Origin of the sequence: Streptomyces sp. NPDC008313 (assembly GCF_042956125.1) — a bacterium.
GTDB lineage: Bacteria > Actinomycetota > Actinomycetes > Streptomycetales > Streptomycetaceae > Streptomyces.
The window spans coordinates 115,344-160,049 of sequence record NZ_JBIBFR010000019.1; the positions used below are offsets into that span (position 1 = coordinate 115,344).

Annotated in this window: 41 protein-coding genes, 5 tRNA genes and 1 pseudogene; 14 read left to right on the top strand and 33 right to left on the bottom strand. The window is 71.2% G+C overall.

The window, feature by feature from the left end; translation table 11 throughout:
* Window positions 1-20 precede the first annotated feature (20 nt).
* Window positions 21-224: a hypothetical protein gene (locus ACFY93_RS24725; RefSeq protein WP_391362863.1), complete on the bottom strand. Its 204-nt coding sequence runs from the start codon at window positions 222-224 to the stop codon at window positions 21-23.
* Between the two features lie 377 nt (window positions 225-601).
* On the bottom strand, window positions 602-883 hold the full coding sequence (locus ACFY93_RS24730; protein ID WP_391362865.1) for an acylphosphatase: 282 nt from the start codon (window positions 881-883) through the stop codon (window positions 602-604).
* Between the two features lie 142 nt (window positions 884-1,025).
* Here ACFY93_RS24730 and ACFY93_RS24735 point away from each other — a divergent pair, with 142 nt between their 5' ends.
* On the top strand, window positions 1,026-1,994 hold the full coding sequence (locus ACFY93_RS24735; RefSeq protein ID WP_391362867.1) for a CAP domain-containing protein: 969 nt from the start codon (window positions 1,026-1,028) through the stop codon (window positions 1,992-1,994).
* 263 nt (window positions 1,995-2,257) lie between these two features.
* On the top strand, window positions 2,258-2,713 hold the full coding sequence (locus tag ACFY93_RS24740) for a DUF3592 domain-containing protein (RefSeq protein ID WP_391362869.1): 456 nt from the start codon (window positions 2,258-2,260) through the stop codon (window positions 2,711-2,713).
* Between the two features lie 103 nt (window positions 2,714-2,816).
* Here the strand turns inward: ACFY93_RS24740 and ACFY93_RS24745 are convergent, their stop codons facing one another.
* Window positions 2,817-3,407 carry an NAD(P)H-dependent oxidoreductase gene (locus ACFY93_RS24745; RefSeq protein WP_391362871.1) on the bottom strand — a complete coding sequence of 197 codons (591 nt, stop codon included), beginning with the start codon at window positions 3,405-3,407 and terminating at the stop codon, window positions 2,817-2,819.
* 148 nt (window positions 3,408-3,555) lie between these two features.
* On the opposite strand from ACFY93_RS24745, the gene ACFY93_RS24750 reads away from it, so the two are divergent.
* Window positions 3,556-3,999: a winged helix-turn-helix transcriptional regulator gene (locus ACFY93_RS24750; RefSeq protein ID WP_391362873.1), complete on the top strand. Its 444-nt coding sequence runs from the start codon at window positions 3,556-3,558 to the stop codon at window positions 3,997-3,999.
* Between the two features lie 77 nt (window positions 4,000-4,076).
* Here ACFY93_RS24750 and mutM read toward each other — a convergent pair whose 3' ends face one another.
* The 8 genes from mutM to recG form a co-directional block, all read right to left on the bottom strand.
* On the bottom strand, window positions 4,077-4,961 hold the full coding sequence (gene mutM, locus ACFY93_RS24755; protein ID WP_391362875.1) for a bifunctional DNA-formamidopyrimidine glycosylase/DNA-(apurinic or apyrimidinic site) lyase: 885 nt from the start codon (window positions 4,959-4,961) through the stop codon (window positions 4,077-4,079).
* Window positions 4,962-5,118: 157 nt separating this feature from the next.
* Window positions 5,119-5,976 carry a ribonuclease III gene (gene rnc / locus ACFY93_RS24760; RefSeq protein WP_391362877.1) on the bottom strand — a complete coding sequence of 286 codons (858 nt, stop codon included), beginning with the start codon at window positions 5,974-5,976 and terminating at the stop codon, window positions 5,119-5,121.
* 19 nt (window positions 5,977-5,995) lie between these two features.
* Window positions 5,996-6,169, bottom strand: coding sequence for a 50S ribosomal protein L32 (gene rpmF / locus ACFY93_RS24765; RefSeq protein ID WP_006139588.1), 174 nt, complete (start codon window positions 6,167-6,169; stop codon window positions 5,996-5,998).
* 2 nt (window positions 6,170-6,171) lie between these two features.
* Entirely contained in the window at window positions 6,172-6,825 is a 654-nt protein-coding gene (locus ACFY93_RS24770) for a YceD family protein (protein ID WP_391362879.1), read from the bottom strand.
* A 205-nt stretch (window positions 6,826-7,030) separates the two neighbouring features.
* Window positions 7,031-8,122, bottom strand: a complete 1,092-nt coding sequence (locus ACFY93_RS24775; RefSeq protein WP_391362881.1) for an ATP synthase F0 subunit B — start codon at window positions 8,120-8,122, stop codon at window positions 7,031-7,033.
* 98 nt (window positions 8,123-8,220) lie between these two features.
* Window positions 8,221-8,700 (bottom strand): pantetheine-phosphate adenylyltransferase, encoded by a 480-nt coding sequence (gene coaD, locus ACFY93_RS24780; protein ID WP_391362943.1) that lies wholly within the window; start codon window positions 8,698-8,700, stop codon window positions 8,221-8,223.
* Window positions 8,701-8,726: 26 nt separating this feature from the next.
* Complete coding sequence (gene rsmD, locus ACFY93_RS24785) at window positions 8,727-9,314, bottom strand: 16S rRNA (guanine(966)-N(2))-methyltransferase RsmD (RefSeq protein ID WP_391362883.1); 588 nt, start codon at window positions 9,312-9,314, stop codon at window positions 8,727-8,729.
* Between the two features lie 64 nt (window positions 9,315-9,378).
* Window positions 9,379-11,589 carry an ATP-dependent DNA helicase RecG gene (gene recG, locus ACFY93_RS24790; RefSeq protein ID WP_391362945.1) on the bottom strand — a complete coding sequence of 737 codons (2,211 nt, stop codon included), beginning with the start codon at window positions 11,587-11,589 and terminating at the stop codon, window positions 9,379-9,381.
* 183 nt (window positions 11,590-11,772) lie between these two features.
* On the opposite strand from recG, the gene ACFY93_RS24795 reads away from it, so the two are divergent.
* Window positions 11,773-13,635, top strand: coding sequence for an HSP90 family protein (locus ACFY93_RS24795; RefSeq protein WP_391362885.1), 1,863 nt, complete (start codon window positions 11,773-11,775; stop codon window positions 13,633-13,635).
* Window positions 13,632-16,763: a tetratricopeptide repeat protein gene (locus ACFY93_RS24800; RefSeq protein ID WP_391362887.1), complete on the top strand. Its 3,132-nt coding sequence runs from the start codon at window positions 13,632-13,634 to the stop codon at window positions 16,761-16,763. The genes ACFY93_RS24795 and ACFY93_RS24800 overlap by 4 nt, the downstream gene beginning before the upstream one ends.
* A gap of 93 nt (window positions 16,764-16,856) precedes the next feature.
* On the opposite strand, the gene ACFY93_RS24805 is transcribed toward ACFY93_RS24800, so the two are convergent.
* Window positions 16,857-18,539, bottom strand: coding sequence for a DAK2 domain-containing protein (locus ACFY93_RS24805; protein WP_391362947.1), 1,683 nt, complete (start codon window positions 18,537-18,539; stop codon window positions 16,857-16,859).
* A 247-nt stretch (window positions 18,540-18,786) separates the two neighbouring features.
* Between ACFY93_RS24805 and rpmB the strand changes: the two genes are divergently transcribed.
* The gene (rpmB, locus tag ACFY93_RS24810; RefSeq protein ID WP_003993230.1) at window positions 18,787-18,972 is read left to right on the top strand and encodes a 50S ribosomal protein L28; all 186 of its coding nucleotides are present in this window, start codon (window positions 18,787-18,789) and stop codon (window positions 18,970-18,972) included.
* Window positions 18,973-19,132: 160 nt separating this feature from the next.
* Here the strand turns inward: rpmB and thiD are convergent, their stop codons facing one another.
* Together thiD and ACFY93_RS24820 are read right to left on the bottom strand one after the other, a co-directional pair.
* Window positions 19,133-19,960, bottom strand: coding sequence for a bifunctional hydroxymethylpyrimidine kinase/phosphomethylpyrimidine kinase (gene thiD / locus ACFY93_RS24815; RefSeq protein WP_391362890.1), 828 nt, complete (start codon window positions 19,958-19,960; stop codon window positions 19,133-19,135).
* A gap of 79 nt (window positions 19,961-20,039) precedes the next feature.
* A complete protein-coding gene (locus ACFY93_RS24820) occupies window positions 20,040-21,005 on the bottom strand; it encodes a thiamine-phosphate kinase (RefSeq protein ID WP_391362892.1) in 966 nt (321 codons plus the stop codon).
* 206 nt (window positions 21,006-21,211) lie between these two features.
* On the opposite strand from ACFY93_RS24820, the gene ACFY93_RS24825 reads away from it, so the two are divergent.
* Window positions 21,212-21,445, top strand: coding sequence for an Lrp/AsnC ligand binding domain-containing protein (locus ACFY93_RS24825; protein ID WP_391362895.1), 234 nt, complete (start codon window positions 21,212-21,214; stop codon window positions 21,443-21,445).
* Between the two features lie 20 nt (window positions 21,446-21,465).
* Window positions 21,466-21,990 (top strand): DUF3515 family protein, encoded by a 525-nt coding sequence (locus tag ACFY93_RS24830; RefSeq protein WP_391362897.1) that lies wholly within the window; start codon window positions 21,466-21,468, stop codon window positions 21,988-21,990.
* Between the two features lie 24 nt (window positions 21,991-22,014).
* Here the strand turns inward: ACFY93_RS24830 and ACFY93_RS24835 are convergent, their stop codons facing one another.
* The 3 genes from ACFY93_RS24835 to ACFY93_RS24845 all read right to left on the bottom strand — a co-directional run bounded on the left by ACFY93_RS24835 (window position 22,015) and on the right by ACFY93_RS24845 (window position 25,095).
* A complete protein-coding gene (locus tag ACFY93_RS24835) occupies window positions 22,015-23,172 on the bottom strand; it encodes a D-alanine--D-alanine ligase (protein ID WP_391362899.1) in 1,158 nt (385 codons plus the stop codon).
* Window positions 23,173-23,317: 145 nt separating this feature from the next.
* Window positions 23,318-24,328, bottom strand: coding sequence for an NAD(P)H-dependent glycerol-3-phosphate dehydrogenase (locus ACFY93_RS24840; RefSeq protein ID WP_391362901.1), 1,011 nt, complete (start codon window positions 24,326-24,328; stop codon window positions 23,318-23,320).
* Entirely contained in the window at window positions 24,325-25,095 is a 771-nt protein-coding gene (locus ACFY93_RS24845) for a 1-acyl-sn-glycerol-3-phosphate acyltransferase (RefSeq protein WP_391362902.1), read from the bottom strand. Before ACFY93_RS24845 ends, ACFY93_RS24840 begins: the two co-directional genes overlap by 4 nt.
* A gap of 145 nt (window positions 25,096-25,240) precedes the next feature.
* Between ACFY93_RS24845 and cofC the strand changes: the two genes are divergently transcribed.
* The gene (gene cofC / locus ACFY93_RS24850) at window positions 25,241-25,906 is read left to right on the top strand and encodes a 2-phospho-L-lactate guanylyltransferase (protein ID WP_391362904.1); all 666 of its coding nucleotides are present in this window, start codon (window positions 25,241-25,243) and stop codon (window positions 25,904-25,906) included.
* Window positions 25,907-26,146: 240 nt separating this feature from the next.
* Window positions 26,147-26,350 carry a hypothetical protein gene (locus tag ACFY93_RS24855; protein ID WP_391362906.1) on the top strand — a complete coding sequence of 68 codons (204 nt, stop codon included), beginning with the start codon at window positions 26,147-26,149 and terminating at the stop codon, window positions 26,348-26,350.
* An 87-nt stretch (window positions 26,351-26,437) separates the two neighbouring features.
* Here ACFY93_RS24855 and ACFY93_RS24860 read toward each other — a convergent pair whose 3' ends face one another.
* From ACFY93_RS24860 to leuC, 4 genes are all read right to left on the bottom strand, one after another.
* The gene (locus ACFY93_RS24860; RefSeq protein WP_391362908.1) at window positions 26,438-27,091 is read right to left on the bottom strand and encodes an HU family DNA-binding protein; all 654 of its coding nucleotides are present in this window, start codon (window positions 27,089-27,091) and stop codon (window positions 26,438-26,440) included.
* 138 nt (window positions 27,092-27,229) lie between these two features.
* Window positions 27,230-27,460, bottom strand: a complete 231-nt coding sequence (locus tag ACFY93_RS24865) for a hypothetical protein (protein WP_391362910.1) — start codon at window positions 27,458-27,460, stop codon at window positions 27,230-27,232.
* 307 nt (window positions 27,461-27,767) lie between these two features.
* The gene (leuD, locus tag ACFY93_RS24870) at window positions 27,768-28,361 is read right to left on the bottom strand and encodes a 3-isopropylmalate dehydratase small subunit (protein ID WP_391362912.1); all 594 of its coding nucleotides are present in this window, start codon (window positions 28,359-28,361) and stop codon (window positions 27,768-27,770) included.
* A 6-nt stretch (window positions 28,362-28,367) separates the two neighbouring features.
* Window positions 28,368-29,801 (bottom strand): 3-isopropylmalate dehydratase large subunit, encoded by a 1,434-nt coding sequence (leuC, locus tag ACFY93_RS24875; protein ID WP_391362915.1) that lies wholly within the window; start codon window positions 29,799-29,801, stop codon window positions 28,368-28,370.
* Window positions 29,802-29,993: 192 nt separating this feature from the next.
* Here leuC and ndgR point away from each other — a divergent pair, with 192 nt between their 5' ends.
* Window positions 29,994-30,710 carry an IclR family transcriptional regulator NdgR gene (ndgR, locus tag ACFY93_RS24880; protein WP_286064918.1) on the top strand — a complete coding sequence of 239 codons (717 nt, stop codon included), beginning with the start codon at window positions 29,994-29,996 and terminating at the stop codon, window positions 30,708-30,710.
* Between the two features lie 148 nt (window positions 30,711-30,858).
* Here ndgR and ACFY93_RS24885 read toward each other — a convergent pair whose 3' ends face one another.
* Window positions 30,859-31,398, bottom strand: coding sequence for a monooxygenase family protein (locus ACFY93_RS24885; protein WP_391362918.1), 540 nt, complete (start codon window positions 31,396-31,398; stop codon window positions 30,859-30,861).
* 81 nt (window positions 31,399-31,479) lie between these two features.
* Here ACFY93_RS24885 and ACFY93_RS24890 point away from each other — a divergent pair, with 81 nt between their 5' ends.
* Complete coding sequence (locus ACFY93_RS24890; protein ID WP_391362920.1) at window positions 31,480-32,124, top strand: MerR family transcriptional regulator; 645 nt, start codon at window positions 31,480-31,482, stop codon at window positions 32,122-32,124.
* A 59-nt stretch (window positions 32,125-32,183) separates the two neighbouring features.
* Here ACFY93_RS24890 and ACFY93_RS24895 read toward each other — a convergent pair.
* The 7 genes from ACFY93_RS24895 to ACFY93_RS24925 all read right to left on the bottom strand — a co-directional run bounded on the left by ACFY93_RS24895 (window position 32,184) and on the right by ACFY93_RS24925 (window position 34,334).
* Window positions 32,184-32,256: transfer RNA gene (locus tag ACFY93_RS24895), tRNA-Glu, on the bottom strand.
* Window positions 32,257-32,276: 20 nt separating this feature from the next.
* Window positions 32,277-32,348: transfer RNA gene (locus ACFY93_RS24900), tRNA-Gln, on the bottom strand.
* A gap of 22 nt (window positions 32,349-32,370) precedes the next feature.
* Window positions 32,371-32,443 (bottom strand) — tRNA-Glu (locus tag ACFY93_RS24905).
* A gap of 62 nt (window positions 32,444-32,505) precedes the next feature.
* Window positions 32,506-32,578: transfer RNA gene (locus tag ACFY93_RS24910), tRNA-Glu, on the bottom strand.
* 41 nt (window positions 32,579-32,619) lie between these two features.
* Window positions 32,620-32,691: transfer RNA gene (locus ACFY93_RS24915), tRNA-Gln, on the bottom strand.
* A gap of 89 nt (window positions 32,692-32,780) precedes the next feature.
* Window positions 32,781-33,515, bottom strand: a complete 735-nt coding sequence (locus ACFY93_RS24920) for an HAD-IA family hydrolase (protein WP_391362922.1) — start codon at window positions 33,513-33,515, stop codon at window positions 32,781-32,783.
* Between the two features lie 123 nt (window positions 33,516-33,638).
* The gene (locus ACFY93_RS24925; protein WP_391362924.1) at window positions 33,639-34,334 is read right to left on the bottom strand and encodes a transferase; all 696 of its coding nucleotides are present in this window, start codon (window positions 34,332-34,334) and stop codon (window positions 33,639-33,641) included.
* An 85-nt stretch (window positions 34,335-34,419) separates the two neighbouring features.
* On the opposite strand from ACFY93_RS24925, the gene ACFY93_RS24930 reads away from it, so the two are divergent.
* Window positions 34,420-35,295, top strand: a complete 876-nt coding sequence (locus ACFY93_RS24930; protein WP_391362926.1) for a glycosyltransferase — start codon at window positions 34,420-34,422, stop codon at window positions 35,293-35,295.
* Here ACFY93_RS24930 and ACFY93_RS24935 read toward each other — a convergent pair.
* Window positions 35,292-36,410, bottom strand: a complete 1,119-nt coding sequence (locus ACFY93_RS24935; RefSeq protein WP_391362929.1) for an NAD-dependent epimerase/dehydratase family protein — start codon at window positions 36,408-36,410, stop codon at window positions 35,292-35,294. The genes ACFY93_RS24930 and ACFY93_RS24935 overlap by 4 nt on opposite strands.
* Window positions 36,411-36,567: 157 nt before the next feature.
* On the opposite strand from ACFY93_RS24935, the gene ACFY93_RS24940 reads away from it, so the two are divergent.
* Window positions 36,568-37,893 (top strand): multiprotein-bridging factor 1 family protein, encoded by a 1,326-nt coding sequence (locus tag ACFY93_RS24940; RefSeq protein WP_391362931.1) that lies wholly within the window; start codon window positions 36,568-36,570, stop codon window positions 37,891-37,893.
* Window positions 37,894-38,103: 210 nt separating this feature from the next.
* On the opposite strand, the gene ACFY93_RS24945 is transcribed toward ACFY93_RS24940, so the two are convergent.
* The 3 genes and pseudogenes from ACFY93_RS24945 to ACFY93_RS24955 form a co-directional block, all read right to left on the bottom strand.
* Window positions 38,104-41,694 (bottom strand): DEAD/DEAH box helicase family protein, encoded by a 3,591-nt coding sequence (locus ACFY93_RS24945; protein ID WP_391362933.1) that lies wholly within the window; start codon window positions 41,692-41,694, stop codon window positions 38,104-38,106.
* Window positions 41,695-41,897: 203 nt separating this feature from the next.
* Entirely contained in the window at window positions 41,898-43,112 is a 1,215-nt protein-coding gene (locus ACFY93_RS24950) for a restriction endonuclease subunit S (RefSeq protein WP_391362935.1), read from the bottom strand.
* Window positions 43,109-44,602 (bottom strand): annotated as a pseudogene (locus tag ACFY93_RS24955) (N-6 DNA methylase). The gene ACFY93_RS24950 and the pseudogene ACFY93_RS24955 overlap by 4 nt, the downstream one beginning before the upstream one ends.
* Window positions 44,603-44,706 lie beyond the last annotated feature (104 nt).

The window sequence follows — 44,706 nt, forward strand, 5'->3', positions numbered from 1 at the left end:
GTGCGTTAGCGGTGCTGTGATCAGGTGAGCGCAGGCTCGGCCTGGGGCGCGTCGATGCTTTCGAGAAGCGAGTCGTGAGAAGCGGCAGCCGCGAGCGCGTCGTTCTCGGCCTGGATCCGTACGAGCTCGGATTCGAGGTCCTGGACGCGCTGCTGGAGCCGTCGCATCTCGGCGATGAGTCGCGGGTCGGAGCCGCCGACGTAACCGAGAAGCGCCTTTGCCATGATGGATGGTCCTCCACAATGCGTGACCGACCGAAGCGGTTGGGTCGTGAGGGAATCGCACCCGCGATGCTTGACACTTTTAGGTTCTTGCTGCTGTTGCCACATGCCAAACAGCTGAGGTGCGCGGGGCTTTCAGCGTCTCACCAAAAAGTTTGACGGTCAACACGATCACGCCCCGTATCGGCGTGCGCCCCGGGGGCACGCGGCCCTCGGGGGGCGGCGCGGCGACTCCTGCGGGGCCCCGGGGGCGTGGAGATCAACGTTGCCCGGGAGCCTGCCACGACATCCGCTTCTTGGCAACCACCAGGTCACCGCCGTTGCGGAGGGCGCGCACGGGCTCGCGCGCGCCCTCGCCCGGGGGCCGTCACCGTCGGATGTCAGCGGATGGCGAAGCCGTCGTAGCCGCCGCGGGGCGTGTCCCACATCTCAGTGACACCGTCCACACGTCCGGGTGTGTCGTCACCGCGGAGCCACTCGAGCAGGCCTTCGCAGCCGGCCCTCGGGCCCTCCGCGACCACCTGGACACGTCCGTCCTCCAAATTGAGAGCAAAACCACTCAGCCCGCCGAGCTCCAGCGCCCTGGCACGCGTGAACCAGCGGAATCCCACGCCCTGTACCCGTCCGCGCACCCACGCGACGAGCCGTACATCCTCGTTCATGGCTGCACGCTAACCGGACAATGTCCCTCGCAGCCCTCCTGGCCCTTGCGCCATGGGGTACCGTCCCGATCCAGTGAATCTCATGTGAAACTCACTCCTTCGAGTGAGGGACGCGTACCGCAAGGATGAGGAAGGCCAGAAGATGGGACGCCACCGACGCTCCGCCGCCGGCCGCGCCGCCACCGGCCGCGCAACCGGGGCCACGCAGACACACGAGGCCCACACGGAGAGCTACGGCCCCGAGAACCTCTACGGCTACGCCGCGATCGCCGATCTGCCGAGCAACACCGCCCGTTCGCACCGCAGGAAGAAGGCCGGGACGCCCGTACGCAGCGGGCTGATCGGCGTCTCCGCGGCGGTCGCCCTGGGCACGGCCGCCGTGGCCACCGGGGTGATTGCGGGCACTGACGGCTACTCGATCGGTGGCGGCGGTGGCGGCGACACCGTGCAGGCCGCGGACAGCCCGTCGGGTCGTGCGACCCAGCAGGGCGGGGCCACGGGCCCCGCCGAGGAGCGCGACACCTCCGCCGCGAGCCGCGACGCCGAGCGTTCGGTCTCGCCCTCCCAGTCCTCCAAGACCCCCTCGAAGCCGTCGGAGAAGCCTTCCGAGAAGCCGTCCGAGAAGCCCTCGAAGACTCCGTCGGCGAAGCCGAGCGAGTCGAAGGCCTCCTCCGCTCCGTCGCGGAAGGCGACCAAGGCCCCGAAGACCGAGGCGCCGGTGACGGTGTCCGCCGAGTCCGCGGCGGAGGCCGAGGTGCTGAGGCTGGTCAACCAGGAGCGGGCCAAGGTGGGTTGCAGCCCGGTGGCCGCGAACAGCGCCCTGTCGAATCTGGCCTCCGCGTTCAGCGAGGACATGGCCGCCCGCGCTTTCTTCGACCACACCGACCCCAGCGGGGCGAGCCCCTGGGACCGTGCGGCGAAGGCCGGCATCTCCGACCTCGGCGGCGAGAACATAGCCCGCGGCCAGGCCGACGCCGCGGCGGTGATGGAGGCCTGGATGAACAGCCCCGGCCACCGCGCGAACATACTGAACTGCGACTTCAAGACCCTGGGCGTCGGCGCGCACTTCGCGTCGGGTGGCCCGTGGTGGACGCAGGACTTCGGCTACTGACACATCGCGGGGCCGGGCGCCCGGCCCCGCGCTTCCACGGCTGCCGGGGCGGGCCCGGGGCCGGGTGACCCGGGCGTTTCCGGGCCGCCCTGCGCAGGCTCGCGGACTTCCGGAGACCTTGTCCGCGGCCGCGGTCGCTTCGGACCGGATGCCCCTGGGCCCATTCTGAGCCGCACTTGAGCTTCGCGGCCCTCTTCCGCGAGTACGTTCTCCGTACGCCGCCCGGGACCAGGGTGGCGTGTCGGGTCACTCGGGGGGCAGTCGTGGAGTTCTTTTTCTATGCCGTGCCGGCGTTCATCGCCGCGGTGGTGGTCGCGATGGCGGTCAAGGTCGTCAGACGCTTCTGGGAGCTGAGGCGGGCCTGGTCGAGCGGCCTGACGGCGGAGGCACGCTGTCTGCGCACGTTCACCACGACGAGCGGCGGCCATGGCGACGGCCACGCCACGACCACGCTGCACCACGTCTACGAGTTCACGTCCCCGGCGGGCCCTCCCGTCCGGTTCGAGGAGGAGAACGGCCCGGCGACGACCGTCGAGGGGGACTTCGTCACCGTCCACTACCCGGCCGACCGGCCGCACCGGGCGACGGCGCACGCGCCGAGCCCCGCCAGGAGCGCGGCGAGCATGATCGCCCTGCTCCTCTTCTTCGGCGTCGTGCTCGCTTTCTGCGTCTTCTTCGTGCTCACGGCGAACGACATGTCCGGCACGGATCTCCCCTGAGGCCCGTCGGGCCGTCGGGCCGTCGACGACGACCCACTGGACAGGGGGGTGCCCCGGACCGCTGTCGTGGTCCGGGGCACACCCCTGTCCAGTGGGCGACGGACTACGCGACGGCGGCGGCCCGGCCCTGGACGAAGACGCGCGCCGTCTCCGTGACCCGGCGGCCGAGGTGCTCGGCGGTCGCGATGTCGGCCTTGTGGACGCCGTCGGGGCCCGCGTCGGCGTTCGTCTGCGCGGCCGCGCCGGCGAAGAAGCCGAGGCGGTTGAGGTCGTTCTCGGAGGCCGTGCTGGTGTTCCAGCCGGGGTGCAGGCCCAGGCTCACCCAGTTCATGCCGTGCTGGGAGGCGAGGGTCTGGAAGAACTGCAGGGTGTGCAGCTTGTCGCCGCTCATGGAGCCGGAGTTGGTGAACCCGGCCGCCAGCTTGTCCTTCCAGTCCTGCCCGGCCCAGCGCTTCGAGGACGCCTCGGCGAAGACGTGGAAGGCGCCGGACGCGGTGCCCATGTAGGTGGGCGAGCCGAAGACGATCGCGTCGGAGGCGTCGAGTGCCGCCCACTGCTCCTCGGTGATCTCGTCGACCTTGATCAGGTGGACCTCGGCGCCCGCGTCGGCGGCACCGGAACGCACCGCCTCGGCGAGGACCGCGGTGTGGCCGAAGCCGGAGTGGTAGGCGATCGAGACGATGGGGCTGCTCACGATGGGGCTCCTCGGAAGGGCGATGGCCGGACGGAGTACGACTCGTTACATGCCGTCCGGGGGCCCCGGCGGCACTGACGAAGGAAAGCACTAACTTTTGGTTAGCGCAACCTCCCAGTGTGCGCTGCGTCGGAGTATCCTCATCCGCATGGAATCCATCGCGCGGGCCGCGCAGGGCGCGGAAGCGGAGGTCGCGGGCGTGGGCGGTGCCTGCGGGGGAGACGGGGATCTCGCGTTCGACGTCTTCGCCCGGACATGTCCGTCCCGGGGCACGCTGGAGCACGTCACCGGCCGCTGGGGGTCGCTCACCCTGGGCGCCCTGCACGACGGCACCTTCCGCTTCAACGAACTGCGCCGCCGGATCGACGGTGTGAGCGAGAAGATGCTCTCCCAGACCCTGCACGCACTGGAGCGCGACGGACTGGTCCACCGCGACGCGCAGCCGACGAATCCGCCGCGCGTCGACTACCGGCTCACCCCGCTCGGCCGCGAGGTCGCGGAGCGACTGCTCTCCCTCATCGAGCTCGTGGAGGGTCGGATGGACGACGTCCTGGAGGCCCGCGGGCGCTACGACGAGGCCCGCGAAATCTGAGTTCCGGGCGCCGGCGCCGGACTGCTGCCCACGTCCACGGAGGCGGGCGCCGCCCTCAGACCGCCCACAGACCGCCCTCAGACCGCCCGCGCCCGCGGAGGCCGCTGGCAGCGTGGGCAGAAGTAGCTGGACCTGTTCATCCAGGGCCGCCGCCGCATCGGGGTCCCGCACCTGTGACAGGGCAGGCCCTCACGCCCGTACGCGTCGAGGGAACGGTCGAAGTACCCCGACTCCCCGTTCACGTTGACGTAGAGGCTGTCGAAGCTGGTGCCTCCGGCGGCGAGCGCGTCGTTCATCACGTCGCGGATGTGGCCGAGCAGTTCGGCGGTGCGCGGGCGGGTGAAGGTGTCCGCCGGGCGTTCGTAGTGGAGCCGGGAGCGCCACAGCGCCTCGTCCGCATAGATGTTGCCGACGCCGCTGATCAGTGACTGGTCGAGCAGGGCGCGCTTGATCGTGGTGCGGCGGGCGCGCAGCGCCGTGTGGAACGCGGCGTCGTCGAAGAGGGGGTCGAGCGGGTCGCGGGCGATGTGCGCGATGACGTCCGGCAGGCCGTCCGGGGTGGTCTCGTGCAGCGACAGTCCGCCGAAGGTGCGCTGGTCCACGAAACGCAGTTCGGTGCCCGCCGCCTCTGCGGCGGCCGGTCCCGCGTCCTCGAAGCGGACGCGCACCCGCAGGTGCTTCTCGTCCGGGGCGTCCTCCGGCTGGACCAGAAGCTGCCCGCTCATCCCGAGGTGCGCGAGCACGGCGAACGGCGAGTCGTCGAGCGGCAGCCACAGGTACTTGCCGCGCCGCGCCGCCGGTCCGACGCGGTGCCCCGCGAGCGCCCCGGCGAACCCGTCGGGCCCCGCCGGATGCCGCCGCACCGCCCGGGGATGGCGGACCTCGACCGACTTCACCGTCCGCCCGGTCACCCAGCGCTCCAGGCCGCGCCGTACGACTTCGACCTCGGGCAACTCGGGCACGGACTCCTCCGGAGGGGTGACACGGACGACGTCCGCAGCGTACCTCCCGGCCGGACGCGCCACGGCACGGGTGCCGGCCCCGTGATCCCCCGCGAGAAGCACCTGACCCCACCGCGGCGGGTGCCGTGGCGGGGTCAGGAGGAAGGAGACGCGGCCGTCAGGCCGTGGCCTGGTCGCTCGTCGCGGTCGAGGGGGTGTCGGCGGCCCCCTCGGTGACCTGGGCGGCCTGCTCGGCGGCCTTCGCCACCTGCTCGGCGTCCTGAGCGGCCTTGGCACGCTCGTCCGCGGCGGCACGGATCTCCCGCCACGCGGACTCGGCGGCCTGCTGCTCCGCCTCCTTCTTGCTGCGGCCGGTGCCGGTGCCGTACGAGACGCCTCCGACGCGGGCGGCAGCAGTAAAGGTCTTCTCGTGGTCCGGACCGGTCTCCGAGACCAGGTACTCGGGAACACCGAGCCCCTCGGTCGCGGTGAGCTCCTGGAGACTGGTCTTCCAGTCCAGGCCGGCGCCCAGATTCGAGGACTTCTCGATCAGGGGATCGAAGAGCCGGTGGACGAGTTCGCCCGCCGCTTCCAGACCCTGGTCGAGATAGACAGCGCCGATCACCGCTTCCAGGGTGTCGGCGAGGATGGATGCCTTGTCCCGGCCGCCCGTGCCCTCTTCGCCCCGGCCGAGCCGGATGAAGGAGCCGAGTTCGAGCCCGCGGCCCACCTCCGCCAGCGCACGCGAGTTGACCACCGCGGCCCGCAACTTGGCCAGCTGGCCCTCGGGCAGGTCGGGGTGGGTGCGGTACAGCGTGTCGGTGACCACGAGGCCCAGCACGGAGTCCCCGAGGAACTCCAGGCGCTCGTTGGTCGGCAGACCGCCGTTCTCGTACGCGTACGAACGGTGCGTCAGCGCACGCACCAGAAGGGCGGACTCGAGCTTGTACCCGAGCCGCCCTTCCAGAAGCGTGTGGGACGAGGCTGTGTCCGCCGGACCCCCGCCGCGGCGGGGACTGTTTTTGGCGTCAGACATCAGACCTCTCACCAGCCGCTCAGACCTCGAGGACCTGGCGCTTGTTGTAGGTGCCGCAAGCCGGGCACGCGATGTGCTGCAGCTTGGGCTCGTGGCAGCGCTCGCACGCAACCAGGGTGGGGACCGCAGCCTTCCACTGCGACCGGCGGTGGCGCGTGTTGCTGCGCGACATCTTCCGCTTCGGAACAGCCACGGCTACTTCTCCTGCTTCTCGTCGGCGGGCGCTGATCGAGGCACGCCGCCGCTCATCTCGTCCTTCTCGCCATCTTCGAGTGAACCGGCGAGTCCCTGCAGTGCCGCCCAACGGATGTCGACGGCGTCATGGTGGTGGTCCGGGTCGTCCGCCAGCCGGGCTCCGCACTCGGAGCACAGGCCGGGGCAGTCGTCCTGGCACACCGGCTGCATCGGCAGTGCGAGCACCACCGCATCACGCAGCACGGGTTCGAGGTCGAACAGGCCGTCCTCGAGAAAGAGCGTGTCCTCGTCTTCCTCGGCGTCGTCGGCCGGTTCCGCTTTCACACGGCCCCGGTCATCGGCGTCAGGGTACGAGAACATCTCCTGGAAGTCCGCTTCGAGCGCGAGCCCGACCGGCTCCAGACACCTTACGCACTCCCCCTCGGCCGTTGCACGGGCGGTGCCTGTGACGAGCACACCTTCCATGACCGACTCGAGCCGGAGGTCGAGCTCCACCGGGGCGCCTTCCGGCACCTCGATGACTCCCTGGAGACCGAGGTCCCGGGGGGCGTCGATCGTGCGGGTCAGGCGCTGCAGCGCACCGGGACGCCGCCCCAGCTCGTGCGTGTCGAACACGAGAGGGTTGCGGTGGTCGAGGCGGGCGTTCAGGGCCATTCCTGCTTTCGATCTTCAGAGACTCAGGGATGCCGCTCCGGCGGTGCGCGGGCAGCTTGGATCGCGGACGTAGTCGCGACCGAAGGGCCAGGATACTTGACCTTTCGCCCACAACCCAATCCGGTGCCCGCCACCGGTCACCGGCCGCTCGCGGGGGCCTCGGCACCCGGCCGTACGGTCCCCGGCCGGCGGCGGCCGGCGGCGGTCAGCGGTTGCCGCGCTCCTGCTCGTAGGCGCGCAGCTGCTCGGCGCTGATCATGCTGGTGTCGAAGAGGCTGGTCTCGTCGAGGGCGTGTGTCTCGGGCGCACCGTAGCCGCCCTGCGCCCCCTGCCCCGGGTCGTATCCCGCCTGCTGCGCCTGCTGGTCGTAGCCCTGCTGCTGGTAGCCGTACGGGTCGGCCTGCTGCTGGTAGCCGTAGACGTCCTGCTGGACGTACTGCTGCTGGTAGCCGTACGGGTCGGTCTGCTGCTGGTAGGCGTAGGCGTCCTGCTGGGCGTACTGCGGCTGCGCCGGGATCTCGGGGGCCTGGGCCGGGGCGACGGGCGTCCGCTGCGGCTCGGGCTGCGCGGCGGGGGGCTCGGCCAGCTCGGCGAGTCCGGCGAGGTAGTCCGAGTCGCTGGTGTGGTGCACGGGCGTGCCGTCGTCGGCGAGCGCGCCGAGGTCGTCGGTGGCGATCCGGCCGTGCAGCTTCTGCCGGCCGCGGCCGACGGCCTCCAGGGTCTTGGCGAGGACGGCCTCGAAGGCGCCGAGCTTGACGTCGACGTACTCGTCCGCGCTGCGGCGCAGGGTCTCGGGGTCGTGGCTGCGCTCGGGGGCGTCCTCGTCCTCGTATCCCTGCTCGTCCAGGCCGGGGCCGGTGCCGAGGAGCTTCTCGCGGCCGCGGCCGACGGAGCCGAGGGTCTTGGTGAGGACGACCTCGAAGTTGGCGAGCTTGGAGTCGACGTAGTCGTCGGCCTCGGCGCGGATCTCCTCGGCCTCCTGGCGGGCTTCGGCGAGGATGCGGTCGGCCTCGTTCTGCGAGCGGCGGGCGACCTCGGTGCCGGAGATCAGGGAGCCTCGCTCGGCGTGCGCGCCCTTGATGATCCGCTCGGCCTCCTGGCGGGCCTGCTCGACCATCTGCTCGCGGCCGCCGATCAGCTCCTGGGCCTGGGCGAGGGAGCCGGGCAGCGCCTTGCGCACCTCTTCGAGCATAGAGAGCAGCTCGGTGCGGTTGACCACGCACGAGGCCGACATGGGCATGGAGCGGGCGCTGCCCACCGCCGAGACGATCTCATCGAGCTTCTTCTGCACGTCCACCGTGTGCTCGCCACTCTCTACAGCTGTGTTGGAGACGGACGGTCCGACTGTACGGCCAGCCGGTGGCCGCCCGACACCGGGTGACGCCCGGTCAGGCCCTAGTCGTGGCCCAGCCGCCCGGCGAGGGCCTCCAGGACCTGCGGGGGCACGAGGTGGGAGACGTCGCCGCCCCAGGCGGCGACCTCCTTGACGAGCGAGGAGGAGAGGAAGCTGTAGGTGGGGTTGGTGGGGACGAAGAGGGTCTCCACACCCGAGAGGCCGTTGTTCATCTGGGCCATCTGCAGCTCGTAGTCGAAGTCGCTGACCGCGCGCAGGCCCTTGACGATGGCGGGGATGTCGCGCTGCTTGCAGAAGTCGACGAGGAGGCCGTGGAACGCCTCGACCTCGACGTTCCCGAACTCGGCGGTGACCTCACGGATCAGTTCGATCCGCTCGTCGACGGTGAACAGGCCCTTCTTGGACTGATTGATCATCACCGCTACGTGCACCACGTCGTACAGCTTGGACGCTCGGGCGATGATGTCGAGATGTCCGTTGGTGATCGGGTCGAATGACCCGGGACAGACGGCGCGGCGCAACTGAGGTCCCTCGCTCTCCGGTCCGGTCATCGTGCGTCTTCGCACGGTGAGGCGGCGCGACCGTACCAAAACGTTCCCTCGCCGTAGCGACGGGCCCTGATCGCCTCGAAGCCCTCGGGCCACTCGAATGCGCCACCTCTGGTGCTGCGCTCCACGGTGACGAGGGCTTCGCCCGCGAGCCACCCCTGGGCCCGGAGTGTGAGCAGGATCTCGCGAAGATCGTCGTCGGGGACGGCGTACGGGGGGTCGAGAAAGACCAGGTCGTACGGGGTGTCCGGGGCCGGCGTCCGAATGATCTGTTCCGCTTTGCCCGCCCTGACCTCGGCGCCGGGAAGGCCCAGTGAGGCGACGTTGGCGCGGACGACCCGGGCCGCGCGGGCGTCGGCCTCCACGAGCAGGACGTGAGCGGCGCCTCGGCTGAGGGCCTCCAGGCCGACGGCGCCCGAACCCGCGTACAGGTCGAGGACGCGTTCGCCGTCCAGGGGGCCGCCGAGCAGGGACTCCCAGGTGGAGAGGAGGCCCTCGCGCGCCCGGTCGGAGGTGGGCCGGGTGCCGGTACCCGGCGGGACGGCCAGACGGCGTCCACCGGCCCGGCCGGCGATCACGCGGGTCATGAGGGTCCTTCGCTCCGACGACGGGTCGGGTCCAGTCTCTCAGAGGAGGCTGCCCGGCAGCCTCTCAGCCCTTGTCCAGGTACTGCTCGCGCTCCTCGTCGAGCAGGGCGTCGAGGGCGGTGCGCAGGCCGGGGACGTCCGTGAGGTCCGGGTCGGCGGCGACGACCGCGGTCGCCTCCTCGCGTGCCTCGGCGATGATCTCCTCGTCGTCGATGACCGCGAGCATGCGCAAGGAGGAGCGGACACCGGACTGGGCCTGGCCGAGCACGTCGCCCTCGCGGCGCTGTTCGAGGTCGATGCGGGAGAGCTCGAAGCCGTCGAGGGTGGAGGCGACCGCCGTGAGCCGGGCGCGGGCGGGGCTCGCCTCGGGCATCTCGGTCACCAGCAGGCACAGGCCGGGCGCGGAGCCCCGGCCGACGCGGCCGCGCAGCTGGTGGAGCTGGGACACGCCGAACCGGTCGGCGTCCATGATCACCATCGCGGTGGCGTTCGGCACGTTCACGCCGACCTCGATGACGGTGGTGGCGACCAGGACGTCCGTCTCGCCCGCGGTGAAGCGCCGCATCACGGCGTCCTTGTCGTCGGGCTGCATCCTGCCGTGCAGGATCTCGACCCGCAGGCCCTGGAGGGGGCCCTGGGAGAGCTGGGCGGCCACCTCGAGGACGGCGAGCGGCGGGCGCTTCTCGGCCTCGTCCTGCGCCGGCTTCCCGCGGCCGCCCTTCCCCTCCTCCTCGTCCCCGATGCGCGGGCAGACCACGTACGCCTGGTGCCCCTTGGCGGCCTCCTCGCGCACCCGCTCCCAGGCGCGGGCCAGGAAGTGCGGTTTGTCGGCGGCCGGGACGACATGGCTGGCGATCGGCGAGCGTCCGGCGGGGAGCTGGTCGAGGACGGACGTCTCCAGGTCGCCGAAGACGGTCATCGCGACCGTGCGCGGGATGGGTGTGGCCGTCATGACGAGCAGGTGCGGGGGCTGGGCGCCCTTGCCGCGCAGGGCGTCGCGCTGCTCGACGCCGAAGCGGTGCTGCTCGTCGACGACGACCAGGCCGAGGTCGTGGAACTTCACCTTGTCCTCGATCAGCGCGTGCGTGCCGATCACGATCCCTGCCTCGCCGGTGACGAGGTCGAGCAGTGCCTGCCGGCGCGCGGCGGTTCCCATGGACCCGGTGAGCAGCACCACCTTGGTGGAGTGCTCGGCCCCGCCGAGCATCCCGCCCTCGGCCAGCTCGCCCATCATCTCGGTGACGGAACGGTGGTGCTGCTGGGCGAGCACCTCGGTGGGCGCCAGCATGGCCGCCTGTCCCCCGGAGTCGACCACGGCGAGCATGGCGCGCAGGGCGACCATGGTCTTGCCGGAGCCGACCTCGCCCTGGAGCAGCCGGTGCATCGGGTGCCGGGTGGCGAGGTCGGCGAAGATCTCGGCGGAGACCTTCTTCTGCCCGTCGGTGAGGGTGAAGGGCAGTTTGGCGTCGAAGGCGGTGAGGAGGCCGTCGGCGGCCGGTTCGCGGGCGACGGCGGGGAGTTGGGCGTCGGCGTGGCGGCGGCGGGCGAGGGCGACCTGGAGGACGAAGGCCTCGTCCCACTTGAGGCGGGCGCGGGCGTCCTCGACGTCGGCCCGGGTGTGCGGGCGGTGGATCTTGAGCAGGGCCTCGGGGAGCCGCACCAGGGCGCGGCCCTCGCGGAGGCTGTCCGGCAGCGGGTCGACGGCCTCCTGGACGCTCGGCAGGACGGTCTGGACCGCCTTGGCGATCTTCCAGGACTCCAGCTTGGCGGTGGCCGGATAGATCGGGATGAGCGCTCCGGCCCAGCTGTCGACGGACTCGGCCGCCTCGTCTCCGTCGCCCCGCAGCGGCTCGTACGCCGGGTGGGCCAGCTGGAGGCGGCGGTTGAAGACGGAGACCCTGCCGGAGAACATCGCGCGCGTGCCGGGCAGCAGGTCCTTGTGCGGCTTGTGCACGCCGTTGCCGAAGAAGACCAGCTGGAGGCGGCCGCTGCCGTCCGTGATGGTGACCTCCAGGCGCTGGCCCTTGCCGCGGGGGGCCTTCGACGAGGAGAACGTGTGCAGCCGGGCTTCGGCGACCTGGGCGACGACCGTGACGTGCTCGTCCATGGGCAGGTCGGCGAGGTGGGTGAGCTGCCCGCGCTCCTCGTACCTGCGGGGGTAGTGGTGCAGCAGGTCGCCGACGGTGTGCAGGCCGAGGTGCTCGGCCATCACCTTCGCGGTGGCGGGACCGAGCGTCTTCTTCAGTGGTTCTTCGAGCGCGGGCACGCCGTCCATTGCACACCACGGCACCGACAATGACCGTACACACCCGGAATCCGCTGGTCAGACGGGGCGTTAACCCCTGGTCAGACGAGTCGTCCGGACCCTAGGATGACGCGCTCCGGCCCTTTCGCGGTCACCGTCACCGGGACCGCCCTACCCCGCGCCGTCGCCCGTCCCCCCACCGGCGCAGCGACGATGGAATCCCAGACCTCACAGTCATCCCAGTCAGCCCAGCCGTCCCAGGACTCCCGGCAGCCGCACACCTTCCAGGTGGATCTGCGCGGCCTCGTGGACCTGCTCTCCCACCACCTCTACTCCAGCCCCAAGGTCTATCTGCGCGAGCTGCTGCAGAACGCCGTGGACGCCATCACCGCCCGGCGGGCCGAGCAGCCCGACGCCCCGGCGCGTGTGCGGCTGTACGTCGACGACGCGGCCGGCACCCTGCGCGTGGAGGACTCCGGCGTGGGACTCACCGAGTCCGACGTGCACAGCCTCCTCGCGACCATCGGCCGCAGCTCCAAGCGGGACGGCGGTCTCGAGTCGGCGCGCTCCGACTTCCTCGGGCAGTTCGGCATCGGTCTGCTGGCCTGCTTCGTGGTCGCCACGCGCATCCGCGTCGTCAGCCGCAGCGCCCGGACCCCCGACGCGCCGCCCGTCGAGTGGACGGCCACCGACGACGGCTCGTACACCGTGCGGACGCTGTCCCCGGCCGACCGTCCCGAACCGGGCACCACCGTGCGCCTGGTGGCGCGCCCGGGAGCCGGCGAATGGCTCACCGAGGAGCGGGTCCTCGCGCTCGCCCGGGACTTCGGTTCGCTGCTGCCGTACGACGTGCGGGTGGGCGACGAGACGGTCACGGACCTCCCGGCGCCCTGGGAACGCCCCTACCCGAGCCCCGCCGCCCGGCGCGTGGCGCTCGCCCGGCACTGCGAGGGCCTGTTCGGCTTCGCGCCGCTGGACTGCGTCGACCTGGACGTGCCGCTCGCCGGGATCCGCGGTGTCGCCTACGTCCTGCCGTCCTCGGTCAGCCCCGCCCAGCGGGCCGGCCACCGGGTGCACCTCAAGGGCATGCTGCTCACCGAGCGGGCCGAACAGCTGCTGCCCGACTGGGCGTTCTTCGTGCGCTGCGTCATCGACACCGACAGCCTGCGGCCCACCGCGTCCCGCGAGTCGCTGTACGAGGACGAGACCCTCACGGCCGTACGGGAGGCCCTGGGCGAGCGGATCCGCACCTGGCTGACCGGGCTCGCCGCGGGTGACCCGGACCGGCTCGCGGCCTTCCTGTCGGTGCACCACCTGGGCGTGAAGTCGCTGGCCCGGCACGACCGCGAGATGCTGCGCACGATGCTGCCGTGGCTGCCCTTCGAGACCACCGACGGGCGGCTGTCCCTGGAGGAGTTCGCGCAGCGGCACCCGGTGGTGCACTTCACCCGGACCGTGGAGGAGTACCGGCAGGTCGCGCCCATCGCCTCCGCGCAGGGCGTCGGCGTCGTCAACGGCGGCTACACCTACGACAGCGAACTGGTCGAGGCGCTGCCCTCGGTGCGCCCGGGGACCGTCGTCGCGGAGCTCGACGCCGACACCGTGACCGCGCACCTGGACGCGGTCGACCCGGCGGAGGAGCTGGCCCTGGCGCCGTTCCTGGCCGCCGCACGGGCGCGCCTGGACCCCCTGAACTGCGACGTGGTGCTGCGCGCCTTCCACCCGCTGTCCGTGCCCGCGCTGCACCTCGACGACCGGGCGGCGCGCCACGAGCAGGCCCGCGCGGACGCCGAGGGGCAGGCCGACGACCTGTGGGCGGGCATCCTCGGCTCGCTGCGCGGCAGCACGCCGCGCGCCCGCCTGGTGCTCAACCACCTGAACCCGCTGATCCGCAGGATCGGGTCGCTGGACGACCCGGAGCTGATCGGCACCGCCACGGAGTCCCTGTACGGGCAGGCCCTGCTGATGGCCCAGCGCCCGCTGCGGCCCGCGGACTCCGCGCTGCTCAACCGCGCGTTCATCGGCCTGCTCGAATGGGCCACCCACACCGGCACCGAGGAGGACGGCCGCCGATGAGCGCCATCACCGACTTCGACACCCTGCGCCGGGCGATGGCCGAGAACTACGACCGGCCGGAGGGGCCCGCCCGCAACGCGCGCGCGGAGCAGCTGCTCGCCGAGGCCGAGCGGCTGAACATCCCGCTCGCCGTCATCGAGGCGCTCGGACACCAGCTGAAGGTCTACAACTACAGCTCCGAGAAGGACAAGATGTTCGTCCCCTTCGCGCGGCTGCTGCGCCTGTGGGACGAACACCCCGAGGACTTCGACGAGTACGAGATCCACTCGCTGCACTGGGTCTTCAAGTGGATGTCGGCCGGGATGCTGGGCCAGCCTCACATCCCGCTCGCCTCCATAGAACAGTGGCTCGGCGAGATGGAGCGCCGCTACCGGCTCGCCGGGCACTCCGAGCGGGCCGTGCGCAGCGCCGAGTACAGCGTCGCCAAGCACGTCGGCGACCTGGAGCGCGCGGAGCGGGCGTACGCGGCGTGGATGGCGGCCGACCGGGACCGGATGGCCGACTGCCACGCCTGCGAACTGCACGACCAGGGCTGGTGGCAGGCGTACCGCGGCGACGACGAGGCGGCACTCGAGCTGTGGCGGCCCGTGGTCGAGGGCGAGCACACCTGCGCCCACGAGCCGCACGCCGTTCTGGCGTCCTCCCTGCTGCCGCTGCTGCGGCTGGGCCGCACCGAGGAGGCGCGCGCCCACCACCTGCGCGGGTTCCGGCTGGTGCGGGCGATGGAGAGCATGCGGGGCGCGTACGCGGACCACGTGGAGTTCTGCGCGCTGTCCGGCAACGAGGCGCGCGCCCTGGAGCTGCTGGCCGAGCGTCCCGCGTACTTCACGGACTCCGGGGAGCCGCGCAGCCGGCTGGACTTCCTGGCCGTCGTCGCCCTGCTGATGGAGCGGCTGACCGAGCTGGGCCTCGGGGACCAGACGGTGCCCGGGCCCGTAGGCCGTACCTGGACCGCACGGGAACTCGCGGCCCACGCGCGCGGGGAGGCCCTGGCGCTGGCCGCCCGCTTCGACGCACGCAACGGCACGCCGGCCATCGGTGACCGCACCCGTGCGCGCATGGCCCAGCGGCCGCTGGCCGACCGGCTGCCGCTGGGGGTGCGCAGCGCGCGCGTGGGCGCGAAGCCGGTGGTCGCGGAGCGGTCCGGCACCGCGGCGGCGCCGGACGGCGCGTCCGGTGGTGCCCTCGCCGAGCCGGACCTGCCCGCGCTGCTCGCGAAGGCGCGGCGGCTGTCGGACACCCTGCACCCCGAGGCCCTCGCCGCCTGGGCGGCGGTCGAGCGGGCCGCCGAGGGACACGAACTGGACGCGCGCGACCGCGCCGAGATCGCCGACCACGCGGCGATGGGAAGCGGTCCCGAGGGTGCCGCGCTGTTCGAGCGCGCGGCCGAGCTGTACGCGCGGGCGGCCGAGCTGTACGCGCGGGCGGGCGACGCGGGCGAGTCACTGGCCGCCCGGGCGCGCGGCGCGTACGCCCTCGCCCTGTCCGGCCGTGGCGACGAGGCCCTGGCGGCCGTGTCGGAGCCGTACGAGCAGGTGCTCGCCCTCCACGAGCGGGGCGGCACCGGCGTCCCGCAGACGGCGTCCGTCCTGGTCGGCCGGGCACGCATCCTGCTGCTGCGGGCGCAGGAGGCGGCGGAGGCGGAGGAGGAGACGGCGGCCGACCCGTCGGGGCCGGACGAGGAGACGGCCGGGGGCGGCACGGCGTCTGGCTCCGCCTCGGCCGCCGCCGAGGCCGCCGCGCGGGAGCTGCTGGAGTTCGCCGAGCCGCACATCGCGGACGTGCGGCTCGCCTCGCGGGCCGCGGAGGCACGCGCCATGCTCGGGGAGCTCGCGGCGCTGGCCCGGGACGCCGAGAGCGCGGCGGCCCTGCTGTCGCAGGCCGCGGAGGCCTTCGTGGCAGCCGGGCTGCCCTGGTTCGCCGTCGAGTACGAGGCCCGGCTGGCCCCGACCGCCCAGCACCTCGGTGACGCCGAGCTGGCGGAGCGGGCGGCCCGGTCCGCCCTGGAGCACGGCGGCCCCCACCTGGGAGCCTCGGGGCAGGCGCAGCTCCACCTGAGGCTGGCGGACGTCCTCGCCGCCACCGGGCGGCCCGGACCGGCCGCCGACCACGCGCTGGAGGCCGCGCACTGGGCCGACGAGGCCGGTGAGGGGCCGACGCTCGGCGCCTGGTCCCGGCACCAGCTCGGCGGGTTCCTGCTGCGCCAGGGCCGGTGGGCGGAGGCCGCGGAGGTGCTGGAGTCGGCGCTTCGCGACCTGAGCGCCGAGACGCACGGGGACGGCACGATCGTCCAGACCCGGTGGTGGCTCGGCGACTGCCTGACCGAGCTCGGCGAGCACCGTGAGGCGGCCGAGCACCTGCTGCGGGCGGCGGACGTCGCGCGGCACTGGCCCGAGCAGCGCGACCACGCGATGCTCGCCCACCTCGCCGCCGAGGCCCTCGGCCGGGCCGGGATGCCCGCCGAGGCCGACAAGGCCTACACGCGCGCCGGGGACCTCTGGCGGGAGCTGGGCAACGTGCACGGACTCGTCCGCGCCCTGCGCGCCCGCGCCTGGGCCCTCGTGCGGACGGACGCGGGGCCCGACGGGGCACGGGAGCTGATGGCGTCGGCCGTCCGCACGTGCGAGGAGGCGCTCGCCGAGGCGTCACCGAACGCGGCGGCGGAGGCGGACGCCGAACCGGAGACGGGGGCGGAGGCGGAGACGAAGGCCGAGGTCGAGGCCGTACGTCACCGGCTCGTCGCCGAACTCGGCCACACGCACCGGCAGTTCGGCGACCTCGTCGCCCGCTGCGCCCCCGAGGACCCCGACGACGAGGAGGAGGCGGCCGAGGCCGCCGACGCCTTCGAGGAGGCCCTGGCCCACGCGCTCCGTGCCGTCTCGGCGTTCGCGTCCCTCGGGGCCGGCGCCCTCGACTTCCGTACCGGCGCCGAACTCGCGGCCGGCCGGCTGGCGGCTGACCTGGGCCGCCCGGCGGAGGCGACGGCACGCGCGCGTGCGGTGCTCGCCGCCTACGCCGACCGGGACGGACCGGCAGCGCGGGCGGACCGGGACGAGGAGACGGCACAGGCCCGCATCGCCGAGGCCGAACGCATGCTGGAGCTGATGGCCGAGCACCCGCGGACGTGACGTCCCGGCGGCCGCCCCTCCCCCGGGCCGGCCGCCGGCCGCTCAGGTCGGCCCCGCCGCACCAGCCGGGCCCGCCGGTCCTGTCCCGGGGCCCTACTCCACCCCGATCAGCAGCAACGCCCCCTGCCGCCCGCCCCGGTACACCACCGTGTCGACCGCCAGGTAGACGTCGCGGACATGCGATTCCAGGTGGGGGGCGATGGACTCGGGGGCGCTGTCGCCGAGGACGAGGGTGACCATCTCCCCGCCCGAGGCGAGCATGCGGTCGAGGACGGTCCTCGCCGTGTCCGTGAGGTCCGAGCCGATGACGGCCACGTCACCGTCGATGAGGCCGAGGATGTCGCCGGTCTGGCAGATGCCGGCCATCGTCCAGGACTGGCGCTCGGCGACGGCGAGTTCGGCGTAGCGGGTGGCACCGGCCGCCGAGGTCATGGCGACGACGTCCTCGTCGAAGCGGCGGTCCGGTTCGTGCACGGCGAGCGCGGCGATGCCCTGGACCGGGGACCTGGTGGGGATCAGCGCGACCCGGACACCCTCCGCGCGCGCCTGTTCGGCGGCGGCCGCCGCCGTGTGGCGCAGCTCGGCGTCGTTCGGCAGGAGCACCACCTCGCGCGCGTGGGCCAGCCGTACCGCCTGGACGAGCTCCCCGCTCGCGGGCGGCTCCCCGGGCCTGGCGAGCACCGCGGTGGCCCCGGCCTCCGTGTACAGCCCGGCCAGGCCCTCGCCGGGGACGACCGCCACGACGGCCCGGCGGGCGCGCTCCCCGGGGGGCCGCTGCGCCCCGGTGTGCGCGTCCCCGAGGCCGAAGTGCGTGATCCTGATGCGGTGCGGCCGGCCCGCCTCCACACCGGCCTCCACGGCGGCGCCCGCGTCGTCGACGTGCACGTGCACGTTCCACAGGCCGTCCCCGCCGACCACGACGAGGGAGTCGCCGAGCGCGTCCAGGCGTTCCCGCAGCCGTGCCACCGCGTCGTCGTCCGCCTCCAGGAGGTAGATCACCTCGAACGCGGGGCCCTGGTCTCCCGGTTCCTTGTCCGCGCACGGCTCGGGCGGCACGGCCGGGTCCCCGCGCGGACGGGGCACCGGCACCTCGGCGCCGGCCGGCGCCTGGCCCGTGAGCGACTCCACCAGCGCCGCCAGGACGGCGACCAGGCCCCGTCCGCCCGCGTCGACCACGCCGGCGCGGCGCAGGACGGCCAGCTGCCCGGGGGTCGCGGCGAGCGCCGCGCGCGCGCCCTCGTACGCCGCGTGGGCGACCGCCCCGCAGTCGCCCTCGGCCCCTCCGGCGGCGTCCGCGGCGGCGCGGGCGACGGTGAGGACGGTGCCCTCGACGGGGTGGGCGACGGCCTGGCGCGCGGCGTCGGCGGCCTGTCTGAGGGCGAGCCGCAGTCCCCGGCCGTCGGTGTGGGCGGTGCCGCCCTCGGCGGAGAGCACCTGGGCCATCCCGCGCAGCAGCTGGGCGAGGATCGTCCCGGAGTTGCCGCGGGCCCCGATCAGGGCGCCGTGCGCCATCGCCGACGCCGCCTCGCCGAGCGTGGGCCGCTCCGCGGGCAGGGCCCGGCGCGCGGTCATGGTGCCGTGCCCCGCGAAGACCGCCTCGACGGCCGCGGCGGCCGACTCCACGGTCAGATACAGGTTGGTCCCGGTGTCCCCGTCGGCCACCGGATAGACGTTGATCGCGTCGATCTCCTCGCGCGCCCGTCCCAGCGCCTCCAGCGCGAGACCGCACCAGGTCCGCACCGCGAGAGCATCCAGTGTCTGCGGCACCTGCGGCACCTGCGCCTCCTTGAGCTGCTGGACTGGGACGCAGCGTAGACCCAGCGCCGGTCCCGGCAGGTGGAGGGCCGGGGCGGAGGCCGGAACAGTCATGGTAGTTTCGTTGTACGGACGCAGTCGTTGTATGCTGCTCCGGTTGCCCGATCTGATCGGGCCTTCCCCCTGGCAGCGCCACTCAGATCCTAGATCCTGATCCCGGCATGCCGGGATCAACCCGTAAGTGCATCTGAAGTCTTTGGAGTGACCCGTGGCTGCCAACTGCGACGTCTGCGGCAAGGGGCCGGGCTTCGGCAACAACATCTCGCACTCGCACCGCCGTACGTCCCGTCGCTGGAACCCGAACATCCAGCGCGTCCGTACCGTGGTCGGCGGGACGCCGAAGCGCGTCAACGCTTGCACCTCGTGCATCAAGGCCGGCAAGGTCTCGCGCTGACGCAACCGCTAGCGCGCGGCCACTGCTGGTTCGCTCAGAGCCGGTCCACCTCACGGTGGGCCGGCTTTTTGCCGTGCGTCCGTACAGGGGCCGTGCGTCCGCACGGTGCCGCTCGCCGCGCGGGCCCGGAGCACCGGCCCGCCCGTTACCGCCGCGCCCGCTACCGCCCCGGCCTGAACCGCCACGCGTGGTCCACCGGTCCGATGCCGCCGCCGAGGGCGAACCCGGCGGCGATCGCCCCGGTGACGTACTCCTTGGCCCGCGCGACGGCCTCCGGCACGTCGGCGCCCAGGGCCAGGTACGACGCGATCGCCGAGGCGAGGGTACAGCCCGTGCCGTGGGTGTGCCGGTTGTCGTGGCGGGGAGCGCGCAGCCAGTGCTCCTCACGGCCGTCGGTCAGGAAGTCCACGGCCTCGCCGGGCAGATGACCGCCCTTGACGAGCACCCACCGCGGGCCGAACTCCAGGACGGCCGCCGCGGCCCGTCCCAGGTCCCCCTCGCCCTCGACCCGTACGCCGGTCAGCTGGGCGACCTCGTCGAGGTTCGGGGTGGCGACGGTGGCCGTGGGAAGCAGCCGGGTGCGGACGGAGTCGAGGGCGGAGGCGGCGAGCAGCGCGTCGCCGTGCTTGGAGACGCCGACCGGGTCGACGACGACGGGCGCGCCGGTCCCGGCGAGCAGTGCGGCGACGGCCTCCACCAGCGCGGCGGAGGCCAGCATGCCGGTCTTGACGGCCTGGACGCCGATGTCGTCGACGACCGCGCGGTACTGGGCGGTCACGGCGTCCACGGGCAGTTCCCAGGCGCCCTTCACGCCCAGCGAGTTCTGCGCCGTGACGGCGGTGATCACGCTCATGCCGTGCACGCCGAGCGCGAGCATCGTCTTCAGGTCGGCCTGGACGCCCGCGCCGCCCCCGGAGTCGGAGCCGGCGACCGTCAGGACCCGGGGCGGCGCACCCGCTCCGCCGCCCCGCACACCGTCCCCGCTCATGCCCGGCTGTCTCCCCTCACGTCCACCGACGCCGCCGCTCACGCCCCGGCCGCCGCCGCTCACGCTCCGACGCCCCCGCTCACGCCTCGATGTCCCCGAAGTGGTCCCAGCCGCCCTTGCTGGTCCAGGGCGCGCCGTCGACCGTCACCTGGGGCAGCGCCGACGGGTTGAGGACCTCGCCGATGACCTTCCAGCGCGCGGGCAGCTTCACGTCCGGCGGGAAGGTCGCCACGATCGCGTGGTCCTCTCCCCCGGTCAGCACCCACTGGATCGGGTCCACGCCGACGGCCTGCCCGATGTCGTTCATCTGGGACGGGATGTCGATGGCGCCCGAGCGGATGTCGATGCGGACCTTGCTCGCCTCGGCGATGTGCCCGAGGTCGGCGATCAGCCCGTCGCTCACGTCGCACATCGCGGTGGCGCCGAGCCCGGCGGCGGCGGGACCGGCGTGGTAGGGCGGTTCGGGGCGGCGGTGGGCCTCCACGAAGGCACGGGGCGAGCGGAAGCCGCGGGAGAGCACCGCGTGCCCGGCGGCGGACCAGCCGAGCCAGCCGGTCACGGCGACGACGTCACCGGACTGCGCTCCACTGCGCGTCACCGGCTCGTGGTTGCGCAGATCGCCGAGCGCGGTGATGGCGACGGTGATGGTGTCGCCTCGTACGACGTCTCCGCCGACCACGGCGGCGCCGGCGACCTGGCACTCGTCGCGCAGGCCGTCCATCAGCTCGGAGGGCCAGGTGGCCGGGAGTTCGGCCGGGACGACCAGGCCGAGCAGCAGCGCGGTGGGCACGGCTCCCATGGCGGCGATGTCCGCGAGGTTCTGCGCGGCCGCCTTGCGTCCGACGTCGTAGGCCGTGGACCAGTCGCGGCGGAAGTGCCGGCCCTCCAGCAGGATGTCGGTGCTCGCCACGACCCGCCGGTCGGGCGCGGCGACCACCGCGGCGTCGTCGCCGGGGCCGACCCGGACCGCCGGGGTGGTGGTGAGACGCGAGGTCAGCTCCTTGATGAGCCCGAACTCCCCCAACTCGCCCACGGTGCCCTTCATCGTCGTACTGCCCCTTCGCTTGCTGTCTGTGCCCGGTCGCGAGCTGTCGATGTCCTCATGACGGCCGGCTCGGCCGTCAACTTCTGTACTGCGCGCACCCCGGCGCGCAAGCCCCTGCCCCCAAGGGTCTCCCCGCGGCACGCGCCGACGCGATACCGTGGCGTTCCTTTTCCCCACATGATCCTCGTGGCCGCCGTGGAGGTTCCGTGGTACAGGCGTACATCCTGATCCAGACGGAGGTCGGCAAAGCGTCGACCGTCGCCGAGACGATCAGCAAGATCCCGGGGGTGATCCAGGCCGAGGACGTCACCGGGCCGTACGACGTGATCGTGCGCGCCCAGTCCGACACGGTCGACGCTCTCGGCCGCATGGTGGTCGCCAAGGTCCAGCAAGTGGACGGCATCACCCGAACCCTGACCTGCCCGGTCGTGCACCTCTAGCCCCCGTCTACGCTTGGCCGGTGAACTCGTCCCGTCACCGGCTCCGCATCGCCCGCACCGTCGCCGCGCTGCCCGCCCTCGCTCTGCTGATCGCCGTCACGGGCTGCTCCTCAGCAGACGACGGCGCCTCGGTCGTGGTTCCCACCCCGGACAGCAAGGTCACCAAGCTGTGCCAGAACCTGGACAAGGCGCTGCCGCGGAAGGTCGACGGTCTCGACCGGGACGATCCCGGGCCCCGGTCCGCGCTGACCGCGGGCTGGGGGAGCCCGGCGATCATACTGCGCTGCGGTGTCGAACGGCCCGCGAAGATGCTGGATCCGAAAGTGGCCCACGGCGACGATCCGGCCGCGGTCGGCGGCCGGGTGAACGGCGTCGACTGGCTCATGGAGAAGCGGGACGACGGGTCGTACCGCTTCACCACGGCTTCCCGCGTGACGTACGTGGAGTTCACCCTGCCGACGTCCCTGGCCGAGGACCGGGACAGTGCCCTCGTCGATCTGGCCCCGGCCATCAAGAAGGCGATCCCCGTGGGGATCGCCGACTGATGTGCGCGGGGCGGGAGGCCGCCGCTACCGCAGCCCGGTGGGACGGCGCAGCGCGGCCTGGACGAGCAGGTCGACCAGTTCCGGGTAGCTGACGCCGCTCTCCTGCCACATGCGCGGGTACATGGAGATCGGCGTGAAGCCCGGCATCGTGTTGATCTCGTTGATCACGAACTCGCCGTCCTCGGTGAGGAAGAAGTCCGCGCGGACGAGGCCCTCGCAGGACGCCGCGTCGAAGGCGGCCACCGCGAGCCGGCGCACCTCGGCGGTCTGCTCCTCGGTGAGCGGGGCGGGCACGATCCCGGAGGCCGAGTCGATGTACTTCGCCTCGAAGTCGTAGAAGTCGTGGGACTGCACCGGCGGGATCTCGGCGGGCGCCGAGGCACGCGGGCCGTCCTCGAACTCCAGGACCCCGCACTCGATCTCGCGGCCGCGCAGCAGCGCCTCGACGATGATCTTCGGGTCGTGCCGCCGCGCCTCCTCGATCGCCTCGTCGAGCCCCTCGAAGGAGTCGACCTTGGTGATGCCGAAGGACGAGCCGGCGCGCGCGGGCTTGATGAACAGCGGCCAGCCGTGCTCGGCCGCGAACTCGGCGATCCTACGGCGGGCGCCCTCCTGGTCCTGCTCCCACTCGCGGGGGCGGATCACCAGGTAGGGGCCGACCTTCAGCCCGAACGAGGTGAACACCCGCTTCATGTAGTCCTTGTCCTGGCCGACGGCCGAGGCGAGGACGCCGGAGCCGACGTAGGGGACTCCGGAGAGCTCCAGGAGACCCTGGAGGGTGCCGTCCTCGCCGTAGGGGCCGTGCAGCACGGGGAAGACGACGTCGACCTCGCCGAGCGCCTTGGGAACCGAGCCGGGCTCGCTGTAGACGACCTCGCGGTTGGCCGGGTCGACGGGCAGGAGCACGCCGCCGTCGGTGGTCTCGGCGAGCTGCTCGACGCTGGGCTGGCGCCGGTCGACGATCGCCATCCGGTCGGGTTCGTCGGCCGTGAGCATCCAGCGGCCGTCCTGGGCGATGCCGATCGGCAGCACGTCGTACTTCGTACGGTCGATGGCGCGCAGGACGGCGCCGGCGGTGACCACGGAGATTCCGTGCTCGGAGCTGCGGCCGCCGAAGACGACGGCCACACGAGGCTTGCGAGGCGGCCGGCCGGGGCTCTGGGGGAGGTTCTCGGTGCTCATATCGGGTTGAGAGTACCCGTTGGTACGGCGGTCGGTAAGCGCCGCAGGGCGCCTGTCGCCCGGCGTCGCACGGACGGTCGCGCAGGTCGTACGGACCGTCGCTCAGCGTGCAGCGGGGCGGGCGGAGGACCGCCCGGGCCCGTCGCTAGCGGCGTTCCGGCTTGGCGCTGCGGGACATCAGTTCCTTGAGGGCGACCACCGGGGGCTTGCCCTCGTGGACGATGCCGACGACCGTCTCCGTGATGGGCATGTCGACGCCGTGCCGGCGGGCCAGGTCCAGTACGGACTCGCAGGACTTGACGCCCTCGGCGGTCTGCCGGGTGACCGCGATGGTCTCCTGGAGCGTCATGCCCTTGCCGAGGTTGGTGCCGAAGGTGTGGTTGCGGGAGAGCGGCGAGGAGCAGGTCGCCACCAGGTCGCCGAGGCCCGCAAGGCCCGAGAAGGTCATCGGGTCGGCGCCCATGGCGAGCCCGAGCCGGGTCGTCTCGGCGAGGCCGCGGGTGATGAGCGAGCCCTTCGCGTTGTCGCCGAGGCCCATGCCGTCGGCGATGCCGACGGCCAGGCCGATGACGTTCTTCACGGCGCCGCCGAGTTCGCAGCCCACCACGTCGGTGTTGGTGTAGGGGCGGAAGTACGGCGTGTGGCAGGCGGTCTGCAGCCGCTGGGCGACGGCCTCGGAGCGGCAGGCGACGACGGCGGCGGCCGGCATCCGGGCGGCGATCTCGCGGGCCAGGTTCGGTCCGGTGACCACGGCTATCCGCTCGGCGTCCACCTTGGCGACGTCCCGGACGACCTCGCTCATCCGCATCGCGGAGCCGAGCTCGACGCCCTTCATCAGCGAGACGAGGACGGTGCCGGGGTGGAGCAGGGGCGTCCACTCGGCGAGGTTGGCGCGCAGCGTCTGGGAGGGGACCGCGAGGACGGTGAAGTCGGCGTCGCGCGCCGCGGCCGCCGCGTCGGTGGTGGCGCGCAGGTTGCCGGGGAGTTCGACACCCGGCAGGTAGTCGGGGTTCGTCCGGGTGGAGTTGACCGCCTCGGCGAGTTCGGCGCGACGCCCCCACAGGGTGACGTCGCACCCCGCGTCGGCGAGCACCATGCCGAAGGCCGTGCCCCACGATCCGGTCCCGAAGACCGCGGCCCTGACCGGCTTGCTCACGTGCCCTGCCCCTCTTCCTGCCGTGTCTTGTCCTTCGCCGCGGCCCTGCGGCGCTGTTCGATGCGCACCTGGCGCGGGTCGTAGGGCGTCTCGGGCGCCTTCTCCCCGCGCAGCACCTCCAGCTGGGCGGTGACCGCGGCCATGATGGTCTCGGTCGCCTCCTTGAGGAGTTCGGGGGTCATCTCCCGGCCGTAGAAGTCCGAGAGGTCCACCGGGGGGCCCGCGATGACGCGGCTGGTCTTGCGGGGCAGGAGGTTCGGCTTCCTGGCGTACGGCGGCAGCAGTTCGTTGGCGCCCCACTGGGCGACCGGGATGACCGGGCACCGGGTCTGCAGGGCGACCCGCGCGGCACCGGTCTTGCCGGTCATCGGCCACCCGTCGGGGTCGCGGGTGAGGGTGCCCTCGGGGTAGAAGGCGACGCACTCGCCGCGCTCCACGGCGTCGATCGCGGCCCGGAAGGCGCTGAGGGCGTCGGTGCTCTCGCGGTACACGGGGATCTGCCCGGTGCCGCGCATCGCGGCACCGACGAATCCCTTGTCGAATAGCCCGGCCTTCGCCAGGAATCGCGGAACGCGCCCGGTGTTGTACTGATAGTGGCCATACGCGAACGGGTCCACGTGGGAATTGTGGTTCACCGCCGTGATAAATCCGCCCTCGGCCGGAATGTTCTCCATTCCTCGCCAGTCCCGCTTGATCAAAACCACCAGGGGCGGTTTGCACAGGACCGCTGCGAAGCGGTACCAGAAGCCGATTCTGCGGCGGGGCACGCGTGCACCTTCCTTCTCTGGCCTGGGGGGCCGCACAAGTGTCGCCCCAGGCCGCCGGTCTGTCGAGAACACCGTACGCCCCGGCCGCGGGAGGGCCGGGTCCGTCACGTCACAATGGGCGCGACAAGGGAGGGACGGAGCACACGTGCGGTGGACCCTGGTCGTACCCCTCAAATCACTGGCTCGGGCCAAGAGCCGGTTGGCGGACACCGCCGGGGACGGACTGCGCCCCGGCCTCGCCCTGGCGTTCGCCGAGGACACCGTGGCGGCGGCGCTGGGCTGTGCGGCGGTGCGTGGTGTGGCAGTCGTCACGGACGATCCGCTGGCCGGGCCGCGACTGGCCGCGCTCGGCGCCCGGATCGTCCCCGACGAGCCGGCCGGGGGCCTGAACGCCGCGCTCGCGCACGCGGTCTCGGTGGTGCGCCTGAACAGCCCGCAAAGCGCCGTCGCGGCACTGAACGCGGATCTTCCGGCTCTGCGGCCGCCGGAATTGGCCCGGGTGCTCGACGCGGCCGCCGAATTCCCCCGCGCGTTTCTCGCGGATGCCGTCGGAAGCGGCACGACCCTGCTGTCCGCGGGGCCCCGTCACGCGCTGCTGCCGGCTTTCGGTACGGATTCCCGGGCCCGGCACCGGACGTCGGGAGCAGCGGAACTCGAACTCGGCGCGGTGGATTCCGTCCGCCAGGACGTGGACACCGGCGCCGATCTGCGGGCGGCGCTCGCGCTGGGCGTCGGCCCGCGTACGGCGGCGGCCGCGAGGGCGCTGGGGTCTGCCCGGCGGATCAGGTCGCAGGGAATCAGCGGTGCCTGATCAGCGCTGGTGAGCGGGGACCGGTGCGTGCAGCTGCAAGGCGGAGGAGGAGATCAACGCGATGGGGGTCCCCCGCGCGAGCGAAGTCGAGCGTGGGGGAGTTGGTGACCGACGACAACGCCGGAGGGGGTACCTCCCTGGTCGAGCGAGGCCGAGACCTTGGGGGAGGGCGTGCCAGTGCCCGCGTCTGCGGCATGATCCGCCGGACAGACCCTGATCCCGGGCCAGTAGGCTGCGGCCATGCAGGCGACCGCGTACACGTACGACTCCGAGACCCGCAGCGGCCAGGTGCTGCTCGACGACGGCACGCCGGTGCCCTTCGACGCCGCGGCGTTCGACGCGGGCGGGCTGAGGCTGCTGCGTCCCGGGCAGCGGGTGCGCGTGGAGACCGAGGGCGAGGGCGAGGCCCGCCGGATCACGCTGGTGACCCTGCAGACGTTCTGACCACGGGCGGCGGCCGGTGCCGCCGCCGCACGCCGCGGGCCGGGCTCCCCGAGGGAGCCCGGCCCGGTGCGTGAGTACCCCTGTGCCCTACTTCTTGCGGGCGGTGGTCGCCTTGGCGGTGGTCTTGCGGGCGGCCGACTTCTTGGCCGGGGCCTTCTTGGCGGTCGCCTTCTTCGCCGGGGCCTTCTTGGCGGTGGTCTTCTTGGCCGTCGTCTTCGAGGCGGCCGTCGTGGTCTTCTTGGCGGGCGTCTTCTTGGCGGTGGTCTTCTTCGCCGCGGCCGTGGTCGTCGTCTTCTTCGCCGCCGCCGTCGTCTTCTTGGCGGCTGCCTTCTTCGCGGCGGCCGTGGCCGTCGTCTTCTTCGCGGTCGCCTTCTTCGCGGCGGCCTTCTTGACCGTGGCCGAGGCACCGCCGGAGAGGCTGCCCTTGGGGGCCTTCTTTACCGCGACGTCGTTCTTCGGGAGCTTCTTGGAGCCGCTCACCAGGTCCTTGAAGCCCTGGCCCGCGCGGAAACGCGGCACGGACGTCTTCTTGACCCGGACACGCTCCCCGGTCTGCGGGTTGCGGGCGTAGCGGGCGGGACGGTCGACCTTCTCGAAGGAACCGAAGCCGGTGACCGAGACCCGGTCCCCGCCGACAACGGCACGCACGACGGCGTCCAGTACCGCGTCGACCGCGTCGGCGGCCTGCTGACGCCCGCCGACCTTGTCGGCAATCGCTTCTACGAGCTGCGCCTTGTTCACGTCTTCCCCTTCGGAGACATTGCCAGAACGAATGCGTTCAAGCTTTTTCGCACGTTAGGCAGATATATACCGCAAATCAAACACGAAACGGGCTAATCACCCTTGTGCCGCAACGAACTCGGGCTGTCGCGGAGCTCCTCAGCGTTCCTCTTCGGGGATTCGGCCCTCGTCGAGGTCGGCGGTGAAGCGCTCCAGACGCCGCGCCGCGCCGGCGAGATCGTGTTTGGCCGCGGCCGTAATGACCAGCAGCTTCCGGGTCAGCGCCATCCGTACGCCCTCCGGGACTTGCAGTGCGCGCACTCTTGTGTGCGCTTCCTTCAGCCGGTTCGCGACCGCCGTGTAGAGCTCGAGTTGGCCGTCGTGTCCCATGCACAGATTGTGCCATCTGGGGCGAGTTGTCGCCTGCCCAGGGGGTAACTGCCGTCTCCCGAAGGCCCGCCGCGCGCCTCGTCGCCACACGCGGACGGCCTTCGTGTACCCCGCCAAACTCCCATGTAACAAGGGGAGTTGTAGAGCGAGGAAGCGGCTCGCCGACCGCTTCGGGGGCAGATACGGCTGTACCCCCAACCGTCCACGATTGGGGGTACAGCGGGGTGTTGCGGTGGCTGGAATCAGTCTTGCGCCGATCGCCCTTCGGCCTGTCGGCGTGTCCGCCCGGCCGCCGGCGGCCGGCGGGTCAGGCCTGGAGCGTCCGCGGCTTGTACGAGGGGCGCTTGGACTCGTACGCGACGATGTCCTCCTCGTTCCGCAGGGTGATGGAGATGTCGTCCAGCCCGTTCAGCAGCCGCCAGCGGGAGTTCTCGTCCAGCTCGAAGGAGGCGGTGACGCCCTCGGCGCGCACCTCGCGGTCCTGGAGGTCGACGGTGATCTCGGCCTGCGGGTCCCGCTCGGTCAGCTCCCACAGCGCGTCCACGATCTTCTGCTCCAGCACGACCGTGAGCAGGCCGTTCTTGAGCGAGTTGCCGCGGAAGATGTCGGCGAAGCGCGAGGAGATCACGGTCTTGAAGCCGTAGTTCTGCAGCGCCCAGACGGCGTGCTCGCGCGAGGAGCCCGTACCGAAGTCGGGACCGGCGACCAGGACCGTGGCGCCCGCGCGCTCGGGCTGGTTGAGGACGAAGGAGGAGTCCTTGCGCCAGGCCTCGAACAGCCCGTCCTCGAAGCCGTCCCTGGTCACCTTCTTGAGCCAGTGGGCGGGGATGATCTGGTCGGTGTCGACGTTGCCGCGGCGCAGCGGGACGGCCCGGCCGGTGTGCGTGGTGAATGCTTCCATGACTGCTCAGACTCCAGCGGGCGTACGGTCGGCGGACGCGTCGGACAGATCGGCCGGGGAGGCCAGGTGGCCCAGTACGGCCGTGGCGGCTGCGACCTGCGGCGACACCAGGTGCGTACGGCCGCCCTTGCCCTGCCTGCCCTCGAAGTTGCGGTTGGAGGTGGACGCGGAGCGCTCGCCGGGTGCCAGCTGGTCGGGGTTCATGCCCAGGCACATCGAGCAGCCCGCGTGCCGCCACTCGGCGCCGGCCTCCTTGAAGACGACGTCCAGGCCCTCGGAGACGGCCTGCAGTCCGACCCGCGCGGAGCCGGGGACGACCAGCATCCGTACCCCGTCGGCGACTTTGCGGCCCTCGACGATCGCGGCGGCGGCGCGCAGGTCCTCGATGCGGCCGTTGGTGCAGGAGCCCACGAAGACGGTGTCGACCGCGATCTCGCGCAGCGGCTGCCCGGCGCTCAATCCCATGTACTCCAGGGCCTTTTCGGCGGCCAGGCGCTCCGAGGCGTCCTCGTACGAGGCCGGGTCGGGGACCTCGGCCGAAAGGGGGGCGCCCTGGCCCGGGTTGGTGCCCCAGGTGACGAACGGCGAGAGCGCGGCGGCGTCGATGAACACCTCGGCGTCGAAGACCGCGTCGTCGTCCGTCCGCAGCGTCTTCCAGTACGCGACGGCGGCGTCCCAGTCCTCGCCCTCGGGGGCGTGGGCACGGCCCTCGATGTAGTCGAAGGTGGTCGCGTCGGGGGCGATCATGCCCGCGCGGGCGCCCGCCTCGATCGACATGTTGCAGATGGTCATCCGCGCCTCCATCGAGAGCTTCTCGATGGCCGAGCCGCGGTACTCCAGGATGTAGCCCTGGCCGCCGCCGGTGCCGATCTTCGCGATGATCGCGAGGATCAGGTCCTTGGCGGTGACGCCGTCGGGCAGCTCGCCGTCGACGGTGATCGCCATGGTCTTCGGGCGGGCCAGCGGCAGCGTCTGGGTGGCCAGCACGTGCTCGACCTGCGAGGTGCCGATGCCGAACGCCAGCGCGCCGAAGGCGCCGTGCGTGGAGGTGTGGGAGTCGCCGCAGACCACGGTGGTGCCCGGCTGGGTCAGGCCCAGCTGCGGGCCCACGACGTGGACGACGCCCTGTTCGACGTCACCCAGCGAGTGCAGCCGCACGCCGAAGTCGGCGCAGTTCTTGCGCAGCGTCTCCAGCTGGGCGCGCGAGACCGGGTCCGCGATGGGCTTGTCGATGTCGAGGGTCGGGGTGTTGTGATCCTCGGTCGCGATGGTGAGGTCGAGCCGGCGCACGGCACGGCCGGTCTGCCGCAGGCCGTCGAACGCCTGCGGGCTGGTCACCTCGTGCAGCAGGTGCAGATCGATGAAGAGGAGGTCGGGCTCGCCCTCGGCGCGCCGGACGACGTGGTCGTCCCAGACCTTCTCCGCGAGTGTCCTACCCATCGCTTTCCCTCCGGCCGGCCTGTGTGGCGCCGGCCCAACTAGAGATTTCAGGGGTGGCACCCGCCCGTACCCCTCGTACCGGGCGGCTGCCGCCGGGCCCGTTTGGTCCGCGGGCCGCTGTGCTTACCAGAGTGGCGCGTTCCACGGAAAATTGAACTTGCGTTTCACAGAGTGAGACGGGAGTATCGTTTCATGGACAACAGTAGCGGCGTCGGCGTTCTGGACAAGGCAGCCCTTGTCCTGAGCGCACTGGAGTCCGGTCCGGCCACCCTCGCGGGTCTGGTCGCGGCCACCGGACTCGCACGACCCACGGCACATCGCCTCGCCGTGGCACTTGAGCACCACCGCATGGTGGCGCGGGACATGCAGGGCCGGTTCATCCTCGGCCCGCGGCTGGCCGAGCTGGCCGCGGCCGCCGGTGAGGACCGGCTGCTCGCCACGGCGGGCCCGGTGCTCACGCACCTCAGGGACATCACGGGCGAGAGCGCCCAGCTCTACCGCCGTCAGGGAGACATGCGCATCTGTGTCGCCGCGGCGGAGCGTCTGTCCGGTCTTCGGGACACGGTCCCGGTGGGCTCCACGCTCACCATGAAGGCGGGCTCCTCGGCGCAGATCCTGATGGCCTGGGAGGAGCCGGAGCGTCTGCACCGCGGCCTCCAGGGCGCCCGCTTCACGGCGACGGCCCTCTCGGGCGTACGGCGCCGGGGATGGGCCCAGTCGATCGGCGAGCGCGAGCCGGGGGTCGCCTCCGTCTCCGCGCCGGTGCGCGGCCCCTCCAACCGCGTGGTGGCCGCGGTCTCGGTCTCCGGGCCGATCGAGCGGCTGAGCCGTCACCCGGGCCGGATGCACGCCCAGGCGGTCATCGACGCCGCCGCCCGTCTCTCCGAGGCCCTGCGCCGCACGGGCTGACCCCGCGCGCACGGCCCCGGCACACGTCCACATCACGTCCACGTCTCGGGGAAGGGCCCGCCTCAACGCCGCGGCAGGCTCTCCCCCGACCTCGACTTCACCAGGCCATCGACCCCGGCCGTGGCCGCAGCCCCCGGCCGTGGCCCGCTCAGGCCGTCCCGGCCGGCTCCTGCGACTGCGCCCCCGCCCGGCCCGAGCGGTGCGCGAAACGGTCCTTCGCGCGCCTGCCCCGCCGTTCGAGCGGCACCTGTCCGTGCGCCGCCGCGAGCCCGAAGGCCGGCATGTCCGCGTAGATCGACTCGTACGAGCCCTCGGGCACGACGTACGTCTCGTGCCACAGCCCCACGTGCCCCCGCGCCTTCCCCTCCTTCTCCTTGCGGTTGAGCATCGCCCACGCGCGGCGGTGGAACATGTCGGGCGCGTGGGCGTACGCGTAGAGCTTCTCCTTGGACTCCCAGTACTGGACGACGTAGTACGTCCGCGGTGAGGCCGTCAGCAGGACGTGCCCCAGAAGTCCGCGTTCCGGGTCCTTCGCCAGCTCGCGCAGCATGCGCGGCATCGCGAGGAAGACCGGCAGCCAGTGGCGCACGGCCCAGAAGTGGTTGATCCGCATGCCGATCAGCAGGACGGTCACGTCCCCTTCGGCGTCGGCGGTGGTACGGCCCTCGGTGACGGGCTTCCCCGGCATGTCGCCTCCCCGTGTTGGTGAGCCGCACTGTCCAAGTGCGACTGATTAGATAGTGGCGGTATCCGAGAAGGAGCGCAAGGGATGCGACTGGCCGACCTGAGCAAGCACAGCGGAGTGTCCACCGCGACGATCAAGTACTACCTGCGGGAAGGACTGTTGCCGCCGGGCCGGCAGATCAACGCGACCACCGCCGAGTACGACGAGGCCCATCTGCGCCGGCTGCGACTGGTGCGGGCGCTGATCCAGGTGGGCAAGGTGCCGGTGGCGACGGCCCGGGAGGTGCTGGGGCACGTCGACGACGACTCGCTGGGCCGCACCATCCGGCTGGGGGCCGCCCTGTGGGCGCTGCCGCAGGACGCCGAGCCGGACGAAGGCGATCCGGCGGTGGCCGCCGCGCGGACCGAGGTGGACCGCCTGCTGGAGATGCTGGGCTGGGAGACCGCCCGCGAGATGGCCCCGCTGTCCCCCGTGCACCGCTCCCTGGTGGTGGCGGTGGCCGCGCTGCGCCGCCTGGACTATTCGTGGGACGCGGAACTGATGGCGCCGTACGGCGAGTTGATGCTGGAGGTCGCCCGGCGGGACCTGGACTTCATGGAGACCCACGCCTCGGAGGCGGAGAAGGTCGAGATGGCGGTCGCGGCGGCGGTGCTCTTCCAGCCGGTGCTGCGGGCCCTGCACCGGCTGGCGCAGGAGGAGGAGTCGGCGCGGCGGTACGGCATCGAGTGAACGCCGGGGAACGCCGAAGGGGGCTCCCGCCGAAGCGGGAGCCCCCTGGGGACTTCACGTACCCCCGACCGGATTCGAACCGGCGCTACCGCCTTGAGAGGGCGGCGTGCTAGGCCGCTACACAACGGGGGCAAGGATCACGCGTGATCCAGCTGGGCTACCAGGACTCGAACCTAGAACAACGGAACCAGAAACCGTCGTGTTGCCAATTACACCATAGCCCAATGGTGGTATAGACCACCGAAGTACCCCCGACCGGATTCGAACCGGCGCTACCGCCTTGAGAGGGCGGCGTGCTAGGCCGCTACACAACGGGGGCCCTAGCGATCCTGCATGAGAGTCAGCGGGTGCGACCCGAACTGTCCCCCTGGGAAGGATCTGTACCCCCGACCGGATTCGAACCGGCGCTACCGCCTTGAGAGGGCGGCGTGCTAGGCCGCTACACAACGGGGGCCTTGCAGAGATGGCCTCTGCGATGCAGATAAGCTCTGCGAGCTGGCCTACCAGGACTCGAACCTAGACTAACGGAACCAGAAACCGTCGTGCTGCCAATTACACCATAGGCCACTGAGACGCAACCCCGAGGGGATCTTGTCTTAGCTCGCGCTTCCGGTTTCCGGCCTTTCGGCCCGCTCTCCGGCGGCGCAGGAAGAACATTACCCGAAGGTGGACGGGGCTCCAAAACGGGTATCGGCGCCGAGCAGGGCGGGAAGTTCGGAGAGCGAGGCGATGCGGCGCGGTCCGGCCGGCGGGTCGACCCTGGCGTACACACCGCCGCGGTCGATCCACACCGAGAGCAACCCGGCGTCGGCGGCGCCGCGTCCGTCGATCTCCGGATGGTCGCCGACGTAGGCCACCTCGGCCGGGGCGAGGCCGAGGGCGTCGCAGGCCGCGAGGAAGGCCTCGGCCTCCGGTTTGGAGACGCCCAGCTCGGCGGCGCACAGGATGGCCTCGAAGCGGTCGTGCACGCCGAGCACGCGCAGCTTGCGGTCCTGGACGGTGAGGCTCGAGTTGGAGAGCACGGCGTGCCGGTGGCTGCCGGCGAGGGCGTCCAGGACGGGCAGGACGTCCGGGAAGAGGGACCAGGCGGCCTCGTAGTGCGTGACGTACCGCTGGAACCAGTCGTCGGCCTCGGCGTCCGTCAGCTCCGGCCGGCCCAGGAAGACCCGGGTGCGGTCGCGCCGCTGTGTGACGAAGTCCACCTCACCCGCCGAGAAGCGCGCCCACTGCCGGTCGGTGATCTCCCGCCAGCGCACGAGGGCCTCCTCGGCCGACCCGTACCCGGCGAGCAGCCCCTCGGCGACCAGGTGGGCACGCATGCCCTCACGGTCGGCGGTGGTGTAGTCGAAGAGGGTGTCGTCGACGTCCCAGACGACGGCTTTGATCGGCATGCCACCAGCCTAGCCAGGGTCTTCCGTCCGGATCAGAGCGGATCGGGCACCAGGGCCCGCGAGCCGGGCAAGATCCGGACGAGAGGCCTTAGGCCGGAGGGGCGCCGGGTGACCCCTGGCCGGTCAGGCGCGGCGGGTACGTGCGTGGTGGGTGGGGCGGTCGGTGGGGGTGATGGTGTGGTGGCCGGGTACGACCGCGGTCGGGCTGACGGCGGTGTGGGAGTGGATGAGGCAGTCGCGGCCGATGGCGGTTCCGGGTCCGAGGGTGATGCGGCTGCCGGTCTGGACGCGGTCGCCGATGAGGGCTCCGAAGCGGGGGGTGCGGCAGGGGTAGATGCCGTCGGGCAGTCGGAGGAACGTGTCGCGGCTGGGGTGTGTCATGTCGGTGGTGAGGTGGATCGCCGCGGCCATGACGTCGGCGGAGAGGTGGGCGTGGTCGCCCACGAGGGTGCGGTTGAGGCCGACGCGGTGGCCCAGGACGGTACCGGCGCCGAGGTAGGTATTGGTGATCTCGCAGTTGAAGCCGACGCTCGCCCCGGGGGCCAGGAGCGTGTGGCCGCGGACGGTGGTGAACTCCCAGACTCGGACGTGGGCTCCGATGATGACGTCGTCGCCGATGATCGCGGTGGGGTGGATCCGGGCGGTGGGGTGGATGCGGCACGGGAGGGTTTTCAGGGTCTGTGCGTGGAGGTCGGGCCATTGGGTGAGCCATGCGGCCAGATCGCTGGCGGCGAGGCGGGCGTACGGGGTGTGGGTGAGGGCGGGGTCCGCCGGGTTGGTGAGGTAGTTGCCGAGCGGGAGGAACGGTGGGGTGGTCACGCGGTCACCTCCTGTCCGTGTCGGGCGGAGCGGGGTGGGCGGGCCGATAGGCTGCGTCGACCTGGAATCCGATCGGAGTTCACCTGTGAGTCGTCCACGTCTGGGTATCGCGGTCCTGACCATGGGCAACCGGCCTGCCGAGCTGCGGTCGCTGCTGGAGTCGGTGGCCGGTCAGACGCTGCCGGCCGCGCGGATCGTGGTGGTCGGCAACGGCAGCCCCCTGCCGGAGCTGCCCGCGGGCGTGGACGGGGTGGAGCTGGAGGAGAATCTGGGAGTGTCCGGCGGCCGGAACGTGGCCATCGAGCACCTGCGGGCGTGCGGGGACGTGGACGTCGTCGTCGACCTGGACGATGACGGTCTGCTGGTGGACACCGGCGTGTTCGCGAAGCTGACCGAGATGTATGAGGCCGATGAGCGGCTGGGGATCGTGTCGTTCCGGATCGCCGACGAGCACGGTCGCACGCAGCGCCGGCATGTGCCGCGGCTGCGGTCGAAGGACCCGATGCGCGCCGGGGAGGTGACGACGTTTCTGGGCGGCGGGCATGGGCTGTCGATGCGGATGCTGGAGCGGATCGGCGGCTGGCCTGAGAAGTTCTTCTTCGCACATGAGGAGACCGATCTGGCGTGGCGGGCGCTGGATGACGGATGGCGGGTGGTGTACGAGCCGTCTCTGCTGCTGCAGCACCCCTGGACATCACCGGCCCGGCACGCGGTCTACCACCGCATGACGGCCCGCAACCGGGTGTGGCTGGCCAAGCGGAACCTGCCCGCCCCACTGGTCCCGGCCTATCTCGGGGTGTGGGCCCTGCTGACGATGGTGCGGACACGGTCGTGGGACGGATGGCGGGCCTGGGCGGGTGGGTTCGCCGAGGGCGTCCGTGAGTCGGGCGGGCCGCGGCGTCCGATGCGGTGGGCGACCGTGGCACGGATGACGCGCCTGGGCCGCCCACCAGTCATCTAGGCGCTCTGCCCGGCCTCCTGGCGCAGCCAGTCGGGCAGAGCGGCGGGCGTGGCCTTCAGCCAGCGCACATACCGTGCGACCCCGTCCTCAATGGTGATGCCCGGCTGCCAGCCCAGAACCCGTTGCATCAGTGCGGTACCGGCGCAGCCGCCCAGCGGATCACCCGGCGGCATCGGCGTCTCCACCACACGGGTGCCGGGGAAGTGCCCGGCGACCAGGTCGGCGACCGTGCGGATCGTGGTGGGGCGGCCGGTGCCGATGTTGACCGTTCTCCCGTCCGCGGCAGGCTCGGTCAAGGCGCGCAGGGTGCCCTCCGCGATGTCGTCGACATGCACGAAGTCGCGGACCTGGTGGCCGCCGCCGTTGAGGTGCAGCGGGAGCCCGGCCGCTGCGCGGGCCGCGAACCAGGCCACCACCCACGAGTGGCTGCCGGGCTTGATGACCTGCGGCCGGCCGTAGACGGAGAAGTAGCGCACCACGCTGTAGGAGATCCCGGCCGGGCGCAGGATCAGGTCGGTCTGGACCTCGCCGAATACCTTGGTGTTGGCGTACACGGACAGCGGCCGCCGCCGCCGTTCCTCCCCGAACCGGGGCGGCATCTGCCCGTAGACGCTGCCCAGCAGCTCCCGGGTACTGCGGTGTTCGTCTTCGGGTCCGGCCCAGTCGTCGGGGTTGCCGTTGCCGTACACCGACGCCGACGACACGAACACCAGCCGCCTCACGCGGCGGGAGGCGGCGGCCGCGGACAGGACGGTCTGGGTGCCGCTCACGTTGCGGTCGATGGCGTCCTGGGGCAGCCGCGTGCAGGCGGCCACGTCGGCGAGGGCGGCGGCGTGCACAACGTAATCCGCTTTCTGCATCAGCCGGGTCACGAGCGCGGCGTCGCGGATGTCACCGGGGACGACGCTGCCGGGAACGACGCCGAACAGCTCCTGGTAGATCTTGGGCGGGTAGGCGTCCATCGTGCACAGTGCGACCGGGTGGGCTCCCAGTTCGCGTAGACGGCGTGCGATCCGGGAGCCGATCAGCCCCGCGCCCCCCGTCACCAGGACCGTCGCTCCCTCCAGGCCCTCAGGCCTCGTGCCCGCAAGCGAGCTGCCGTGATGTCTCGTCATGGCACCGTGCCCTTTCACCCGTTCCCCTCAGGTACGGACCGACCGGCCCGCCTCCTAGAGGATGGGCACTGCGGCCCGCCGGCACAGGGAGTCCCGGGGGAGTCCCGTTCTGCCCGAACAAGGACCACGCGTGCAGGTCTGGTGACACCCTGAACGGGTGGACGACAGCGATCCTCACCCGCTGACCGCCGCCCGACGTGCCCGTGGCCTGTCCCAGACAGTCCTGGCCGCCCGGGTCCGCCAGGCTGCCGCCCGGCGCGGACTGCGCTCCGGCTGCGACAGGTCCAGGGTTCGCAAGTGGGAGCGGGGCACCGTCCCCGATGCCGACTCCCAGCTCTACCTCGCTGAAGCCCTCGGGCCCCCGCTCGATGCCGTCGCCCTGCCCTGGCCGCACTGGCTTGACGGCACCCCCGACGGAGTTATTCAGCTCACCCCGCGCAGTGCCGTAGCAGCCCTTCGAGAGGCCCTCACCTCCGTGGAACGCCGCACCTTCCTCACCCTCTCCGGCGCCGGACTGACCGGACTTGCCGGCCAATGGGCCGCCTCCTCCCGGCCAGCCGCAGCACTCGCCGGAACGGCCGGACCACCCGACACGGGCGGGGACCTCGTCGGCATCCTGCGCGCCTCCGCCGACCGCCTCACCGCAGCCGGGCCAGCCCACGAACAGCACACCACCAGGCTCCTTGCCGCCCACCTCGGCACTGTCACCGACCTCCTGGAGACCAGCGGCCACCGTCCGGCCACCCTTCAGCGGCTGCACACCCTGGCCGCCGACCTCGCCCACATCCTCGCCTGGCGCCACTTCGACCGCAGCGCCCACCCCCTCGCAGCCAGATACTGGATGGCCGCTCTCCACAACACTCACGCCCTCGGCGACACCGACCGCAGCGCCGGACTCATCTCCGACCTCGCCTATCAGGCTGCCTGGCGCAAGGACCACACCCTCGCCCAAGACCTCCTCGCCCACGCCCTGACCCGAGCCCGCCACCCTGCCGCCCGCAGCCTGCTCAACCTGCGCCTCGCCCGCAGCCTCGCCGCCTCACCCACCCCGGGCCGCACCGCAGCACTCCACGCCCTGCACGCAGCGGAACACGATCTCAACCGGGCCGGGACCGACCGCCCCACCTGGTGCACGTGGATGTCCGAGGCGGACCTCGCTGTCGACACCGGCCAGACACTCCTCGACCTCGGCGACACCCGCCCCGCCCACCAACTCCTCACCCACGGCGAACAGCTGCTGCCCGCGACACGGGACAAGACCCGCGGCATCTTCTTCGCCTACCAGGCCGCCAACCACCTCGCCCACCACGACATCGAACCCGCCGCACACGCCGCTACCGCCGCAGTCGACCTCGCCCGCCGTATCCACGCACCACGCTGCGAACAACTCATCCAGCGCCTCACCCCAGCGTTCCGCCCCTACGCCCACCACCACGCCGTCGGTCACTTGCTGCACCTCGCGGACCATCCCTGCAAGACATGACGGACGCAGGCAAACGGCTGATCGTACCGGTCTGCCCATCAACGGCCCAAGGAGGCCTCGGTGCCGAGTCGTGCAGGTCAGGCCACCCCGGCCACCCGGCAATGGCATTGCGGCACTGGAAGCGACCACTCCTGATGCGTCAGGTCCCCCGACTCATGACCCAACCAACGGGCGACCGGTCGGAACGTCACATAATCCAGCGGGCGGAACCTAGGCAGCGAGCGCCGTGGGCGTGGCCGTCCGCTCCAGTTCCCTGAAGACGATCTTGAGGTCTTCGAGCTCGTCACCTGTGAACAGGTCGTCCGGTCCTCCCGGAGCGAGATCGGCGAACGCGTCCTCATAGAGGTCGCCCAGGCCCAGGACTCCGCGCTTGGCCACCGCGTCGATGATCAGCGTCAGGAAGTCGAGCCGGCGGGAGCTGAACTCCTTGCCCGCGATGAAAGCCTCGAACGCCTTCTGTGCGGCCTGCCGGTCCAGCCCGCACAGCCCTCGCACGAACAGGCCGAGGCCGCCGGAGGACCGCACCTCGTCCAGGTCCTCCGGGGAAGCGATGGCCTCCGTGAGGAAGATCTCCTCAAGGATTGCCAGATCGGCCACAGTGATCTGCTCGTTGAGTCGGAGCTTGCGTACCACCGGCTGGTCCTCGTGGCGGAGGAGGTAGGCCCGCGCCTTCTGCTTGAAGCGCTGCTCGTCCGTGCCCTGGGGCATCCCCTGGATCTCGGCCTCGGTGATGTCACCGAGTTCGTCGACGAAGTCGGTGTAGACGACGTTCCGCTTGACCTTGGGGTCGGTGAGGCGCGCCAGTCGGCGCAGACGGCGCCGCATGTTCTCCAGCATCGGAAGCGTGATGCCGTCCCACCACTCGTCGCCCGCCACCGCCCCCAGCAGTTCGGCCTGTTCGCCGACGGCCGGAATGTTGTTGATCTTGGTGAGCAGGTTGGACGCGATGTCCTGGACCTTCGTGCGCAGCTTGACGAAGTCCTTGCCGTCTTCCAGCGCGGCGAGCTGCAGACCGTACGCCATCAGGTCGAACCGCTTGGCCTCCTCGCCCGTCTCCTCGTCGTCCGGGCGGAACTCGCTGGGCAGTCCGAGCAGGTGGTCGCGGAGCGCGGTGTCCGCGTCGTCGTCCACCCGGTGCCAGCTGCCGAAGTCGCTGAAGACCTCGATCTCCCGGCGGTGGGGGCGGACCAGGAAGTTGTCCAGGTTCATGCCGGTGACGGTGTGGTGCAGTCGGTGGGCCAGCGACCAGCGGATCTCCGCCTCCGTACCGATCGCGTCGGGGCCGGCGTCCCGTGCCGGGTCGGGCTGCTGCCGCTTGTCGAGGACCCGGACCAGGTCGAGCTGGCGCTGGAGGAGCTTCTCGGTGAGGGTGACGGCCCTGCGCCCCTCCGACCGGTCGAGCCGGCTGTTGAAGAAGTCGATGTTGCCGCAGAAGTCGAAGACGTAGAAGTTCTGCTTGCTGTGCTCGGGGTTGTCCGGGTCGGGTCCGTAGAGGGCGGGGCGCAGGCGGGTGCCGCGGCCGATCATCTGCCAGAACTTGGTCTTGGAGAAGACCGGCTTGGCGAAGACCAGGTTCACCACCTCGGGCACGTCGATGCCGGTGTCGAGCATGTCGACGGAGATGGCGATGTCGGGGGCGTTCGGCGGGTTCTTCGGGTTGGAGAAGTCGTCGATGAGGGATTGGGCGTACGTCTCCTTGTACGTGATCACGCGCGCGGTGTGGCCGGAGCCCTGCGGGTAGTTCGCGTTGTAACGCTCCTCTATGTACCGGGCGTGGTCGTTGTTCTTCGCGAAGATGATCGTCTTGCCGAGCCGGTCGCCGCCCTCGACGCGGTGGCCGCGCGTCATCAGCGTCTCCAGCATCTTGTCCACGGTGTCCTCGTTGAAGAGGAACTTGTTCATGTCGTGGCGGCCCACCGCGTCCGGGATGTCACCGTCCTCGGTCCACTCCTTGTCGTCCCACTCGGCCTTCTCCGCCTCGGAGAGGTCGTCGTACCGGATGCCCTGCTCCATGAACTTCAGCGGTACCTTCACCGCCTTGGGGAGCACGAGGTAGCCCTCGGCGGCGGCTTCCTGGAGGTCGTAGGAGTCGGTCGGGACCCCGTCCTCCATGGCGAAGAGCTTGTACGTGTTGTGGTCGATCTCGTCCTTGGGCCTGGCGGTCAGGCCGAGCAGGAGCGAGTCGAAGTAGCGGAACAGCTCGCCGTACTTCGCGTACACCGAGCGGTGCGCCTCGTCGATGACGATCAGGTCGAAGTGTCCGGGCCCGAAGCGGCGGCGGCCCGCACCGTCGACGACGTCGATCTGCTTCATCATCGTCTGGTACGTGGAGAGGTAGACGCGGGCCGAAGCGGCCTTGTCATCGAGGAGGCTGGCCGCGGGGGTGTTCGGCAGGTTCTCCTTGAACGCCTTCATCGCCTGGGTGACCAACGCCTGCCGGTCGGCGAGGAACAGCACCCGCTGCGCCCACCCCGCCTTCATCAGCTGGTCCACGAGGGCAACGGTGGTCCGGGTCTTGCCGGTACCGGTCGCCATGACGAGCAGCGCCTGACGGATCCGGTCCCGCTCGAAGGTCTCGCCCACCCGCTTGATCGCGCGCAGCTGGTAGGGACGGCCGGCGATCTTCTCGTTCACCGGCGTGGACGTGAGGGAGAGGCGTCCGGCGCGCTGGCGGATGTGCCAGTGCAGCTCGTCCTTGGTGAGGAAACCCTGCACCTGGCGGGGCGGGTAGCCGAGGCCGTCGTCCCAGAGGTAGGTCCGGTACCCGTTGGCGTAGAAGATCACCGGGCGGCGGTTGAACTGTGCTTCGAGCGCGTCGGCGTACAGCTTCGCCTGCTGCTGCCCGTCGCGGGCGTCCCGCTGGGTCTTCTTGGCCTCGACGACGGCGAGCGGCTTGCCGTCGTCGCCCCAGAGCACGTAGTCGACGTACCCCTTGCCCGTCTTGGTGGGCATCCCGGTCGCTATCGGGTACTCGGTGTCCTCGCCCGGGGTGAGGAGGTCCCAGCCCGCTTCCTTGAGGAGCAGGTCGATGAAGGCGTCCCGGGTCGCCTTCTCGTCGTAGTCGTGGGTGTCCTGTACGGCCTGGTTGGCGGCCTTGGCGGCGGCGATCTGCGCCTTGAGTTCTTCGAGCTGCCGGGCGAGGTCCGCGTTCTGGGCGCGCTCGGTGGCGAGCTGCTCGGCCTGCTCCTTGAAGCGTGCCTCGTCCTCCGCCTCCTTGGCCTTGAGCTCGGCCTGCTTCAGCGCGCGGGCCTGCGGGGAGAGGGGGCGCGGTACGGCGCTGGTGTCGAACTCCAGCCCGGCGGGCGGCAGCGCGGCACCCTGGCGGGTGTAGGTCCGGGCGAACCAGTAGAGGGAGTGGAACAGCTCCTTGACGCTGGCCTCGGCGACGGTCTTCGGGACCGGGGCGGCCTTGTGTACGGCGTTGTTCCCGTGCCGGCGGATGAGGTCCATCTTGGCGTTGACCGTCGGCCCGACGAGCTGCCGGAAAGTCGGCTCGTGGAGCATCGCCGCGAGGTCCTTTTTGTAGGGCTCGCTGAGGCTGCTGTCCGTGTCGTACATCCAGCGGGCGGCGATCTCGACCGCACGGCGGGCGTAGAAGCAGGCGGCACGGGGGTCGTGGTGGATCAGCCGCTCGGCACGGATCGCCTCGTCGTAGAGGGCGGGCCACTCGGCACGGAGGAAGGCGAAGTTGCCGCCTGCGGTGCGGCTGATGTTGTCGGCGGCGGCTCGGTCGCGGGTGCTCTTGCCGTGGTCGGTCTGACCCCTGCCGTCGCTGGCCTGCCCGTTCTGGTCGCTACCCATGGCGGTGTGGTGTCCCTCTCCCCTGTGGCGGCCCTGTTGTACGGGCCCGGGGCTCGGTGTCCTGGGCCCGCACGAGGCCGACGTGTCCGTCCGTCTCCTATGGCAACGCCACCCGGGGGCCGGGCTCCCCTACCCGGCCGTGGGGGTGGCGTGTGGTGTTGGTGGTGCGGTCGGTGCGGCGCACCGACCGCGGCGGGAGCGGCTTACGCGGCTTCGCCGGGGGCTGCATGATCCCAGAGGGTGCCGGAGAAGGCACGGTGCTGGAGGGAGGTGAAGAGTTCGTCGAGGGCGGCGAGGTGGATCAAGTGGCGCTGTTTGACCTCGCGCAAGTGGTTAAGGCGATTCAAAAATCCCTGCTGCCGCCCCATATCCGGCACCGCGATGGGGTTCTCCTTCACAGCGCCCGTACTGATGGTATTGAGCCCAGAAGTCGTGTTGGCCGAGCTCAGCAAATGACGCCTCCCCACCGCCGAGTTCAGGTACATTTCCACGTACTCGGGAATGAGATACTGGCGATCCACTCGGATACGAATCAAATGATTCTGATGCGTACATACTTCGATGGACCCATCCCATAGCGCAGTACGGCCGATCTCGTTGGCATTCCCATGCCCCTCTACGACGAGTAGGTCACCTTTCACAAGGCGGGTGCGTTCGATCTCTTGCGGAGTCGCCTTGAGTGTCTTGACCTCGTCCAACCGGAGGCGCCCTCTGTAGACGTTCGCAACCCGAAGGTAGGGCACCTCGTGAGGCTTGGTCTTCCGAGCCCCAGAAAGCTGAAGCCCTCCCTGCACTTGGGAGAAGTCGGCCAGCCTCGCCGACTTAGGGAATTCACCGAACATGCCGAGGAAGATGGACTGGGCGAGGTCGTCGAGGAGGACGATGGCCTCGCGGCGCTTGGCGCGGAGGTTGTCGACCTGGTCGAGGACGGTGGCAATACGCTTCTGCTCCGTCAGGGACGGCAATCGCAAGGTCAAGTCGTCAAGGTGCTCGTTGCGCAGGTTATTGATGTTTGCTCCGGCGGCCACCTTGGCGACATGTCGCCGATACGGAGCAGTACGGAAAAAGTGCCCGAAATAGCGAGCGTCAACCGACTCGCACGGGCGAAGCACCTTACAAAACGCTCCGAATGCTCCAGCAAAATCAGCGGTCGCTTGAGCCGCCTTACCAACTGCGGACAAACTGCCGCTCGACGCCGCGATCAAAACATCGCCCCGACGGATCTGCTGCCTCTCCGCCGCCTTTACTGCTGGCACATATACCAGATCATCGAAGCTGATGCCTACCTCTTCGATATTCCCTGCCCGGAGAATCGGAAGATATCCCGGACTGGAATTCGAGACGGCATCACCCTTCCCGTAGGTCACACCACGAATTTGCGTGCTCACGTCACCAATTCGCACTGTGGGTGCACTCACGCCAGGATTCCCTTCAGCTCTTCTGTGCCCTTGGCGATCTCCTCGTTCAGTTGCTCCAGATCCGCCAGGATTTCCCTCGGTGTCCGCGTCACGATTTCGTCATGGACAAATTCCTTGTAGCGGTTCAGAGACAGGTCGTAGCCCTGGGCCACGATGTCCGTCTTGGGGACGCAGAAGCTCTGCTCGGTCCTCGCCCGGTCCCTCTCTGCGCCGTCTCGTTCCTGCCAGCGAGCCAGGACGTCCGGGAGGTTGTTCTTCAGGAGTTCGTCCGGCGTCAGCGGGTCTCCCTGAGGGCGGACGCCCAGGCGCTCCTCCGGAAGCAGCGGGTTGCGCTTGTCGTCCAGGCTCAGGCCGTCCGCCTGCACGTCGTAGAACCAGACATGGTCCGTGCCGCCCGAGTCCGTCTTCGTGAAGAAGAGGATCGCCGTCGAGACACCAGCGTATGGCTTGAAGACCCCGCTCAAGAGCTTAACCACCGCCTGAAGTTGCTAATCCTCCACCAGAATGCGGCGCAGTTGCTTGTGTGCCTTCGTCGAGCCGAACAACACGCCGTCCGGGACGATGACGGCGGCCCGGCCACCGGGCTTCAGGAGCCGCAGGAACAGGGCCAGGAACAGCAGTTCCGTCTTCTTCGTCTTGACGATGCGCTGGAGGTCCACCGCCGTGGACTCGTAGTCCAGGCTCCCCGCGAAGGGAGGGTTGGCAAGGATCAGGGAGTAGCGCTCGGCCTCGCCTGCCGCGCTCTCCGCGAGCGAGTCGCGGTAACGGATGTCCGGGCTTTCGATGCCATGCAGCAGCATGTTCATCGAGCCGATGCGGAGCATCGTGGAATCGAAGTCGAAGCCGTGGAACATCGACTCGTTGAAGTACTTGCGCTGCTCCGCCCCGAGCAGCGCGTCGCGATGTACCCGCTTCACGTACGACGCCGCCTGCACCAGGAAGCCGGCCGTGCCGCACGCCGGGTCGCAGATCTCGTCGCGCGGGCCGGGCTGGGTCATCTCGACCATCAGGTCGATGATGTGGCGCGGCGTGCGGAACTGGCCGTTCTGGCCGGACGTGGCGATCTTCGCGAGCAGGTACTCGTAGATGTCGCCCTTGGTGTCGCTGCTGTCCATGGAAATGCCGTCGAGGAGGTCGACAACCTTCGCCAGCAGGTTGGGCCCCGGGATCGTGAACCGGGCGTCCTTCATGTGGTGGGAGTACGTCGATTCGTCCCCGCCCATGCGGCGCAGGTACGGGAAGACGCCGTCGGCGACGAGCCCGTACATGATCTCGGGGTCCTTGACCTTGAAGTTCTGCCAGCGCAGATCCTGCTGGTCGTCCGAGAAGAAGGGGTTCGGGTCTGGCTTGCCCGTCGCGGTCGCCTTGCGGTCCTTGCGGGTCTGGATCTCGTCCAGCCGCTTGATGAAGAGCAGGTACGTGATCTGCTCCATCACCTCCAGCGGGTTGGCGATGCCACCGGACCAGAACGCGTCCCAGACGCGCCCCACCTTGCTCTTCAGTGAGCGTTTTCAACGGGACCACTGATCGGGTGACGCCGGTCAGGTCGAGGTGAGGACCGCAACGCACAAGGCTCCCGTGCCGTTGGTGGAGG

Excerpts from the sequence above, each read along its gene's own strand:
- ACFY93_RS24725 (WP_391362863.1), bottom strand. The coding sequence starts at position 224 with ATGGCAAAGGCGCTTCTCGGTTACGTCGGCGGCTCCGACCCGCGACTC.
- ACFY93_RS24730 (WP_391362865.1), bottom strand. The coding sequence starts at position 883 with ATGAACGAGGATGTACGGCTCGTCGCGTGGGTGCGCGGACGGGTACAG.
- ACFY93_RS24735 (WP_391362867.1), top strand. The coding sequence starts at position 1,026 with ATGGGACGCCACCGACGCTCCGCCGCCGGCCGCGCCGCCACCGGCCGC.
- ACFY93_RS24750 (WP_391362873.1), top strand. The coding sequence starts at position 3,556 with ATGGAATCCATCGCGCGGGCCGCGCAGGGCGCGGAAGCGGAGGTCGCG.
- rnc (WP_391362877.1), bottom strand. The coding sequence starts at position 5,976 with ATGTCTGACGCCAAAAACAGTCCCCGCCGCGGCGGGGGTCCGGCGGAC.
- ACFY93_RS24770 (WP_391362879.1), bottom strand. The coding sequence starts at position 6,825 with ATGGCCCTGAACGCCCGCCTCGACCACCGCAACCCTCTCGTGTTCGAC.
- rsmD (WP_391362883.1), bottom strand. The coding sequence starts at position 9,314 with ATGACCCGCGTGATCGCCGGCCGGGCCGGTGGACGCCGTCTGGCCGTC.
- recG (WP_391362945.1), bottom strand. The coding sequence starts at position 11,589 with ATGGACGGCGTGCCCGCGCTCGAAGAACCACTGAAGAAGACGCTCGGT.
- ACFY93_RS24795 (WP_391362885.1), top strand. The coding sequence starts at position 11,773 with ATGGAATCCCAGACCTCACAGTCATCCCAGTCAGCCCAGCCGTCCCAG.
- ACFY93_RS24800 (WP_391362887.1), top strand. The coding sequence starts at position 13,632 with ATGAGCGCCATCACCGACTTCGACACCCTGCGCCGGGCGATGGCCGAG.
- thiD (WP_391362890.1), bottom strand. The coding sequence starts at position 19,960 with ATGAGCGGGGACGGTGTGCGGGGCGGCGGAGCGGGTGCGCCGCCCCGG.
- ACFY93_RS24820 (WP_391362892.1), bottom strand. The coding sequence starts at position 21,005 with ATGAAGGGCACCGTGGGCGAGTTGGGGGAGTTCGGGCTCATCAAGGAG.
- ACFY93_RS24835 (WP_391362899.1), bottom strand. The coding sequence starts at position 23,172 with ATGAGCACCGAGAACCTCCCCCAGAGCCCCGGCCGGCCGCCTCGCAAG.
- ACFY93_RS24855 (WP_391362906.1), top strand. The coding sequence starts at position 26,147 with ATGCAGGCGACCGCGTACACGTACGACTCCGAGACCCGCAGCGGCCAG.
- ACFY93_RS24865 (WP_391362910.1), bottom strand. The coding sequence starts at position 27,460 with ATGGGACACGACGGCCAACTCGAGCTCTACACGGCGGTCGCGAACCGG.
- leuD (WP_391362912.1), bottom strand. The coding sequence starts at position 28,361 with ATGGAAGCATTCACCACGCACACCGGCCGGGCCGTCCCGCTGCGCCGC.
- leuC (WP_391362915.1), bottom strand. The coding sequence starts at position 29,801 with ATGGGTAGGACACTCGCGGAGAAGGTCTGGGACGACCACGTCGTCCGG.
- ndgR (WP_286064918.1), top strand. The coding sequence starts at position 29,994 with ATGGACAACAGTAGCGGCGTCGGCGTTCTGGACAAGGCAGCCCTTGTC.
- ACFY93_RS24885 (WP_391362918.1), bottom strand. The coding sequence starts at position 31,398 with ATGCCGGGGAAGCCCGTCACCGAGGGCCGTACCACCGCCGACGCCGAA.
- ACFY93_RS24890 (WP_391362920.1), top strand. The coding sequence starts at position 31,480 with ATGCGACTGGCCGACCTGAGCAAGCACAGCGGAGTGTCCACCGCGACG.
- ACFY93_RS24920 (WP_391362922.1), bottom strand. The coding sequence starts at position 33,515 with ATGCCGATCAAAGCCGTCGTCTGGGACGTCGACGACACCCTCTTCGAC.
- ACFY93_RS24935 (WP_391362929.1), bottom strand. The coding sequence starts at position 36,410 with ATGACGAGACATCACGGCAGCTCGCTTGCGGGCACGAGGCCTGAGGGC.
- ACFY93_RS24945 (WP_391362933.1), bottom strand. The coding sequence starts at position 41,694 with ATGGGTAGCGACCAGAACGGGCAGGCCAGCGACGGCAGGGGTCAGACC.